Below are 57,671 nucleotides of genomic sequence, written 5' to 3' on the forward strand. Positions count from 1 at the left end.
TCGAAATGTTTTATAACAGTAAGCGTCGGCATGGTTCTAGCGAACAGATGTCACCGACAGAATATGAAAACCAGTATTATCAACGGCTCGGAAGTGTCTAGATTATCCGTGGCGATTCATTCTACCGCATTGTGCTTACCGACCCTCATGCTGAGGAGTTCCTTTCCAATGAACAGGTAGAAAGACATCTTAAAAGCGCTTTGGAAAAGTGGATTATCGATGTATTGACTTGCCAGGTCTCTGATATAGATAAGGTTATTGCAATTCAGCAGCATGTTGCTTCGATCCATGCACGCATTGGTATTTCGGTTGAAATCGTTGAAATGGGCTTTCGGGTTCTTAAAAAAATACTTTTCCCCGTTATCAATTCCTCAACTCAAGAGGCAGCAGACAAGCTTGAAGTTTACCATTACGCCATTAACAGTATTGATCTGGCTATGGAAGTGATGTCGCGGGCTTTTACCTTTACGGAACACAACTCAGCGAAGGAGGATGAGAATTACCGCATTTTCTCCTTGCTGGAGAATGCGGAGGAAGAGAAAGAGCGCCAGAGCGCCGCGCTATTAAGCTGGGAAATTGACCTTATCTACAAAATCATTATGGATGCAGATCTCGGTAACAGTCTGTCCCTCAGCCAGTCTGACTTTGGTCTGTGGTTCAACCATAAAGGCCGTCATTACTTTAGTGGTATCGCCGAAGTTGGGCATATCTCTCGCCTCATCCAGGATCTCGATGAAGTTTTTCGTAATACGCGCAATACACCAAGAGCCTTAAGTAACAGAACGCTTCGTGTTAAATTTCTTATTCAGATCAGAAACACCGTTTCGCAGATTATTACGATGTTGCGTGAGCTTTTTGAGGAGGTTTCCCGGCATGAAGTGGGAATGGATGTGCTGACAAAACTCCTTAATCGACGCTTTTTGCCCACCATATTTAAACGCGAAATTGCCCATGCCAAGCGTATGAACACACCGTTGTCGGTATTAATTATTGATGTTGATAAATTTAAACAAATTAACGATACATGGGGGCACCATACTGGCGATGAGATTTTACGTAAAGTCTCCAGCGCTTTTTATGACAATGTTCGCAGTAGTGATTATGTTTTCCGTTACGGCGGTGATGAGTTTGTCATTATTTTAACCGAGGCGACGGAGTTTGATACTTTGCGTATTGCTGAGCGCATCCGCGGGCGTGTTGAGAAAACCAATGTTATTTCCCCGTCAGGTGAAAATATTGCCTTGTCCCTTTCTATTGGCGCGGCAATGTTTAGTGGGCATCCTGATTATGAACGCTTGATACAGGTTGCTGATGAGGCGCTTTATATTGCCAAAAATAAGGGGCGTAATCGCGTTGAATTATGGAAGGCGCCAGATTGAACTGTCTGGATAAAATCAGCGCTATATCAGATTTAGCCATAGCGATCTTTTTTGACAGTTTGTGAAAGGGCAAAGTCGTATTTAACCTATAATGCTGTGGCTGAAACAGCTTTGTTTTTAGCGATCATCAGTATGCATGGCCGAATTAACCGCATTTAAGCCAAACTGACTTGGTTCGTCCTAAGACTTTCCTCTGTTTGGTCTTGCTGAATTATCCGCATTTGTTACTCTTTTCACTTTATGTCAAAGGATGGCAGAAGTGAAAATTTGCTCTTATTTGTTGGCTCTGACGCCAGGGTTCACCACCACGGCAGCCTGCGCGCAGCAAACCTATATTCCGGTACTGTTAAATCTGTCGACACTGCTCGATTTCAACCCGGTCAAAGGCCCTGTCAAAACTATCGATTCCGTGGGTACCGACGATAAAGGTAACGAAGTTTATACGCTCCACGTGGCGTTATCCGCAGAGGGCTGCGTACAGACGTTACGTCGCAATGATAAGTCCGATAACAGCCATATGAACTTGGTGAAAGAAGGAAAGGCATTAAAAGGGACATTTAATGGCCAACCTGTCGCTTTTGGGCTGGATGAAAAATGTAATTTAACGAGCCGCGATGACAGTGACGGGCATCTCGATTACAAGACCAATGCGCAAGGCTTGCTGGGTGAGACAATGCTGCGGACACTTAAAATTACCGATCACTTCTACGACACTGATGGCAATATCAAAAAGGTGCAATATTACTCAGGCGATCTCGTCGCCTCCTCAACCAGCATTCGCTACCCTAATAGCGTCAATAAACCGCTCGATTATACGATGGTCAACGAATCTGCTCTTGATGCCCGGTTTAATTTCACAGCGGTGAGTGAATGCCAGTACGACGAAAGGCAAGTTCCTGTCCTTTGCCACGTAAAAGTCACCCCGGCAAATTCCGGAAATGCGTTGACGCATATGACGGTCGCCACCCGCGCGAGTTTTTACTGAGTAATAAAATGAAGCCGCTGTTTGGTTCTACTTTGCTTACAAACTACCGGTACTGCCGTCGACCAGTAATTCCGTGCCGACCACTTAAGCGAATCCATCCGACGCAAGAATCAGCGCGGCCTTCACCTGCGCCATCGGTGTTCCCATTCTTCCTGGCGGCGGCAGACCTTTGATTTTACTTTGCAGTGCCTCCTGTACAGCGCCGCTCAAATCCCTGTTTTGTTCCGGTTGATTGTGTTGAATACGGCGGTGCGCTTTAGTGGGTTGCAGCGCCGTTTTACCGATGGCGCAAAAGGCGCTGATCCGCGAGTTGCGGTTGTTTGAGCAGCGCGGGCGGGTCTCCCGGCAGGGTTATCCGGAAGTTCCGCCGCGCGTCGAATATTGCATCACAACCGTTGGGGTTAACCTTGCGTGGTGCGTTAGATCCGCTGGCCGAGTGGATGCGTAACCACGGTGATAAGTTAAAACGTTAAGCGCGGGAGTAACGTGAGGCAGGTTTGCCATTGCGCGAAGCGCTAAACAGCGCCAGCCGTGCCGCTTCCCAGTTATCCCACAGCTGTAAATCTTCGACTGGCGGAACCGTGACCAGCTCTCCCTGGTCGAGCCCTGCCAGCGCCGCATCAACCAAATCTTCGCTGGTCATTACCGAGCCTTCCGGTAGCGCATCAAGTGTTATTCCGGAATGCCCCCAAATTTCAGTCGCGGTAGCGGCTGGCAGCACGGCCTGAATGCGAATATTGCTCCCGGCGAATTCTTCCTGCAAACCACGGGTGAAATTAAGCACCCACGCTTTTGTCGCGCTATAAACCGCGCTACCCGCACGAGCATGGAAAGCAACGACTGACGCAATATTAATGATGGTTCCCTGATCGTTTTCCACAAAACGCGGCAACGCCGCCAGCGTCAGACGCATCAGCGCTGTCGTATTCAGCGTATTGATGGCTTCATGTTGATCGGCACTGCTGCTGAGGATAGGAGCAAGATTTGCTGCACCGGCATTATTCACCAGCAGACTTATCGTCGTATCGTCACGCAAGACCGTTTCAACCTGCTGGATGCCCTCAACCGTGCTGAGATCGGCAACCAGCGTGCTAATTTTTACGCCATGGCGATGCTGCAAATCATCGGCAAGTGTGTTTAAACGATCGCCGCGACGCGCAACCAGTAGCAAGTCGTAACCGCGGGCTGCAAGACGGTCGGCATAGATGGCGCCAATCCCTGAAGAGGCGCCGGTAATCAGTGCAGTTGTCATTTTTTCTTACCTCGATATTAAATGGTTTTATTATAAAACTAAATCCAGCTTCTGATATTTGGTTTTATAATGCAACCAAATAAAGCAGCAAAAAGTGCGGTTTTATAATCGTTAGAGGTAACTGGCTGAATTGTCAGATTTTGGCAGTACGCAGTTGCACATCCTCTGGCTGCAACTCACGACCATCCTCGGCGCGCAAAGCCAGTTTTTGTAGTGGGCGATGTGTATGGCTATCGACCAGTACGCTGGCGGGTTCCCCCCGGTCAAACAACCATTCTTGCCCCCATTGCGAGAGCGCGACCAGCACCGTTTGCAGGGCGCGGCCTTTTTCTGTCAACACATATTCCTGCCAGGCGCTGCCATCAGAGGCGGGTTGCGTGCGCAAAATACCTTCATCCACCAGGAGCTTAAGACGTGCCGTCAGCATGTTTTTGGCAATACCCAGGTTTTTCTGAAATTCACCAAATCGCGTAACGCCTGCTAATGCATCACGCACAATCAGCAAGGACCACCAGTCACCAATAATATTTAGTGAACGAGCAACTGGGCAGAAAGTCTCTTCAAAGCGGGTACGTTTCATTACGATTCTCCGGTTAATAGTTTAATTATAAAACCACGTTACGCAGCTTCACACTGCTTTTTGCGCCAGTGCACACTCCGGGGATCTTGGGCGAGTGAGTTGTCATGAATGTGTCACAATCTAATTTCGGGTAGAAAAATAAGGAAAACACAATGAAAACGGTTTTTTGGCTTAGCGCGATTGCCGCAACCATGGCACTTCCCGCCGCGATGGCGCAAACGGCACCACAGGGTTATCAGTTACAACAAGTGTTGATCATGAGCCGTCATAACTTACGCGCACCGTTGGCGAATAATGGCAGCGTGCTGGAACAATCCACGCCCAACAAATGGCCGCAGTGGGATGTACCCGGCGGAGAGCTGACCACCAAAGGCGGCGTGCTGGAAGTGTATATGGGGCACTATATGCGCGAGTGGCTTGCTGAGCAGAAACTCATTGCGACGGGAGAGTGCCCGGCGCCAGAAAGCGTTTATGCCTGGGCTAACAGCTTGCAACGCACTGTCGCGACGGCGCAGTTCTTTATCAATGGCGCGTTTCCTGGTTGTGATGTTCCGGTACATCATCAGGAAAAGATGGGCACAATGGATCCGACCTTTAATCCGGTGATCACGGATGACTCAGCCGCTTTCGGCCAGCAGGCGGTGAAAGCCATGGAAACTCAGCGCCAGCACTATGCGCTGGCAGAGAGCTATAAACTGCTGGAAAAAATTACCCGCTATCATCAATCCCCGGCCTGTAAAGAGAAACAACAATGCTCATTGGCAGATAGCACTGATACCTTCAGCGCGAAATATCAGCAAGAGCCGGGTGTTTCCGGGCCACTGAAAGTGGGGAACTCGCTGGTGGACGCGTTCACCTTGCAGTACTACGAAGGGTTCCCGATGGAGCAGGTTGCGTGGGGCGAAATCAAAACTGATCAGCAATGGAACATTTTGTCGAAGCTGAAAAATAGCTACCAGGATACGTTGTTCACCTCGCCGGAAGTGGCGCGTAACGTGGCCAAACCGCTGGTGAAATACATCGACAAAACGCTGGTGGAAGAGGCTGGACGAGCGCCGAAACTCACCCTGCTGGTGGGGCATGACTCCAACATCGCTTCATTGCTCACGGCGCTCGATTTCAAACCTTATCAGTTGCATGACCAGAACGAACGCACACCGATTGGCGGAAAGATAGTTTTCCAGCGCTGGCATGACACTGCGGGTAATCGCGATCTGATGAAGATTGAATATGTTTATCAGAGCCGCGACCAGTTGCGTAATGCCGAAGCATTAACCCTGAAATCCCCGGCACATCGAGTGACGCTGGCCTTAAAAGGTTGCCCGGTAGATGGAGAAGGGTTCTGTCCGATTGATAAGTTCAACGCGGTGATGCGCGACGCGGCGAAATAAGCGAAACGAAAAAGCTCCCCCGCGACAGCGAGGGAGCAGGATGCTACACGTTCTGCCGCTCTATGGTTTGTTCGCCCCAGAAAAGCGAATCTTTATCGGTTTTTTCAAAGGCGCGCAGCAATACCTCATCGCTGCCTTCCTCCCAGATTTTTTCTGCCAGCTTTTCGTCATAATCGGCGAGTTCAAAGATCGCCTCGGCAATTTCCGGCGACGTATTCCGTAAACTGGCCCATTCACCCACGCGATGGGCTTTTGCTTCTTGAGTTGGCATCTGTCTCCTCCTGTAGAAGGTTAACCGTTGAGTTTTACTGCAAGGCCCGCAACGTATTCGCCCTGATAACGGGCAATTGCCAGCTCTTCATTACTGGGCTGGCGGGAACCGTCGGCACCGGCAATAGTTGTTGCGCCATAAGGTGTGCCTCCGCGAACCTGCGAAATATCGAACAACTCCTGCGCAGCGTAGCCAATAGGCACAATCACCATCCCATGATGTGCAAGCGTAGTCCAGGTTGACGAGATTGTATGCTCCTGGCCGCCGCCGGTGCCGGTGGAGCTGAAGACGCTCGCCAGCTTGCCGTACAATGCGCCTGAGGCCCACAACCCACCTGTCTGATCAAGGAACGTTCGCATCTGTCCGGACATATTGCCGAAGCGCGTTGGTGTACCAAAAATGATGGCGTCGTACTCAGCCAACTCTTGCGGTGTGGCGACCGGCGCGTTTTGCGTCTTACCACCTGATTTCAAAAATAATTCTGCCGGCATGGTTTCCGGTACGCGCTTGATGACAACCTCCGCGCCATTCACTTTTTGCGCACCTTCGGCAACGGCATGCGCCATCGTTTCAATATGTCCATACATTGAATAATAAAGCACCAATACTTTGGCCATTTGCATCACTCCTGATTTGATGATTTCCGGCAGCAGATCGCTGCGTTCTTTTTAAGCGTATGACGTGATGGCCAGAGTGCAAATTTGAGCGCCATTTGTTTGATAAATAACAATTTAAAAAGCAAAACCCTGGCGCTTACAATTTGTCACAGATAAGCGCGACGAATTTTTTGCGAGTTAAGAGGAAGTTATCGGTTTCGCTTAGGGAAGGATGGCCGTTGGCAACCGAAGCTGTTGCAGAATATTACCATTCACTGGCTGAATGCTTTCCTTCCACTAAGCTTAGTTCCACACGGCGCAGATAAAGGCACTGCCTTTGCACCGTGCGGTGAAAGAATCCTCTTTTACTGAACGCAGTATGATGTCTGATATTTCACTCATCTGGAGGTAAGCATGGCAAACCATCGTGGTGGATCAGGTAACTTTGCTGAAGACCGTGAAAGAGCATCAGCAGCAGGCCGTAAAGGTGGCCAGCAGAGCGGGGGGAATTTCAAAAACGATCCCCAGCGTGCCTCAGAAGCCGGTAAAAAAGGGGGCAAAAATAGCCATGGTAGCCGCAGTAGCAGCTAGCAATGGCGGCTGACAGCCCTGACCGGTTGTCAACCACGCCCGCCGCCGGGGAGACCCGGCGGTTTTTTTATTCTTGCACCGTCTGCAATGCCAACGCACACTAGCGTTTTTTCTCTGTTGTCGGTTGTGATATGTCTCTCTCCCGTTACGCCTTCTCCGTAAAACCTCAGGAAGCGCTGCTGATCCTGATCACCATGTTCTGGGGTGGCACATTTCTTGCCGTGCAATACGCCGTAACGATGAGCGGTCCGTTTTTCTTCGTTGGTCTGCGCTTTGCTACTGCCGCGCTGGCGGTGAGTATGCTTTCTGTGACTATTCTGCGTGGCTTAACCTGGCTTGAAGTGAAGGCGGGAGTTGTCATCGGCGTTGCCATCGCGCTGGGTTACAGTTTGCAAACCTGGGGGCTTCAGTCTATTTCCAGCAGCAAATCCGCCTTTATTACTGCCATGTATGTGCCCCTGGTGCCGTTATTACAGTGGCTGTGTCTGGGACGATTGCCGGGGGTAATGTCCTGTGTCGGCATTGCGCTGGCGTTTACCGGATTGTTGTTTCTCGCCGGGCCGGAGGGGAACCTGCTGGCGCTGGGGGAGGGGGAAATCATCACGCTTGCCAGCGCGCTGGCGATTGCCGCCGAGATTATCCTGATCAGCGCCTGGGCCGGAAAAGTCAATGTTCGCCGGGTGACGGTAGTGCAGTTGCTCACCGCATCGCTGGTCTCTTTTGCCGCTATGGTGCCCGCCGGGGAAGCCATACCGCCACTGACGACGGGTTTGTTACTGGTCGCGCTGGGATTGGGTATTTTTAGCGCCATTATCCAGGTGGTAATGAACTGGGCGCAGCGCAGCGTGTCGCCAACACGCGCCACGGTTATTTATACTGGTGAGCCAGTGTGGGCCGGGATTTTTGGCCGCATTGCCGGTGAGCGGTTACCGCTGTTAGCACTTTTGGGCGGCGCGTTTATTGTGCTTGGCGTGCTGGTGAGTGAACTGAAGCTGAAAAAGAGAAAAACATCTTCTGCCGCCGCAGCAACTGAGGCTGAGCAGGAGTCGTGATGGTGAAGGATAAGGAGTGGATGATGGCACAGGATGCAGCGAGCGGCGCGGGCAAACGCAAGCGCGCGGCGAGCGAGAAACGGCAGGCGATTTTAACGGCAGCATTAGATCTCTTTTCCCGGCTTGGTTTTCATGGCGCGCGCCTCGAACAGGTAGCGGAGCTGGCGGGGGTATCGAAGACAAATTTGCTCTATTACTACCCGTCGAAAGAGGCGCTTTATATCGCCGTATTGCGCCAGATCCTTGATATCTGGTTAGCGCCGCTGAAAGCGTTTCGCGAGGATTTCGCACCGCTGGCGGCCATTCGCGAGTACATCCGTTTAAAGATGGAAGTTTCGCGCGATCATCCGCAGGCATCCAAACTGTTTTGCCAGGAGATGCTCCAGGGCGCGCCGCTGCTGAAAGCGGAGCTGACCGGCAGTCTGAAAGCGTTGATTGACGATAAATCGGCAATTATTGCGGGCTGGGTAGCCAGCGGCAAACTCGCTGCTGTCGACCCGCATCATCTTATCTTTATGATTTGGGCCTCAACGCAGCATTACGCCGATTTCGCCACCCAGGTGGAAGCGGTCACCGGATCGACCTTGCAGGATGAGGCTTTCTTTCAGCGCGCGGTGGAAAACGTTCAGCACATGATCATCGAAGGCATCCGCGTGCGTTAATGGCCCGGCGGTAATGGGCAGCTCAGGTCACCTTCGCCACACTGCAGCAGCGATGCCAGCCAGGCTTCACGCTCATTGGTTTTATCTGCCAGGCACTGGTTTTGCACCATCGGCTGGGCGCTGCCGCCCTCCACGCCAGAACTGACAAACGCGCAGTCGCTGTCGCGCAGGGTAATCCAGCTCTGCTGCGCTTTTTTCAGCATCGCCGCTTGCGGCGGCGTCGCACGTTTAAGTGCGGCCTGGAAGGTTTGATTAAGTTTCTTATCCGCGGCCTGGTATTGGCCGGCAGTGCAGCTGTTGAGCTGAGATTGTGTGGAGGCGTTATCGCACTCATCGGCCAGTGCCGGGCCGCTGAGTAACAGCGCCGCCAGCGCCAGCATACGCGTTTTCATCACTTCCCCTTATTTCGCAAGGTGTTGAACCTGCGCTTTTATTAACATAGCCTTTCGCGAAAGTCACCCGCACAGCTGGAGTTTTGGGTAGCGTGTCAGCCAGCCTTTTTCATCAACCCGCTGGTTGAACAGGTGCCGCTTCTCATGTTGAAAACGGGGTGTCGGTTGCAGACGCAAGCTGAATAAATCCGCCAGCCCAAAAGGGGCGATAATCGCAAGGCAATCGTTTTTATCTAAACGTACCGCTACGGCTGTCGCCGTTTCGGGCCAGTGCCAGAGGGCTTCATCAAGCGAGGCGTACGGTGCATCGCCATTACGCGTGTGCATGCGCGCCTGATTTTTGACCGACCAGGCAATATCGCCCGAGCGCTGGCGCAACTGTGCTTCCAGCTCTGCATCGCGTTCAGCGCGCGTGTCCGCAGGCTCACGCCAGATAACATCCACATCCCCGGCGTGCGGGCGCGGCGTAAAGCCGTGTAACTCATCCCAAACGGCATCGCGTATAAACCCGGCGCCAATCCAGCACCCTTCGTGGGTTGCCTGCACCATTGCCAGGGCCGCCATTCGCTGTGAATCGGCGCGAAGCAGTGCTTCCAGCTCAGCCGCATAGCGCATTGTTACACTCCGTTATTCGTTAAGCCTCAAGGAGTACAAGGTTATCGCCTCTGTTGGCGGGCGAGTACCGTTTTACACTGAAAGTTTTGCTGTTGGTGTTGTTGCCTTGCTCGTTTCAGTTCTCATTTTTAAAAACTTCTGGCGGCTGAGAGGCGGTTTTGCCATGTAAAAACATCGGCCACAAAGCCGAAAATGAAAACGTATTGTTAATTATATGTTTATTTATAGGTTAAATTTAACACTGCTTGCGCTGTTATTGGAGAAGCTTCGTGTATATTTAACTTAAAATTAACAATAATAGATCGTAAATTTAACTTGTTTGGGCGTATATCACATTTTTAAAATTAGCAGTGTTTTGCCTCTTCCCTTCGTTGCTAACCTCCCTTCCGCGACTTTCCTCTGTCCTCAAGAAAGGTACAACTATGAAATTCAAACTCGCATTACTCAGCGCAGCCCTCATTTCTGCCAGCATGGTTTCCGGCCAGGCGTTTGCGGCACAAAAATATGAGATCGCGGTGGTTGCCAAGGTTACCGGTATTCCATGGTTTAACCGCATGGAAACCGGGGTCAATGAAGCGGCGAAAAAACTGGACGTTAATGCGTACCAGACCGGGCCATCAACGCCGGATCCGGCGCAGCAAGTGAAAGTGATTGAAGATCTGATCGCCAAAAACGTCAACGCCATCATCGTGGTGCCGAACGATGCGAAGGTGCTGGAGCCGGTGCTGAAAAAAGCCCGTGACAAAGGCATTGTGGTACTGACGCATGAATCGCCGGACCAGCAAATTGGTCAGTGGGACATTGAAACCATCGACAGCGAAAAATATGCGCAGGCCAACGTCGATGAACTGGCAAAAGATATGGGCGGTAAAGGCGGTTACGCCATTTATGTCGGCTCGCTGACGGTGCCGCTGCACAACGCCTGGGCTGACTACGCGATCAAATATCAAAAAGAGAAATACCCGGATATGTTCGAAGTGACCTCGCGATTGCCGGTCGCCGAGAGCATCGACAAATCCTACGCTACCACCCTCGATTTAATGAAAACCTACCCGCAAATGAAAGGGGTAATTGGCTTTGGTTCGCTGGGGCCGATTGGCGCCGGGCAAGCCGTGCAGAAGAAACGCGCAAAAGACAAACTGGCGGTTGTAGGCATCGCAATGCCAGGCCAGGCCGCGCCGTATCTGATGCGTGGCGACATCAAAAAAGCGCTGCTGTGGGATCCGCGTGACGCCGGTTTCGCACTGGTGACCGTCGCCGACCAGTTGTTGCAAGGAAAAGAAGTGACGCCCGATCTGACTATCGATGGGTTGGGCAAAGCCGATGTTGATATGAATAAGAAAGTGATCCGTTTTAATAAGATCCTCGAAGTGACCAAAGATAACGCACAATCACTCGGTTTCTGAGCCTTTCAGGCCACACCAGGGAACCGGAATGCCGGCCGTCAGGCCGGCCTCTTCCGCCGCAGATTTTAACCTCGCGCCCACCCCGGGCGCTGGCAGAGGTATTGTCGATGACCGACACCACCGCATTTATCACTCTTGAGAATATCAGCAAGCGATTCCCGGGCGTGCTGGCGCTGGATAATGTGAATTTAACGCTGGAGAAAGGCGAAGTTCACTGTCTGGCGGGGCAAAACGGCTGCGGAAAGAGCACCATCATCAAAGTTATCTCCGGTGTTTATCACCCGGAAAAGGGCGCTAACATCGCGCTCGACGGCAAGCTTTTTCACCAGCTCACGCCGCAACTTTCAGCGCACTATGGGATTCAGGTTATCTACCAGGATCTGTCACTGTTTCCTAATTTTAGCGTGGCGGAAAATATCGCCATTCACCGCTACCTTCCCGGTGGCGATATCTGGGTGCGTCGTAACGCGATGCGAACACAAGCGCTGGCGGCCATGGATCGCATTGGCGTGCGCCTCGATCCGGATAAAAAAGTAGAAAAACTCTCTATTGCCGACCGCCAGTTGGTGGCGATTTGCCGCGCGATTGCTGCCGATGCCCGGCTGGTGATTATGGATGAACCCACCGCGTCGCTCACCCGCCAGGAAGTGAATGGCTTGCTGCGCGTGGTCAATGAACTGAAAGCCGCCGGCATTTGCGTGGTGTTTGTCAGTCACCGTCTGGATGAAGTGATGGAAGTGGCCGATCGTATCAGCGTGATGCGCGACGGCAAATTGATTGGTACCTGGCCGGCAAGCGAACTGGATAGCCACGAGCTGGCCTATCTGATGACCGGCCAACGTTTTCACTATAGCCCGCTGCCGGAAAAACCACCGGTGGATCAATTACCCATGCTGGAGCTGCGCCATCTTAGCCGTAAAGGCAAATATCGCGATATCAATCTGGCGCTGCGCAGCGGCGAAATCGTGTCGATTGTCGGGCTTTTAGGCGCCGGGCGTACCGAACTGTGCATGAGCTTGTTTGGTATGACCAAACCGGAGGATGGCGAGATCCGCATCAATGGCACGCCGGTGAAACTGCGTAACAACCATGACGCGATTCGCCACGGCATTGGTTATGTGTCAGAAGACCGGCTGACGCAGGGGCTCATCATGGAACAGTCGATTTATGACAACACCATCGTCACGGTGTTCGACAAGCTGCACACGCGCAGCGGGTTGCTTGATCACGCTAAAGCCGGGCAACTGGTGGCCGATCTCATCCGCGAGCTGAATATCAAAGTCTCCGATACACAATTACCGGTGAAAACGCTCTCCGGCGGCAATGCGCAGCGTATCGCCATCGCCAAATGGGTGGCTACGCAGCCGCGCATTCTAATCCTGGATTCGCCCACGGTTGGCGTGGACATCGCCAACAAAGAGGGGATCTACCAGATTGCCCGCCAGCTGGCGGAGCAGGGGATGGCGGTGCTGATGATTTGTGACGAAATCCCGGAGGCTTATTACAACAGCCACCGCGTGCTGGTGATGCGTCAGGGAGAACTGGTGGCCGAGTTTAATCCGCACCGTTGCACAGAGCAGGAAATTGCCGAGGTGGTCAATGCGTAACGCGTCCTTTTCCCGCCTTGTCGGGCAACATGAATTCTGGCTGGGGTTGTTGGTTATCGCGCTGGCGATTTTTCTCAGCGTACGTACCGATGAGTTTCTCTCCCTCGGCAACCTGACGGATGTCGCCACCAGTTACGCCATTCTCGGGATCCTGGCCTGTGGGCTGTTTGTGGTGCTGATTTCCGGCGGCATCGACATTTCGTTTCCGGCGATGACCGCCATTGCCCAATACGCGATGGCCAGTTGGGTGATAGCTCACGGCGGTAATTTCGCGCTGGCGTTGGGGCTTTCGATGGCGGTTGGGCTGCTGCTTGGCCTTGTCAATGGCTTCCTGGTCTACTGGCTGCGCGTGCCTGCCATCATCATTACCATCGCCACGCTGAATGTTTATTACGGCCTGCTGGTGTATGCCACCAAAGGGACGTGGCTGTACGGTTTCCCGGACTGGTTTATGAACGGCATCAACTGGTTCTCGTTCACCGCCGCCGATGGTTACGACTATGGACTGACGCTGCCGCTGCTGTGTCTGGGCGCGACCATTATTCTGACCGCCGTGTTAATGAACTACACCCGGCTGGGCCGCCAGATTTATGCCATGGGCGGCAACCGCGATGCGGCGTCACGCCTCGGGTTGAACCTGCTGAAGCTGCACTTCTACGTCTACGGTTTCATGGGCATCCTCGCGGGTGTTGCGGCGGTGGTGCAGGCGCAAATTACCCAGTCTGTCGCGCCCAACTCGCTGCTCGGCTTTGAGCTGACGGTACTGGCGGCGGTGGTACTTGGCGGCACCAGCATGTCCGGCGGTCGCGGAACGCTGACCGGCACGCTACTGGGCGTTGTGTTGCTGGCTTTCCTGCAGAACGGCTTAACGCTGCTGAGTGTCTCCTCTTACTGGCACACGGTGTTTAGCGGCGCGATTATTCTGGTGAGCATTAGCGCCACCGCGTGGAACGAAAAACGCAAACTTGCGAGGGAGTTATAAGATGAAATCCATCGTCCGAATTCTGCCCGGTGATGCCATCATCCGCTTGCAATGCGTGATTATCATCGTCGTGGCGCTGGTTTTCTCGGCGCTGCTCGGCAGCCGTTTTTTCAGCGTCGCTAACTTCCAGTCGATTGGTTCGCAGTTGCCGATTCTGGGCATGCTGGCGCTGGGCATGGGCATCACCATGCTGACTGGCGGCATTAATTTGTCGATCATTGCCGGTGCGAACGCCTGTTCGCTGGTGATGGCGGCAGTAATTGTCAGCCACCCGGATAACCCGCTGTTCCTGGCGCTGGCGTTACTCGCCGGGCTGCTGGTGGCGGTGGCGATTGGCGCGCTGAACGGTGCGCTGGTGGCGTGGATTGGTGTTTCGCCGATTCTGGCGACACTCGGCACTATGACGCTGATCTCCGGGCTGAATATTCTGTTCTCAAATGGCACGGTCATTTCCGGTTTTCCGGCGGCTATTCAGTTCCTTGGCAATGCCACACTGCTTGGCATCCCGGTCGCGCTGTTGCTGTTTATTCTCGTTGCGCTGCTGCTGTGGGTGTTACTCGAACACACGACGCTTGGGCGCAGTCTCTATCTGGTTGGCTCAAACGAGCAGGCCACGCGCTACAGCGGTGTGAATACCGTACGCGTACAGATTTCGGTCTATATCATTTCCGCGCTGTTGGGTTGGGCGGCCGCTATTTTGATGATGGCGAAGTTCAATTCGGCGAAAGCGGGCTACGGTGAGTCTTATCTTCTGGTGACCATTCTGGCGTCGGTGCTGGGCGGCATTAACCCGGACGGCGGTTTTGGCCGCGTGCTGGGGTTGGTGCTGGCGCTGGTAGTGCTGCAGATGCTGGAGAGTGGCTTTAATTTGTTGGGTATCAGCAGTTATCTGACGATGGCGCTCTGGGGCGCGGTGCTGATCCTCTTTATCGCATTACAAAATCGAAAAGCCTGAGAGCGGGAGAAAAAGAATGGCGAGCTACTTTATTGGTGTAGATGTTGGCACCGGCAGCGCACGTGCAGGCGTCTTTGATCTGACCGGCAGAATGGTCAGCCAGGCGAGCAGGGCGATTGAGATTTACCGCCCGCAGGCCGACTTTGTGGAGCAATCTTCCGACAATATCTGGCAGGCGGTGTGCAACGCGGTACGTGATGCGGTCAACCAGGCAGACATTAACCCGATTCAGGTTAAAGGCCTCGGTTTTGACGCGACTTGTTCGCTGGTGGTGCTCGACAAAGAGGGCAACCCGCTGACCATTAGCCCTTCCGGGCGCAGTGAGCAGAACATTATCGTGTGGATGGATCACCGCGCCATCACGCAGGCGAACCGTATCAACGCCACGCACCACCGGGTGCTGGATTACGTGGGCGGGATCATCTCGCCGGAGATGCAAACGCCAAAACTGCTGTGGTTAAAACAGCACATGCCGAACACATGGGCTAACGCCGGGTATTACTTCGACCTGCCGGATTTTCTCACCTGGCGGGCGACGGGCGATGACACCCGTTCCCTTTGCTCCACGGTGTGTAAGTGGACATATATGGGCCATGAGGATAAGTGGGACACCAGTTATTTCCGCCAGATTGGTCTTGAAGATTTGCTGGAGCACGACGCAGAGAAAATTGGCCGCTATGTGAAAACCATGGGCGAGCCGCTGGGGCGCGGGCTGACGCAGCGTGCGGCGACAGAAATGGGGTTGATGCCCGGCACGGCGGTCAGCGTATCGATTATCGATGCCCACGCAGGCACGCTGGGAACGCTCGGCGCCAGCGGGCCTTCGGGGGAAATGGCGGATTTTGATCGGCGCATCGCGCTGATTGGTGGTACATCTACCGGCCATATGGCGATTTCTCCGCAGGCGCGCTTTATCGGCGGCGTGTGGGGACCTTACTTCTCGGCGGTGCTGCCAGGCTACTGGCTGAACGAGGGCGGGCAGTCAGCGACCGGGGCGCTCATCGACCATATGATCCAGTCCCATCCGTGCTACGAAACGCTGCTGGCTCAGGCAAAAGCGCAGGGGCAAACCATCTATGAAGTGCTGAATGCGCTGCTACGCAAGATGGCGGGCGAGCCGGAAAATATCGCGTTTTTAACGCGTGATATTCACATTCTGCCGTACTTCCACGGTAACCGTTCGCCGCGCGCCAACCCGACATTAACCGGCGTGATCAGCGGGCTGAAACTCTCGCGTACGCCGGAGGATATGGCGCTGCATTATCTGGCGACCATTCAGGCGATTGCCCTCGGTACGCGGCATATTATTGAAACCATGAACCAGAGCGGCTACAGCATTGACACGGTAATGGCGAGCGGCGGGGGCACCAAAAACCCGATCTTTGTGCAGGAACATGCAAATGCCACCGGCTGCGCGATGTTGCTGCCGGAAGAGAGCGAGGCGATGCTGCTCGGCGGCGCAATGATGGGCACCGTGGCGGCGGGCGTGTTTGACACTTTCCCGGAAGCGATGTCGGCGATGAGCCGCATCGGCAAGACGGTGACGCCGCAAACCAACCGCATCAAGCAGTATTACGATCGTAAATACACCGTCTTTCATGAGATGTACCAGGATCACATGAAATACCGCCAACTGATGCAGGAGGAGGCATGAGCGACAGCTGGCGCCAGGCCTGCGGCGCCTGGCAAGTCTATAGCGAAGAGATGGCGGCGCTGAGCCACCATCTTAACGATGCGTTGTGGAATGGGTTAATGGCGGAACTGCGCGGTTGTCGCGGCAAGATTGCGGTCACCGGCGTGGGGACATCCGGCATTGCGGCACGCAAGATTGCCCATATGCTGGCGTGCGTCGAGCGTCCGGCTATCTATCTGAATGCCACGGATGCCGCGCACGGTGATTTGGGGTTTCTCGACACCAATGATCTGGTGATTATGCTGTCGCGCGGCGGGAATTCCGATGAGCTAACGCGGCTACTGCCGGGGCTTGCGCAAAAGGGCGTGCCGCTGATTAGCGTGACGGAAAACCCGGGTTCCGCTATCGCTCAGGCCGCGCGGCTGGTAATTTCCACCGGCGTGCAGCGCGAAATTGATCCACTTAATATGCTGGCGACCACTTCCATCGTGCTGACACTGGCGATTTTCGATGCCGCCTGCGCCTGCCTGATGAGCGAAAGTGGTTATTCAAAAGAGACGCTACTGTCGGTACATCCCGGCGGGGATGTTGGATTGTCGCTCAGAAAAAAAGCGCCGTAAGGCGCTTTTTGTTGCATGCTCAGTAAAATAAAAAACGCGGACCTTATATTATTTATATTGATTTAGTCACATAGATAAATTACTTCACTGTCAGATTATTCAGCTTGAAATTCTTTAGCCAGATGCGTTTTGAATCCACATTCTCGGCGGAGTATGCCGTTATGATAGTGATGTTATATTCTTTGTCTTGCTCAAAATGGTAATTGACCGGAAGGCATTGGCCGGGGTTAACGATATAGGTCGGGTTATCAAAATGATCCGCCTGCCAAATTTCCTGCATTTTCCTGTTACTATCGCGTGTCGACAGGGTCAGCCGAAGTAATTTTGCCTGACCCTGTTCAATTGTGGGGTCGTCTTTTACTGAGACACAAACTTTATTATCTTTTTTCGTGACATCAGCAATGCGAAATGAGGTGTTTTCACCCACGCAGCCGGCAAAAAGTGGCGTTAAGATAATCGGTATATACCATTTCATTTCCATAAACTCCTTTTATCCGTAGGCGAAGCCAGAAAATACTGTAGCGTATTTTGGTACTTCGCGAGCAAGTCCGGTCCATGAATCCCTTGAAAATCAGTAACGCCTTTCCAGACATTATAACCCGCGGTAATCAGGGTAAAATAATCAGCAATAATGTTAGCTTGTTGCTCCATCGGATAGTCGCCAGCGTTTTTTCTTTAGGCAGGGAGTATGTATATCTTACGTACTTACTAATCAGCCCTCTAATTCTGACACTCATTCCCATCTGATGTTGCCAAATATGGGCAAATTCATGTATGAACCAATTTTTATCAGACGAGCTTTCCGCTGAAAAATCTTCTTTAAAAACGGGCTCTGGCCAGTACATGTTTCCATTCGGCGTGACCGCAGTATCCTGGTCTTGAAGATTAAAAGGGAAATAGCTACCCTTATAAATTCTTACTGAACCATAATTGATCGTATCTTTGAAAAGAATACGGGCCATTCTGATTTCGCCAGCGGTGAGTGGTCTAAATGTGTCTTTCCCGGTTGCCACCTCGATCTCCTTTTTATCTATAAATTTGGCTTCAGATTTTTCTACTCCCGGTTAAATGAACTGTCAATGAACGCGTTATGATTGTGCTGACTCATATCAATAGTTCTATTTCCTCACTTATAAAAATAAAGCCCCGCAACGCGAGGCTTTGGATTATCCAGTTACCCTGCTTCAGCCAATCGTCATCAAGCTGGCGTTGCCACCGGCAGCGGCGGTGTTGACACTCAACGAGCGTTCCACCCACAGGCGTTCGAGCAGGATGTTGGTTTCGCCGCGTGCAAAGCCCTGAACCGACACAATCGCGCCATTGCGTGCGGCGACGTTTTCGCACAGCGCTACCAGTTGATCGGAATCACCGTGGAAAATCACCGCATCAAACGTCTGCGCCATTAACGCATCGGCTTTGGCAAACTGAATACGTTTGCTGACGCTTTCCGGCAACTGTTTTGCCATATCGCGGTGCAACGTGTCGTCCGGCCACAGCAGTTGGCTACCGCAAGCGATGACTGCCGCCAGTTGCACCAGCGTGTCCTGCTCGTTATCCGCCACACAGAGCACCCGCTCGCGCGGTACCAGCGTCCAGCTGTTGCGCTCGCCGGTCGGGCCTTGCAGCAGGCGTTGTGTCCCGGTTTGCGCCAGTTCGCCAAAATGGGCGCACAGTTGTTGCAGCGCCGGACGATCTTTTGCCCATGCGCTTAATGCGTCCAGCGGCTGCAGGAGTGATGCTTTCAACTGCGCATCCAGCGGATATTGCGCGTCGTGACGGGCCAGCGTTTTCTGCACCGCGTTTTCCGGTCGGCTACCTAACAGGCGGTAAAGATAGAGCGGCCCGCCGGCTTTCGGCCCGGTGCCGGACAACCCTTCACCGCCAAATGGCTGCACACCTACCACCGCGCCCACCATATTGCGGTTCACATACAAGTTACCGACATGGGCATTGCCGGTGACCTGGGCGATGGTTTCATCGATACGGGTATGAACGCCGAGCGTCAAGCCATAGCCGGAGGCGTTAATCTGCGCGATTAACTGATCCAACTGGTTACGGTGATAACGAACAACGTGCAGCACCGGGCCGAAGACCTCTTTTTTCAGCTCGTCAAAGCTTTCCAGTTCGATAAGCGTCGGCGCAACAAAGGTGCCGGTGCGCCATTCGCGCGCATCTTCGCTGTTTTCACGCACCGCCTGGTACACCTTGCGCCCTTTGGCCTGCATGGCCTGAATATGTTTGTCGATATTCGCTTTCGCTTCGGCGTCGATCACCGGGCCGATATCGGTGGTCAGTCGGCCTGGGTTACCCATGCGACACTCCGCCATCGCGCCGCGCAACATGGTCAGCGTGTGATCGGCAATGTCATCCTGCAAGCAGAGCACGCGCAGGGCTGAACAGCGCTGGCCTGCGCTATCAAACGCGGAGGCCAGCACATCGATAACCACCTGTTCGGTAAGCGCGGAGGAGTCGACTATCATCGCGTTCATCCCGCCGGTTTCGGCGATAAGCGGCGTCGGGCGACCCTGGGCATCGAGGCGCGTGGCGATACTGCGTTGCAGCAGCGTTGCCACGTCGGTGGAGCCGGTAAACATCACGCCGCGCACGCGCGGATCGGCGGTCAGCTGCGCGCCTACGGTTTCGCCGCGCCCTGGCAGTAACTGTAAAACACCCGCCGGGACACCGGCTTCCAGTAAGATGGCCACGCCCTGAGCGGCAATCAGCGGAGTCTGCTCGGCAGGTTTTGCCAGCACGCTGTTGCCCGCCGCTAACGCTGCGGCAATCTGGCCGGTGAAAATCGCCAGCGGGAAGTTCCACGGGCTGATACAGACTACCGGCCCCAGCGGGCGGTGCGTTTCGTTATCGAAATCCGCACTCACCTGGCCTGCGTAGTAGCGCAGGAAATCGACCGCTTCGCGCACTTCGGCAATGGCATTGCTGAAGGTTTTACCCGCTTCACGCACCAGAATGCCAATCAGCGACTGCATTTGATCTTCCATCAGCACTGCGGCGCGCTGAAGAATGGCGGCGCGCTCCTGCGGCGGTGTGGCAAACCAGATTGGTGCGTGATTAACGGCGTTTTCCAGCGCCTGGTTAACCTGCGCTTCGCTGGCTTCCACCACATAGCCAACGGTGTCTTTCGGTTCGGCAGGGTTAATCACCGCGACGGGTTCGCCGTCCATGACCACCTGTTCCAGCGTCGGGCGGGCGTACCATTTCTGCGCCGCGCTGGCGAGCAGCGAGGAGGAGAGCGAGGCCAGCCGGTGTTCGTTCGCCAGATCCAGGCCCGCGGCATTGATTCGGCCTTCGCCATACAGCGCGCGGGGCAGGGCGATTTTCGGGTGTGGCAAGCCAACCTGACCTTCCTGGGTGGCGATTTTTTCCACTTCGCTCACCGGATCGGCAACCAGCGCGTCCAGCGGCAGCGTGTTGTCGGCGATGCGGTTGACGAACGAGGTATTCGCGCCGTTTTCCAGCAGACGGCGCACCAGATACGCCAGCAGTGTTTCGTGGGTGCCGACCGGCGCATAAATGCGGCAAGGGCGGTTCAGTTTGCCATCGGCCACTTTACCCACAACTTGCTCATACAACGGTTCGCCCATGCCGTGCAGGCACTGGAATTCGTACTGTCCCGGATAGTAGTTCTGCCCGGCAAGCTGGTAGATAGCCGCCAGCGTATGGGCGTTGTGGGTGGCGAATTGCGGATAGATGAGGTTCGGCACCGCGAGCAATTTTTTCGCGCAGGCGAGGTACGAAACATCGGTGTACACCTTGCGGGTATAAACCGGGTAACCCTCCAGCCCTTCCATTTGCGCGCGTTTAATTTCGCTGTCCCAGTAAGCGCCTTTAACCAGGCGGATCATCAGACGGCGGCGGCTGCGTGTTGCCAGATCAACAAGATAATCGATAACAAACGGGCAGCGCTTCTGGTAGGCCTGAATAACAAAACCGATACCATTCCAGCCTGCCAGTTCCGGCTCGAAACAAAGCTTTTCCAGCAGATCGAGGGAAATTTCCAGACGATCAGCCTCTTCGGCGTCAATGTTAATGCCGATGTCATACTGGCGCGCCAGCAAGGTGAGGGATTTCAGGCGTGGATAGAGTTCGTCCATTACGCGGTCGTATTGCGCACGGCTGTAGCGCGGGTGCAGGGCGGATAATTTAATCGAAATTCCGGGCCCTTCATAAATGCCACGCCCGTTTGAGGCTTTGCCAATGGCGTGGATCGCCTGCTGGTACGACACCATATACGCCTGCGCATCGGCCGCGGTAAGCGCCGCTTCGCCGAGCATGTCGTAGGAGTAGCGGAAACCTTTCTCTTCCAGTTTGCGCGCGTTAGCCAGCGCTTCGGCGATTGTTTCGCCGGTAACGAACTGTTCGCCCATCAGGCGCATCGCCATATCCACGCCTTTACGGATCAGCGGCTCGCCACTTTTACCAATAATACGATTCAGCGAATGCGAGAGATTGGCTTCGTTATGCGTGGAGACCAGACGGCCAGTAAACAACAGCCCCCAGGTGGCGGCATTGACGAACAGCGACGGGCTGCGCCCAATGTGTGACTGCCAGTTACCGTTGCTGATTTTGTCGCGGATCAGCGCATCGCGGGTGGCTTTGTCGGGAATACGCAGTAACGCTTCGGCTAGACACATCAGCGCCACGCCTTCCTGCGAGGAGAGGGAAAACTCCTGTAACAGGCTTTGCACCATGCCAGCGCGGCCGGAGGCGGTTTTCTGGTTACGCAGTTTTTCCGCTAGCTGATAAGCCAGCTTATGGGCATTTTCCGCCACCGGCTGCGGCAGGCGGGCTTGTTCCAGCAACATGGGCACTGCATCGGTTTCCGCCCAGCGCCATGCGCCGGTGATCGCGGCGCGGGAAACGGACTGCGGCAGGATCTGCTCGGCAAAATCAAGAAACGGCTGGTGGCTGTCATCAACCACAACGGCACTTTCCTCTTCCTGCGCGCTGGCGGATGCGGTCGCCAGTTCCGGCAGGCCTTCGTTGTTTTCCAGCTTTTCCAGAAAATTGAAGATGGCTTGTTTAATCAGCCAGTGCGGCGTGCGGTCGATGGTCGCCGCAGCGGCTTTGATCCTTTCGCGTGTTGCGTCATCAAGCTTGACCCCCATGGTGGTGGTGCCCATGCTTTGCTCCTGTTTTTTACGTTGTTTTGCAGTTCAGGCTGAAATATCCATCATGTTGCAACTTTGTGCAACCTTGTTAAATGTGACCTGGCTGGCAAGGTAAGAAATGAATGAAATGTTAACGGCTGGTAATTGCTAAAGGTGCTGAACAATTCGCTGGCAAAGCAGGTTTTATGCGGCAGATAACACTTTTTAAAGGTGCAACCTTTAAAAGTGTGACAGAGTACAACCTATAGGAAATTGTTATCAGAGCCGGGATGAATTTGATGTAAATGCTGTGTTAAATCAATTGTGAATAAGTGAGGCATCCGGCAGGATACGGGCGCTTCAAATAATCTAAACGCCCCAGCGCCTCGTTCCGGTGCTGGAAAAAAGCGGCAAGCAGTATTTGCCGACGAAGAATCCTGGAGACTTTTTAATGGCAATAAGCACACCGATGCTGGTGACTTTTCTCGTTTATATCTTTGGCATGATACTTATCGGTTTCGTCGCCTGGCGTTCGACGAAAAACTTTGATGACTATATTCTGGGCGGTCGCAGCCTTGGGCCGCTGGTCACTGCGCTGTCGGCGGGGGCATCGGATATGAGCGGCTGGCTGCTGATGGGGCTGCCGGGCGCGATTTTTATCTCAGGTATCTCTGAAAGCTGGATCGCCATTGGCCTGACGCTGGGCGCCTGGATTAACTGGAAACTGGTGGCCGGACGTTTGCGTGTCCACACCGAAGTGAACAATAACGCGCTGACCTTGCCGGACTATTTCACCGGCCGTTTTGAAGATAACAGCCGCCTGCTGCGGATTATCTCGGCGGTGGTGATTCTGCTGTTTTTCACCATTTATTGTGCTTCCGGTATTGTCGCGGGCGCGCGTCTGTTTGAAAGCACCTTCGGCATGAGTTACGAAACCGCTCTGTGGGCCGGTGCCGCTGCCACGATCATTTACACCTTTATTGGCGGTTTCCTGGCGATAAGCTGGACCGACACGGTACAGGCCAGCCTGATGATTTTCGCGCTGATCCTGACGCCGGTGATTGTCATTATTTCCGTCGGCGGTTTTGGTGATTCGCTGGACGTGATCAAGCAAAAAAGCATTGAAAACGTCGATATGCTGAAAGGCTTGAACTTCGTCGCCATCGTTTCGCTGATGGGCTGGGGGCTGGGTTATTTCGGCCAGCCACATATTCTGGCGCGTTTTATGGCGGCGGATTCCCATCACACCATTGTTCATGCGCGTCGCATCAGTATGACGTGGATGATCCTGTGTCTGGCGGGCGCGGTGGCGGTGGGCTTTTTCGGCATCGCCTATTTCAATAACAACCCGTCGGCAGCCGGTGCGGTTAACCAGAACGCCGAGCGTGTGTTTATCGAGCTGGCGCAAGTTCTGTTCAACCCGTGGATTGCCGGAGTGCTGCTGTCGGCGATCCTTGCCGCCGTGATGTCGACGTTGAGCTGCCAGTTGCTGGTGTGCTCCAGCGCGATTACCGAAGATTTCTACAAAGCGTTTTTGCGCAAAGGCGCAAGCCAGCGCGAGCTGGTATGGGTTGGCCGTGCGATGGTGTTGCTGGTGGCGCTGGTGGCGATTGCGCTGGCGGCGAACCCGGAAAACCGCGTGCTCGGCCTGGTGAGCTACGCCTGGGCGGGCTTCGGGGCGGCGTTTGGCCCGGTGGTGCTGTTCTCGGTGATGTGGTCACGCATGACGCGTAATGGTGCGCTGGCGGGGATGATCATCGGTGCGGTGACGGTGATTGTCTGGAAACACTACGCCTGGCTGGATCTGTATGAAATCATTCCGGGCTTTGTTTTCGGCAGTATCGGTATTGTGGTGTTTAGCCTGCTGGGCAAAGCGCCTTCCGCGCAGATGCAGCAACGTTTTGCCGAGGCTGATGCGCATTACCGCTCTGCGCCGCCATCGCGTTTACAGGCTGAATAAATTACCTCTTATGGAAAACCCGCTGCGGCGGGTTTTTTTATTGCTAAATAATTGTAATTACGCTGTTATCTCACAACAAATAACAATGAGGATAACAACATGACGTTAAAGACAGGGTTCACTGCACTGATGATGGCGGGTTTACTGGCGGGTTGCGTTTCGCCTGCTGCAAAACAACCGGGGGCGACAGCACAAACCTGCAAGGCTGAAAACCAGATGCAGCAAACCACGCTCTATTACGGCTTAACCCGCCAGGGCGGCAAAGCGATTACCGCGCAGGAGTGGCAGCAGTATGTGGATAACGATGTCACGCCGCGTTTTCGCGATGGTTTAACCACTTTTGATGCGCAGGGGCAATGGCTGGGAAGTAACGGGAAGGTATCGAAGGAGCCAAGCAAGGCGTTGATGCTGATCCACAGCGTGGACGCGCAAAGTGACACTAAAATTGATGCGCTGCGTGATATCTACAAATCACGCTTTGCCCAGGAATCGGTGATGCGTGTCGATCAGCCGGTCTGCGTACAATTCTGATGTAAAGGCCCACTTGTGCGAAGTGGGCCAGTAAATTACAACACCACGCCTGCGAAAGCCGCCGAAAGCAAACTCACCAGCGTTGCGCCGTACACTAAGCGCAGACCAAAGCGGGAAACTGCATTCCCCTGTTGCTCGTTTAACCCTTTAATTGCCCCCGCCACAATGCCGATCGAGGCAAAGTTGGCGAACGATACCAGGAACACGGAAAGAATACCCAGACCGCGCGGCGTCATCTGCGCGGCGATTTTTTGCAGCTCAATCATCGCCACAAATTCGTTCGCCACCAGTTTGGTCGCCATAATACTGCCCGCATGCAGCGCATCGCTCAGCGGGATGCCAATCAGCCATGCCAGCGGGTAAAACACATAACCGAGGAGTTGCTGGAAGCTGATGCCGAACAAGGCGGAGAAGAGGGCGTTGACGGCGCTTATCAGCGCAATAAAACCAATCAGCATCGCCAGAATAATCATCGCCACTTTGAAACCCGCGAGGATGTACTCCCCGAGCATCTCAAAGAAACTCTGCGATTCGTGGAGCCTTTCCAGTTTGACCTCGGCTTCTGCTTCCGGGCGCGTCGGGTTAATGACCGACAGCACAATAAAGGTGCTGAACATATTGAGGACCAGCGCGGCGACCACATATTTCGCGTCCAGCATGGTCATATACGCGCCGACAATCGACAACGACACTGTCGACATTGCCGTTGCTGCCATGGTGAACATGCGGCGCGAGGAGAGATCCGCGAGGATGCCTTTATAGGCGATGAAGTTTTCCGACTGGCCGAGGATCAGCGAGCTGACAGCATTGAACGATTCCAGTTTGCCCATGCCGTTCAGTTTTGACAGCAATGTGCCTATCAAACGAATAAAGATGGGCAGAATGCGCCAGTGCTGCAAAATACCGATCAGCGCGGAAATAAAGACGATAGGGCACAGCACGCCGAGGAAGATAAATGCCAGCCCTTTTTCGCTCATCCCGCCGAAGACAAAGCCGGTGCCTTCGCCCGCGAATTTCAACAGCACTTCAAAGAAACCGGAAACGTATTTAATCAGCGTTAACCCGCTTTGCGCGTGCAGGAAGAACCACGCCAGTGCCAGTTCAATGACAATTAATTGCAGGATGAAGCGAAAACGAATGTGTCGGCGGTCAAAACTTACCAGCCAGGCCAGCGCGAGGATCACCACCAGCGCTAGCAAAAAATGGAAGAAGTTAGTCATGTCTTTAATTTTGCAGGTAAACGAAACGGGGCGTTTATTTAGCCACAGCGCCGGAGTGGGGTAAATATAAAGTTAAAGATTTGTAAGCTATGTTTTTGCTTTATTTCAACTGCTTCCGCATAACGCATAAACCGCATGGTTAGCCTGCTACGCGGTTACATCCAGTTATCATTCTCAACATTTTTCGCTTGAGTTTCCTTGCGGCGTAATGATAATCACTATCAATGCAATTTACTTTTCTTTGCAACCATTGACCGCGCATGACATTAGGGGTTTCCTCCATGTTTGTTCCATTTTTGATTATGTTACGTGAAGGCCTCGAAGCGGCGCTGATCGTCAGCCTGATTGCCAGTTATCTGAAACGTACCCAGCGTGGGCGCTGGATAAACGTGATGTGGATTGGTGTTTTTCTTGCCGCCGCGCTCTGTCTTGGGCTCGGTATTGCGATCAATGAAACTACCGGCGAGTTTCCGCAAAAAGAGCAGGAGCTGTTTGAAGGCATTGTCGCGGCGATAGCTGTAGTGATCCTCACCTGGATGGTGTTCTGGATGCGCAAAGTGTCGCGCAACGTCAAAGTACAACTGGAGCAGGCGGTCGACAACGCGCTGGCGCGCAGCCATAACCACGGTTGGGCGCTGATCCTGATGGTCTTTTTCGCCGTGGCGCGCGAAGGGCTGGAATCGGTGTTCTTTCTGCTGGCGGCGTTCCAGCAGGATGTCGGCGTCTGGCCGCCGCTGGGCGCGGTGCTGGGGCTTACCACGGCGGTGGTGCTCGGTTTCTTGCTTTATTGGGGCGGCGTACGTCTGAACCTCGGCGCGTTTTTCAAATGGACCAGCCTGTTTATTCTGTTTGTCGCGGCCGGGCTTGCCGCAGGCGCAATCCGCGCGTTTCACGAAGCGGGATTATGGAACCACTTTCAGGACGTGGCCTTCGATTTCAGTAATGTACTCACCACGCATTCCCTCACCGGTACGCTGCTGGAAGGGATTTTTGGTTACCAGGAAACGCCAAGCGTCAGCGAAGTGGCGGTCTACTTTATCTATCTGATCCCGGCGCTGGTGATGTTTGTTTTACCGCCTCGCGCGGGGACGCAACCTTCACGAGCGGCACCATAATCGCTTTATAGTTACAACATACTAATTAAGGGAAAGGGCATGGCAATTCATTTTCGTCGTAGTGCATTACAGGCCGGGATGGCGGCATTAATCTCCAGTGCTTTCGCAGTGCAAGCTGCGGATATCCCGCAGGTGAAAGTCACGGTTACGGACAAACAGTGTGAGCCGATGAACCTGACAGTGAACGCCGGTAAAACGCAGTTTATTATTCTCAACCACAGCCAGAAAGCGCTCGAGTGGGAGATCCTTAAAGGCGTGATGGTGGTTGAAGAGCGTGAAAATATCGCGCCAGGTTTTAGCCAGAAACTGACGGCCAACCTGCAGCCGGGCGAGTATGAGATGACTTGCGGTCTGTTAACCAACCCGAAAGGTAAGCTGGTGGTGAAAGGCGCGGCGACGGCCGATGCGGCAAAAGGTGACGCGCTGCTGAGCCTGAGCGGAGCCATTACCGCGTATAAAGCGTATGTGGTTGCCGAAACGGCGCAGCTGGTTTCCGGCACCAAAGCGTTCACCGATGCGGTAAAAGCGGGCGATATCGAAAAAGCGAAAGCGCTGTATGCGCCGACGCGCCAGCACTACGAGCGTATTGAACCGATTGCTGAGCTCTTCTCCGATCTTGATGGCAGCATTGATGCCCGTGAAGATGATTACGAGCATAAAGCCGCCGATCCGAAATTCACCGGTTTCCACCGTCTGGAAAAAGCCCTGTTTGGTGATAACAGCACTAAAGACATGGGCAAATATGCCGATCAGCTCAACTCAGATGTGGTTGATTTGCAAACGCGCATTAATGAGCTGGCGTTCCCGCCATCCAAAGTGGTCGGCGGCGCAGCCGGTCTGATCGAAGAAGTGGCTGCGAGCAAAATCAGCGGTGAAGAAGATCGCTACAGCCACACCGATCTGTGGGACTTCCAGGCCAACGTTGATGGCGCACAGAAAATCGTTGATTTGCTGCGTCCGCAATTGCAGAAAGATAACGCCGAACTGCTGGCGAAAGTCGATGCCAACTTCAAGAAAGTGGATACCATCCTTGCGAAATACCGCACTAAAGAGGGGTATGAAACCTACGATAAGTTGACCGACGCCGATCGCAATGCGCTGAAAGGGCCGATCACCACACTGGCGGAAGACCTGGCGCAGCTGCGCGGCGTGCTGGGGCTGGATTAATACCATGAAGCAAGATGATAACAACGACGTCAGCGAACCTTCCCGGCGCCGTTTATTAAAGAGTATGGGCGCGCTGGGAGGCGCGCTTGCGCTGGCTGGCGGATGCCCGATAGCGCATGCGGTAACACCGAAGAGCGCACCGGGGACACTTTCGCCTGATGCGCGTATGGAGAAGCAGCCTTTCCTGGGCGCGCATCAGGCCGGTATTTTGACGCCACAGCAGGCGTCAATGATGCTGGTGGCGTTTGACGTGCTGGCTGCTGATAAAGCCGACCTTGAACGGTTGTTCCGTTTACTGACGCAACGCATCACGTTTCTGACCTCCGGCGGTCCGGCTCCGGCGACAACGAACCCGCGCTTACCGCCGATGGACTCCGGTATTCTTGGGGCGTATATCGCGCCGGATAACCTGACGATGACGGTTTCCGTGGGCGAATCGCTGTTCGACAACCGTTTTGGTTTGCGCGCGCAGATGCCGAAAAAGCTGCAAAAGATGACGCGTTTCCCTAACGATTCGCTTGATGCGGCGCTGTGTCACGGCGATTTGCTGATCCAGATTTGTGCCAACACACAGGACACGGTGATTCACGCGCTGCGTGACATCATCAAGCACACGCCGGATTTACTCAGCGTGCGCTGGAAGCGGGAAGGGTTTATCTCTGATCATGCGGCGCGCAGCAAAGGCAAAGAGACACCCGTTAACCTGCTGGGCTTTAAAGATGGCACCGCCAACCCGGACAGTAGCGATAATACGCTGATGAACGAGGTGGTGTGGGTGACGAAAGAGCAGGGCGAACCGGCGTGGGCGGTGGGCGGCAGTTACCAGGCGGTGCGCATTATCCAGTTCCATGTCGAGTTCTGGGATCGCACGCCGCTGAAAGAGCAGCAGACCATTTTCGGGCGTGATAAGCATTCCGGCGCACCGCTGGGCATGAAAAATGAGCATGACGTCCCGGATTACGCCAGCGATCCGGACGGTGATGTCATAGCCCTCGACAGCCATATTCGTCTGGCGAACCCGCGGACGAAAGAGACGCAGTCCAGCCTGATGATGCGGCGTGGTTACAGTTACTCGCTCGGCGTGACCAACTCCGGTCAGCTGGATATGGGGCTGTTGTTCGTCTGTTATCAGCATGATCTGGAAAAAGGCTTCCTGACGGTGCAAAAGCGTCTGAACGGCGAGGCGCTGGAAGAGTACATTCGTCCGATTGGTGGCGGTTACTTCTTTGCGTTGCCCGGCGTACAAGCGGCAAACCGCTATCTGGCGCAATCTCTGCTCGAAGCGTGAAGATCCTATCCTGCCCGCTACCGGGCAGGATATTCTGTCATCTGTTGCATCCTGACATACTTTTTCTGCCATCCAGATATCATTTTTTCGTATGAGAAAGTATCTGTTATCTTTCTGTAATATTCATAACCGAGACTCTGTTCAACGACGCAGAGGTCATACACGTTATGGTTTAGTAAAAATAATGTTGCAATGATGCTAATCTTTGATGTAATTAGTGAGAGCGTTATCCCCTGCGGTGATGAAGTTTTTCTGGAGATCGCGGATGGTAAAGTCCAGTAGCGGACAGACAAAAAGACCACGCAAAACCCGGCACGGAGGTGCGACCTCCGGCAGCGACTTCTTCACCCCTGAATTTTCCTCCTTCTTTTTTATTCCTGATGTCGACGATGTGACAGGCGATGCTGTTCGTCGCGTTGGCACGTCATTTTCAAAGGCAAGCCATGGCTTACAAGGAAGCCAACCCTCAGACGTTTGTGCGCATAATCGCGTCGATGGCGACGTGTGTGATGTAAACCAACAACTCAAGGTGCTATCCATGGGAAGACAAAAAGCAGTGATCAAAGCTCGTCGTGAAGCGAAACGCGTGCTGAGACGTGATTCACGCAGCCATAAACAACGTGAAGAAGAGTCGGTCACCTCGCTTGTGCAGATGAGTGGCGTAGAAGCAATTGGCATGGCGCGGGACAGCCGTGATACTTCCCCAATTGCAGCGCGTAATGAAGCTCAGGCGCACTACCTGAATGCTATCGAGAGTAAACAACTGATCTTTGCAACCGGCGAAGCCGGCTGCGGGAAAACCTGGATCAGCGCGGCGAAAGCGGCGGAAGCCCTGATCCATAAGGACGTGGACAGGATTATTGTAACCCGACCGGTTCTGCAGGCCGACGAAGATCTCGGCTTCTTACCCGGTGATATTTCGGAGAAGTTCGCTCCCTATTTCCGGCCCGTTTACGACGTGCTGCTGAAACGCCTGGGGGCGTCCTTTATGCAATACTGCCTGCGACCAGAGATCGGTAAGGTGGAAATCGCGCCGTTCGCCTATATGCGCGGACGTACCTTTGAAAATGCGGTGGTCATTCTCGACGAGGCTCAGAATGTCACGGCTGCGCAAATGAAAATGTTTTTAACGCGCCTCGGGGAGAACGTGACCGTTATTGTCAACGGTGATATTACCCAGTGTGACCTGCCATCCGGTGTGAAATCGGGCTTGAGCGACGCGCTGGCACGTTTTGAGGAAGACGAGATGATTGGCGTTGTACGCTTTAATAAAGACGACTGCGTACGCTCCACGCTCTGCCAGCGCACGCTGAAAGCGTACGACTGATGGCGTTGATAGTTAGCGATAAAACCCGGGAAACCGGGTTTTATTTTTTGCGGGGGGCAAACAGGCCGTTCCCTGGCCCGACCGCGGATCGTCATTCCCGGGCGACATATTAAAGAAGCCCGCTTTTTCAGGCTGGTTCTTCTTTGAAAGGCGAGGGTCGATAACGGAACAAGACCATGGCTTGTAAATAATGACGTATAAATAACCGAACCTGTGTCGCGCCTGCTGACTGTATGAGCCTCCTTTCCGTGCAAATGATTAAGCATTTGAGATGTGCACTATGTAATTCAAAAAGAACCAGGCCGATGCTTTTGCCTACGGTAATTATGTGTTTCAGCGCTTTTCTCGCCGCCAGAAGGTTCTGGTCAGTTAAGACCCGCTTCGCTTGCCGCAGCGCACATATCTCCTTTGAGGATTGATGACTGATATTTTGCAGGGGCGTTCTTTATAAAATAGATCTCCCTGTTGCCGGAGCCCCGAAGAGAGAAGATATCTGGCACGTCATCACTCTTATCCCTGTGCTCACCCTGCCTGGTCTGTAGTGCTTTTCCCCCTTACAGAAACCGCAGATCCGTACAAGATTTGCTGTCTATCGATGAATCCATATTGATATCAGCGCGTTACATTTTCTTACGTAAAGCCGTTTTGATGAAATAATAACGTAACTGAATTAATGAAAAGTGAACGGTGCCTGTTAGCGCTTTACCGTAGTACTGGCTTGCCGGTGATCCCGGAGGCACTTTTCAACTACGGTGAGTCACGCAATTGGGAATTCAAAGAGAGCGTGCTCTGTATCCGTAAGTACTGGAACCTCATGCCCTGCTTATAACAAAGCACTTACATCCAGAAATGAAATAGTAACTATTGATTATATTTGCCCCGGTAAATTAGGGTTGGCATTTTTCTTTGAGGAAGGATTATGACGATTTTCGTATCGACACTCTGTATGTCCGGAAGTTTTTTTACGGGAGCCTCTGCGCCCATTTGTCTCAGTGCCCTTTCATCACTCTTAAGCGAACGCATGGCGTTAATGAGAGACGTTGCAGCCTGCAAAGCGAAGTACCATTTGCCGGTGGAGGATTTAGCCCGGGAACAAAAAGTGCTGTCGCAGGCGCAGAGCACTGCGCACGAGGTTGGGCTGGAACCGAAGTCCGTGGAGCCGTTCATCAGTGCGCTGATGAATGCGGGAAAAGCGATACAGTATCGCTATCTGGCAGACTGGTTGCCTCGACCAGAATCATTCGTCACCCTTCTGGATCTTGATGGGATCAGACGGCGTATAAATGAACTGGACAAGTATCTGCTAATGGTCATAAGTCAGCGGCTTCGGGCAGGAACGCTCTCTTATACCGACCGGGCTGTGCTGGCGGAGAAAACAGTGTCCCCAAATCTTACTGATGCTGAGAAGGATAATTTGCTGGATTCCATGCGCTTTATTCAGCGCGCCCCGCAGGCACCCGATACAGGGATAACCTGAAAGGCAACATCACGATCTTACAAATATGCACCGAACCCATTGCTCTGTGCCGGTAAAAAGCAATATCAGTGATATTCACACTATTAATGAGGTTATGCTGCGAGCATTGATTAGATAATGTTATTGTGTCCAGGTTTAATTTTATAAAGATAAACTTATCTAATGAAAATTAGAGCGTCACCGTTTGCGTTCTCGACTGTTATTTTTACTTTGTTGCAATGTCGTTTACTTTTTATGCCTCTGGATAACAACGCTAATTATATGAAGTGGAGCTAATGGCATTAATAACTATTTGCGGAGTGAACATGGGATATGACGCGCGTAATTTTATTAACTCTATCGTTAAAAATTTTAAAGAATCCATTGGAATAATGAACGTGTTGTTACTGGAACCTGATGAGCCCGACGCGTTGCGCTTATTGTACCTAAAACTGGATGTTATCAGGGCTGGCATTGAGCAGGATGTCCGCATGTTGACCAAAGCCCGTCTGGACAGCAACGCCGCACTTTGCCTTTACCAGGTACATAATGCGTTAAATGATTTGAACTATTGCATTGGGATTGTCAGAAATACGCCGTTAAATCAGCAATTTTATTACGATTTCGAAGAGCTAAAGCGTATTGTGAACACTCTTGATGCAACATCTGGACTTGTTTTTACTAAACAGGATGGTAATGAGTACATATAAAGAGATATCTGTATTGCATGAAGTTAAAACGAAAGCAGCATGAAAAACCAATGCGGTTTGCTAAATCTCTTTCGCTTTAAGTGTAATGAGTTAATACTGATTGATAATCGTGGAAATAAAAAAGGGCAAACATTTTATCATTTTTTCTCCGCTGAACTTAAACGCCAATTCAACTAAATACGAATTCGGCAGTTTTTTATCGCAGCACTTTAACCATACTTCAACAATGCTAATGTCGGGATGATTATGTTTTTTCTGCGCCGTAATGTGAAAGGAATAATTGCCAGCCTGATTGTTTTCCCGGTATCAGGGTTCAGCGCGATGCTATTGGCCCAGAATAACGCTGATGCGCCAGAACCTGTGCTGCCCGCGCATATCTGCGCAAGGCTGGCTTCTTCTTCAGGAGACGATACCCGACGGCTTCAGTCGGCGATGGATAACTGCCCCCGGGGTGAGGCATTGCAGCTCCTTGCGGGTCGTTTCTCCAGTGGGCCGCTGACCATGAAGTCTGGCGTCACACTCTGGATCTCGCGGGGGGCAATGCTGGTAGCGGATAGTGACCCACGTGTTTACGACAAAAATGGTCACTGTGGAACTGTCGATCATAAAGGAAATGGCTGTCGGCCCTTTATTCTTTTTAAAAGCACCGACGGGGGAGGTATTGTCGGCGAGGGCATTATTGATGGGCAGGGCGGTAAGCCGATACAAGGACACAAAGAATCATGGTGGCAACTGGCTCGCCGCGCACAGACGGAAGGCGGTGCGCAGAATGTTCCTCGCCTGATTGAAGTAGATGATGCCTCGCATATTATTTTTCACGGCATCACACTGCGAAATGCGCCGGGATTCCATGTCACGCTGAAAAACGTCCAGGATGCGACGTTCTGGGGCGTGCGTATTGATACCCCGGCGAATGCCCGTAACACCGACGGCATTGATCCCATTTCGTCGCAGAATATCCTCATCGCCCACAGCTTCATCAGAACCGGTGACGATAATGTGGCGATTAAAGCGGGCGCAGGTGGCGCCACGCGCCATGTGGTTTTGGTGGATAACCATTTTTACTGGGGACACGGGATGTCGATTGGTAGCGAGACGCTTGGCGGTGTCAGTGACATCCGGGTGTGTGATTTGACGCTTGACGGCACAACCTCGGGGCTTCGTATCAAAAGTGACATCAGCCGGGGCGGCGTTGTCAGCGATGTGCGTTACGAAAATGTTTGTATGCGCGGGAATCGCCGACCGCTCGACTTTGATACCCACTATGATGCGCACGCGATCGGTAACAACATTCCCGTCTACCGCAATATCTCCCTGAGCCACATTTCCGGCGAAACCGGCCAGTTTATATTACGCGGTTATGACGAACTTCATCCTTTGCAATTTGCCCTGAACGGCGTCTCTTTCAGCAACACTGCCCGATGGCTAATTGAATCGGCGCAGATCCGCGTTGGCCCCGATGGCGTCTCACCTGTGCCGCCGGGAGAAGCATCATTACCACGATCGGCTGTCCAGGCGGATTGCGCAAAACACTGGATCCCTTTCCCAGTCACGGATGCACCTGAAGACTAAAATGCACGCGAATGAAGTCTACCGATGCTGATGGCGCTGACCATTCATAAACAGAGCATCGTTTGGCACAGTCAGCGATGGCGGGAACAGCCATCCAGCAGAAGAAGAGAGCAGGGGTTACATTTTTTACGGACAAAATAAGGATTGCAGCTTCGGTATGAGAGAGAAAGAGGATAATGCGTTTGTAAATAACTTACGTCACGCTTCTTCATGCCAGAGATAATAATTATGCCGCGTCGGGTATTTTCACTACGGCTATTTTACTGCAACCTCAAAGCGCATGCGCCGGGCAGCCTGCCCGTAGTATCGCTGGCCTGCTGTTATCAGGCCGACGATTTAATCCTGAACGCGTGTGCGAAAACCACGACGTGTTATGTGGATTGCTGGCGTAATTGCTGCGCCTGAGGGCAGCCGATACTGCGACGCCACGCGCCGGGCGCCTGGCCATACTGGCGCTTGAAACTGCGGTTGAAGGACTGCTGGGAGTCAAAGCCTAAGGCGATCGCCACGTTCAGAATCGGCTCGTCGCTGTGGGTTAAGCGCTCGACCGATTTTTGCAGCTTTTGCGCGCGAATATACTCGGCGAGACGATAACCAGTATGCTCTTTGAAGAGGCGCTGGAGGTGCCATTTCGAATAGCCGGCTCGCCTGGAGACAGTTTCAATGTCCAGACGGCTTTCCAGGTTGTTGTCGATCCAGTCGAGTAAATCGTGAATAAATGCGCCAGTGTTCATCTTGTTATCCTCACGCCGCTTATTTAAAAGCATCTTTGTTTGTTGCATTTAAAGGTGGCCCGTTTTTGCATTAATTGCAAGTTTTATTGTTGCATTTAAATCCTTGCCAGAAATACGACTTTTCCCCCTGACTCAAACAGCACATAAAGTGTATCAATTATTCTTGCACTAAATTTAGCGCCTCCCTACAATCCCCGCGATAGTGTATTGGCAACTGTTACAGTTTTGTGGCGATGAACGGCACAAATGGCCTGAAGCCAGCCCGGACAAAGGAAGTGGCGTAGCGTCTCCCGCTGCGTCTTGCCCGGCGGCTACAATTAGCGGAATAAAAATAATGAGCCTGCAGAAACCTTGGGTTAACTTTCATCTGAATGCACTGGGAGCGATGTTGCTCTCTGTAGTACTTGTCGGATGCGATAACGGTGTCGCGCAAAATGCCGTGCCACAAGCTCCCGCCGTCAGCGCCGCTGACGTGGTAGTGAAATCTATTAGCCAGTGGGATAGTTTTAACGGCAGGATTGAAGCGGTGGAGAGTGTTCAGCTCCGCCCGCGCGTCTCCGGCTACATTGATAAAGTGAATTACACCGACGGTCAGGAAGTGAAAAAGGGCCAGGTGCTGTTCACAATTGATGACAGAACCTATCGCGCCGCACTGGAACAGGCGCAGGCGACGTTGGCGAGAGCCAAAACGCAGGCCAGCCTGGCGCAAAGTGAGGCGAACCGTACCGATAAATTAATCAACACCCATCTGGTTTCCCGTGAGGAGTGGGAGCAGCGCCGTTCGGCCGCCGTCCAGGCGCAGGCCGACATTCGCGCAGCGCAGGCGGCAGTTGACGCTGCGCAATTAAACCTGGATTTCACCAAAGTCACCGCGCCTATTGATGGCCGCGCCAGCCGGGCGTTGATCACCAGCGGTAATTTGGTCACTGCGGGTGACAGCGCCAGCGTACTTACTACGCTGGTCTCGCAGAAAACCGTTTACGTCTACTTTGACGTGGATGAGTCGACCTATCTCCACTATCAAAACCTCGCGCGCAGCGGGCAGGGGGCGTCCAGTAATCACCTGGCGCTACCGGTGGAAATTGGCCTTGTCGGTGAGGATGGCTACCCGCATCAGGGCAAAGTGGATTTTCTGGATAATCAGTTAACGCCGAGTACCGGCACGATCCGTATGCGCGCGCTGTTGGATAACGCGCAGCGTCAGTTCACGCCGGGGCTTTTTGCCCGCGTACGTCTGCCGGGCAGCGCTGAATTCAAAGCCACGCTTATCGACGACAAAGCGGTGCTGACCGATCAGGATCGCAAATATGTTTATATCGTTGATAAAGAAGGTAAAGCGCAGCGTCGTGATATCACACCGGGGCGTCTTGCTGCCGGTTTACGCATCGTGCAGAAGGGGCTGAACCCTGGCGATAAAGTCATCGTCGACGGTTTACAAAAAGTGTTTATGCCGGGGATGCCGGTTAACGCGAAAACCGTGGCCATGAACGCCAGCCCCGCTCTCAACTGATCCCTTATCTGAGAATCCGACACATGGACTTTTCCCGCTTTTTTATCGACAGGCCGATTTTCGCCGCGGTGCTGTCGATTCTGATTTTTGTCACAGGATTGATCGCCATCCCGCTGTTGCCGGTTAGCGAATACCCTGACGTTGTTCCGCCAAGCGTACAGGTGCGCGCGGAGTATCCGGGCGCCAACCCGAAAGTGATTGCCGAGACGGTGGCGACGCCGCTGGAAGAAGCGATAAACGGCGTTGAAAACATGATGTACATGAAATCTGTCGCAGGTTCCGACGGCGTTCTGGTGACCACCGTCACTTTCCGTCCGGGTACCGATCCCGATCAGGCGCAGGTTCAGGTACAAAACCGCGTATCGCAGGCCGAGGCGCGTCTGCCGGAAGATGTGCGGCGTTTGGGCATTACCACCCAGAAACAATCGCCGACGCTGACGCTGGTAGTGCATCTGTTTTCGCCTAACGGTAAATACGATTCACTGTATATGCGTAACTACGCCACGCTAAAAGTGAAGGATGAGCTGGCGCGTCTGCCGGGCGTCGGCCAGATTCAGATTTTCGGCTCGGGCGAATACGCGATGCGCATCTGGCTGGATCCCAATAAAGTGGCAGCGCGTGGGTTGACTGCCTCGGATGTGGTGACGGCGATGCAGGAGCAAAACGTCCAGGTTTCCGCCGGGCAACTTGGCGCGGAGCCGCTGCCGAAAGAGAGTGATTTCCTTATCTCCATTAACGCCCAGGGTCGTCTGCACACCGAAGAAGAGTTTGGCAACATTGTTCTGAAAACGGCGCAAGACGGTTCGGTAGTACGTCTGCGCGACGTGGCGCGTATTGAAATGGGATCCGGCAGCTATGCGCTGCGTTCTCAGCTTAATAATAAAGACGCGGTCGGGATTGGTATCTTCCAGTCGCCGGGGGCGAACGCCATCGATTTGTCTAACGCGGTGCGTGCCAAAATGAACGAACTAGCCACGCGTTTCCCGGAAGATATGAAATGGGCGGCACCTTACGATCCAACGGTGTTTGTTCGCGATTCCATTCGTGCGGTCGTGCAAACGCTGCTGGAAGCGGTGGTGCTGGTTGTGCTGGTGGTGATCCTGTTCCTGCAAACCTGGCGCGCGTCGATTATTCCGCTGATCGCGGTGCCGGTCTCGGTCGTGGGAACGTTCAGCATTCTCTACCTGCTCGGCTTTTCGCTTAATACCCTGAGCTTGTTTGGGCTGGTACTGGCTATCGGTATTGTCGTGGATGACGCCATCGTGGTGGTGGAAAACGTCGAGCGAAATATCGAAGAGGGGCTTGCGCCCCTGCAGGCGGCGCATCAGGCGATGCGAGAAGTGTCCGGGCCGATTATCGCGATTGCGCTGGTGCTGTGCGCGGTGTTCGTGCCGATGGCGTTTCTCTCTGGCGTAACGGGTCAGTTCTATAAACAGTTTGCGGTGACGATCGCGATTTCGACGGTGATCTCCGCCATTAACTCGCTGACGCTCTCTCCGGCGCTGGCTGCGCTGTTGTTAAAGCCGCACGGCGCACCGAAAGACTTCCCGACGCGGCTTATCGATCGGCTGTTCGGTTGGCTTTTCCGTCCGTTTAACCGCTTTTTCCACCATAGCTCGAACGGTTATCAGGGGCTGGTGGGCAAAACGCTTGGTCGACGTGGCGCGGTGTTTGTCGTTTATGTGCTGCTGCTCTGCGCCGCAGGCGTCATGTTTAAAGCCGTACCCGGCGGGTTTATTCCGACACAGGATAAGCTCTATTTAATTGGCGGCGTGAAGATGCCGGAAGGCTCTTCGCTGGCTCGCACCGATGCGGTGATCCGCAAAATGAGCGAAATCGGTATGAATACCGAAGGCGTGGATTATGCGGTCGCTTTTCCAGGGCTTAACGCGTTGCAGTTCACCAATACGCCGAATACCGGAACGGTCTTTTTTGGCCTGAAACCGTTCGACCAGCGTAAACATACCGCGGCGGAAATTAATGCTGAAATCAACGCTAAAATCGCGCAGATCCAGCAGGGTTTTGGATTCTCCATTTTGCCGCCGCCGATTTTAGGGCTGGGTCAGGGTTCTGGCTATTCGCTGTACATCCAGGATCGCGCCGGTCTTGGCTATGGCGCGCTGCAAAGCGCGGTGAACACCATGTCTGGTGCGATTATGCAGACGCCGGGGATGCATTTCCCCATCTCAACCTACCAGGCGAATGTTCCGCAACTGGATGTGCAGGTTGATCGTGATAAGGCGAAAGCGCAGGGCGTGTCGCTGACCGATCTCTTCGGTACGCTGCAAACCTATCTGGGCTCGTCTTATGTGAACGATTTCAACCAGTTCGGCCGCACCTGGCGCGTGATGGCGCAGGCCGACGGGCCGTTCCGCGACAGCGTGGAAGATATTGCGAATTTGCGCACCCGTAATAATCAGGGCGAAATGGTGCCGATCGGCAGTATGGTGAATATCAGTACCACCTACGGGCCGGATCCGGTGATTCGCTACAATGGTTATCCGGCGGCGGATCTCATTGGTGATGCCGATCCTCGCGTTCTCTCTTCCTCGCAGGCGATGACGCAACTGGACGGAATGTCTAAGCAGATATTGCCGAATGGGATGAATATTGAATGGACGGACCTGAGCTACCAGCAGGCCACTCAGGGGAATACGGCGCTGATCGTCTTCCCGGTCGCGGTTCTGCTGGCGTTCCTCGTGCTGGCGGCGCTGTATGAAAGCTGGACGCTGCCGCTGGCGGTGATCCTAATCGTCCCGATGACGATGCTGTCCGCGCTGTTTGGCGTCTGGCTGACCGGGGGCGATAACAACGTGTTCGTGCAGGTTGGTCTGGTGGTACTGATGGGGCTGGCGTGTAAAAACGCGATTCTTATCGTGGAGTTTGCCCGCGAGCTGGAAATTCAGGGGAAAGGGATCATGGAAGCGGCGCTGGAGGCTTGTCGCCTGCGTTTACGCCCGATTGTTATGACCTCCATCGCCTTTATCGCCGGGACGATTCCGTTGATCCTCGGTCACGGCGCGGGTGCGGAAGTGCGCGGTGTCACCGGGATCACCGTGTTCTCCGGTATGCTGGGCGTGACGCTGTTTGGTCTGTTCCTGACTCCGGTGTTTTACGTTACGCTGCGTAAATTCGTGACGCGCGGTAAACCGGTAAATGACGTTCTGCCTGCGTAAGTTGTTGCAGATACAAAAAAACCGCCTTCATTATGAAGGCGGTTTTTTTTCGTAATAAGCAAATAATTAAGACGTTTTTTTATACTGGGCAATAAGTTCCGGCACCGGATCCCAGCCGCTGGTATCGGCTTTTTTCACCTCTTCCAGCGCGCTTGCCACAGTGTGGCGCGCTAAAACCTGTAACGACGCCTGCTCCGCTTCTTCGGCGATAGACTTGAAGTACCAGCAGGCGTTAGCGCTGACCACGCAACGTGCCGGTACGTCAGGACGAGAGGCCCACAGTTTTTTATCTTCAATAACGGAAAGGTAGATATCGCGCAGGGTGATCTCTTCCGCCGGACGTCCGAGGTGAATAGACCCGTTGCGGCCAAGCGTAGAGACGATAATGCCGTCACGCGTGAGCGGCACCATTAATTTGCGGATAAAGCTCGGATTCGCTTCCAGGCCGTAAGCCAGAATCGCACTCGTCGAACGTTCACCCACTTGCTCCGCCATCGCTACGCTGAGAACCATCTGCAAAGCTGTCGGGAAGCGGTAATCTAACATTTTATCGTCCTGGGTTGCGGTGAATCTTGTTCTTTTTGGCACCGCAGAGGTGAGTAAGCAATGAGCAACAATATAACAAATGCGGTAATTTTTTTGAAGCAATCAACGCTTAACGAGCCCTGTAAAAAAGAGTTTCCGCTGCTGCCGGATGGACGCAACGTATTCATCCACGCACGGGTTAGTGAACCCAAATTCATCGTTCAGATCTGCGGCACGCTAGCGGCCATTGAATTATGGTCTGGCGCATCATGGCGGCTCACAACCATACGACGGATAAAAGCTGGCCTATTATCCAGACACTTCAGTGGCGTTACTGTGCTCATCCTCCCGGTAGACGATCATACCTTAATGTTTAGAACGTTTTTTCTGGCGCAAAGGGGGGCAGTTGTGGGGAAACGACGTTCTGCTAAGCGCGGGAAGTGGGCAGTCTGATCTTCAAAAGAAAGCCATTGCGATACCCTAGCCTTCTGCACGTTTATCGGGTAGGGGTTGCCAGTACAGATGTGCAGGCCACCTGTAGCGCATATTTTCCTGGAGATGTTGCGGGATATTTGGCTCACTCAGGCATAACCAGGACAGTAAACCGGCTTTACTATCAGGGCCAGCCACCCAGTAGGGGAGATAAGCAATTCCCCTACCTTCAATGGCGGCATGACCCCGACTCTGCTCAGAAATGAGAACGGACATTAACGCCGGTCATCCGTCAGGAATCTCAGTTGGCGGATGCGGTTGGTCTGATGGTTATTTCTGTTGTATCCACGCTCTCAGGAGCCTCAATGACCTGCCGCACGGCACGGGCGATATCCGCAGGTTTAAGTGCCACAGAACGGTACACATCCATTGCCGCCCTGGTTTCCGGATGCGTAATGGTTGAGGCAAGTTCACTTTCCACCACGCCGGGATTGACACAGGTCACACGAATATTTGGGCTTTCCTGGCGTAAACCATCCGAAATCGCGCGTACTGCGAATTTTGAGGCGCAATAGACGGCGGCGGTTGGCACGACAGACAGGGCACCAATAGAGCCAATATTGATTATCTGACCGGAGCCCTGCGCTTGCATCACGGGAAGCACAGCGCCAATGCCCCAGAGCACGCCTTTGATATTCACGTCGATAATTTGCTCCCATTCATCCTGTTTGCCGGCGGCAAGCGGAGAGAGCGGCATGACGCCCGCATTGTTGATCAGAACATCGACGCGGCCCCATTGATCCAGCGCCGCTTGCACGAAGCTGGTCATCGACTGGCGGCGGGTGACATCTAACTCATGCGCCGCAGCAATACCGCCCGCGCTGCGTATTTCTGCGGCAATGGCCTCGATACGCTCCAGTCTGCGAGCCCCTAATAACACTTTCGCACCTGCGTTTCCAAGCTCTCTGGCCATACCTTCACCAATCCCGCTTGATGCGCCGGTAATTAATATCACTTTTTCCATAGCATGCTCCTTCAGTTGAGTTCGAAACGATCATAGAACGTAACGATTGGTTCCTGTATCCTGCTTTTACTGGACTCACTGGTTAGCACTGTTAAACAATGAAGATAGATCTCAACCTTTTACCGGTTTTTATCGCGGTGGCAGAAGAGCGGAATTTCAGCGCTGCCGCTGCTCGCCTGGGCGTCACCCGATCGGCTATCAGTCAGGGAATAAGACGACTTGAGGACGCGTTCGGCACAATGCTGGTAATGCGTACGACGCGCTCAGTAACGCTGACGGAGGCGGGAGAACGGCTGCGACAATCCCTGTCATTGCCGTTATCCAGTATTGAAACGGCGTTTGAAGATATGACGTCGGACAATATGCCGCGAGGATGTCTGCGGATTGCGGTGACTTCAATAGCCGAAGCGTTTCTTTCCGGCCCGCTGATCGCCTCGTTTGCGGCGGCCAATCCTGCCGTGACGGTCGATATTGTCGTCACAGATGAAGAGTTTGATATTGTGGCTGCGGGTTATGATGCGGGCGTAAGGCTGGGAGAGGTGATCGAAAAGGATATGATTGCCGTCCCGCTTACCGAAAAGCAACGTGAAATGGCGGTTGCCTCGCCTGCGTATCTCGCGACAAACAACGCACCCGTACATCCGCGTGAATTGATCCATCATCGGTGTATCGGCTGGCGTCCAGCCAAAGATGTCGCCCCTTATCGCTGGGCATTTGAGGAGGCGGGTGAACCTTTCAGCCTGGCGATTGAACCGCAGATCACCACTAATGATCTGCGCCTGATGTTGCGGCTGGCGCTTGCGGGTGGCGGCATTACGTTTGCCACGGAGGATACGTTTAGACCGTTTGTTGAAACCGGACAGCTTGTCTCATTGCTGGATGATTATCTGCCTTATTTCCCGGGCTTCTATCTCTACTTTCCTCATCGCCGCAATATGGCACCCAAACTACGTGCCCTGGTCGACCATGTCAGGCAATGGCGACAGCAGCATAGTTAACGTCAGCATTTGTTTCACTCTGCATGCTGATATTGACCTTTTGTCATGAGCGATGTCTGTTTATGATGCTCAGAATAGGGCGGTGAGGGGGGATTGATTCGCTGCGCTCACTCTGTGGGCAGATTCCTCGCGGGCTCGTCATTTGTCCAACTGGCTGCGCCAGTTGTCGACCCCCGGTCGGGGTTTCTTATCCCCCCTGCGGGAGTGCGCTATGCGAAAAAAAAAGCCCGCATTTGCATGCGAGCTCTTCTTCGAATGATGGCGGTGAGGGGGGGATTCGAACCCCCGATACGTTGCCGTATACACACTTTCCAGGCGTGCTCCTTCAGCCACTCGGACACCTCACCACATTGTATCGCTGCCAGCCAGTACAGGGGGCAACGGGGCGCTACTATAGGGAGTTGTACTGAAACGGTCAAGCAAGATTTTAAGCTTTCATGACTGTTCGCTTAAGGTGTGAGCAATGCGAAGATTTACTGCGAAATCCGCAGGCTTACTGGTCAATAGAGCAAAACGAATAAGCACCGATCTCGCTGGTATTAATCATGAGTAAACTTGAGAGTTCCCTAAGATAGTAAGGATAATTCTAAAGCTGGACGGTACGCTTCTGCATCAGAGATGCATCAGGCCTTTTATCCATATCTATAAGGTCGACTTTTATTCTGTGACAAGCCCATACAGATGGCCTCGATTTATTTCCTTTTAGCTTTTCGGGGGGCTTTTCTAATCACGGTCGAATAGATCTGTTTTGACGGGCAATGTATTCGTGACCTGTATCCGCAACCCGGCGTCTTTGAAAAAAATTTCGGCATGATTAATGTTCAGCGATGAAGCGATAACGGGATATTTGCCCTTTATTGTGCATTATTAATATTGGCTACCGAAGCCCTGGCAACCAGTCGGCCGGTCACGGATTTATTTTCGTTGATAAACTGCGGATGCCCATCGATCAGCGCGCGGATGCGTTGTATGCAGCGTTCCAGCAATTCATCGACAGGGTAGGCGATACAGGTTAACGGTGGATAAAGCAACGAGGCAAGAGGTGAGTCTTCCAGGCTGATGATAGATACTTCCTGAGGTACGGCAATATTAAATTCACGCAATAAGCGCATGGCCTCTGCCGCGTAACTGTCGCGCTTGGCGATGATGGCAGTGTAATTCGTGAAGCTATTGATAAGTTTCAACAACGCTTGCTCAATATCGCTATTCGCCATGACCAGTAACTGGCGATTAAAGGGCAGTGAGTAATTTTGCAATACGCTGCGGTATCCTTCCAGCATCTGTTTACTGGCGGTGTCATCTTCATTATCCACCAGTAACGCAATACTGCGGTGACCTTTGCCAAGTACGTAACGGCAAGCGCTTTCGGTGGCGAAGGCATAGTTATAGCCCAGCCCCTGGCTCCCTTTGGTCGAGAACTCATCAAAAGCGATGACGTTGCTGGACATCTCGCTACTGAGGTTACCTAAAGTGACTACCGCAGCACACTGGTGCTGCAAATTCTGGATCGCCGTTTTTTGCTCAAGTTCGTCATTAACGTACTGAATGAGAAGTGATTTATTGAGCGATTTCACGGCCAGCGACAGGCGAGGCAGCAGAGTGGCGCTGAAACTGGCTTCATGGGCAGGCAACACCATACCAATATAGCTTGATGTATTGCTGGCGAGCGTTTGCGCCGCAAAGCTGGGACGGTAATCGAGCACTTCAACGGCTTTTAACACGGCTTCACGGCTATCGTCGCGTACACCGCGTGTGCCGGTCAGTACGCGCGAAACAGTGGCACGGGAAACATTAGCTAGCTTGGCAACATCATCAATTGTAGGCATGGTGTTTTCTGGATTGCGGTTTTCTCCCAATAATACCATAAATGCAGACAGGTATTAGTGACTTACGCCGTCTGTGTCGCCTTCCCGGCAAGCGCTGAGCGCATTACCGGCAACCAGGCTGCTCCGCGCACACCACTGGCATCACCAAATTTTGCTTTCATCATGGCGGTGCGGCAGGTTGGAGAGAAAATGTACTTCCCGACAGCAACAGGCAGATCGCGGTATAGAGATTCAACATTAGAAAGCCCGCCGCCAATCACAATCGCGTGGGGATCAAGGGTATTAATGACGCTGGCAATGCTTCGCGCAAAAGCATCGATAAAATGCTGATAGTGAGCAAACGCCGACGTATCCCCCGCTTCTGCGGCGGCAATAATAGATTCAGTACTTAATTGTGTTCCATGTTTCATATTGAAACGGCGGCTAAAACCGGTGCCCGATATATAGCTTTCAATGCAGTTTTCATGCAGGCAATAGCAGTGTTGAACAGGGCCATCTTTTGCCGCCGTCCAGCCAGGTAGCGGATTATGACCCCATTCACCGGCAATGGCATTGGGGCCGCTAAGTAATTGGCCATTCACCACCACGCCACCGCCGCATCCGGTGCCGACAATCACGCCAAAGACGGTGCCATATCCCTTACCTGCGCCGTCAATGGCTTCGGAGAGGGTAAAGCAGTCGGCATCATTCGCCAGAAACACCTGCTGACCGAGGCGAAGCGTCAGATCCTGGGCTAAATTTTCGCCATTCAGCACCAGACAATTACAGTTTTTAATAAGCTCTGTGCCGGGATCTATTGCACCAGGCAGCCCAATGCCAAGGGTAAATTCGCGGTGCTGTGCGTTTCTGACGTGCTCAATCATGTCGATAAGATGATCGAGAAAGCCCGGGTAATCTGCCTTATAAGTTGGTCGGCGCTCACGAAAATGAATATTGCCCTCTTTATCCAGCAATACTGCCTCTATTTTCGTGCCGCCAATATCGAGGCCAAGATGAAGCATCGTAATTCTCCAGTCAAAAAGAAGAGAGGCAGCGCCTCTCTTCAATGCCACGCCACTCAGTGGCGGGTGCGGTAAATTTCAATCAGTTCAGTAACCAGCTCTTTGGCGAGGATTGAGGTCATCAGGTGATCCTGCGCATGCACCATCACCAGCGTCATTTGGGTTTTACCTTCACCTTCATCAGCTTCAATAAGCTGGGTCTGCACCAGGTGGGCTTCGCGGGCGAAATGTTGTGCCTGCTGCATCTTCTCATCCGCATCGGCAAAATTTCCCGCTTTCGCGCTGTGCAGCGCTTCGTAACATAAGCTTCGTGACTGTCCGGCATTGATGATAATGCCCATGACTTGCTCTTCTAATTCCATAACATCCTCTGACTCGGTGATTACATTTATGCAGTTTCAGACTGGCCTACGCGGCTGGCTGGTTGGTTTTCAGCCGTGTCTTGTTCAAGCAGCTGCTTTTCGTAGGCTTTAAAGAACGGGTAATACATCAGGGTGGCAGTGGCCATACAAATCAGGCACATAATCACCGGGCTGAAAGCCCAGTTTGCCGCCCAGGAGGCGCCGATCGGAGCAGGGGTTGTCCACGGCGTCATCGAGACCACCCTGGCGACCAGCCCAAAGTCGAGCGCGAAGTACGCCAGCGTGGCGTTGACCATTGGCACCAGTACAAACGGAATAAAGAACAGCGGGTTCATAATGATCGGTGCACCAAACAGGATCGGTTCATTGATGTTGAACATGCCCGGTACAATGCCCATCCGGCCGATGGTGCGCAGGTGCACGGCTTTACTGCGAATCAACAGCAGCGCCAGGGGCAGCGTTGAGCCCACGCCGCCAATCAGCAGATAGTGATCCCAGAATCCCTGAACATAAATATGTGGAATGGCGGTGCCGGCGGCAATAGCGGCCTGGTTGACGGAGAGGTTTGCCATCCAGAAGGGGTTCATAATACCGGTGACGATCAGTGCGCCATGAATACCGGCAAACCACAGGATCTGGCACACCAGCACGGAGAGCAGAATCGCCGGTAATGTATCCGACGCGGCGACCAGCGGTTTTACCAGCGACATAATTGCTTCCGGAATGATCATGCCGAACTGCGCTTCAATAATCAGGTTTAGCGGGTGCAGCGTCAGAACCACCGCCAGCACCGGAATCAGGATTTCGAATGAACGGGCCACCCCGGTCGGCACTTCAGGCGGCAGACGAATAGTAATATTGTTGCGGCGTAGCAAGGCGTACAGCTCGGTGGTGTAGATAGCGACCAGCAGCGCGGTAAAGATCCCCTGACCGGAAAAATACGCTGTCGATATTTGCCCATCTTTTAGCGGCGCGGCGATCAGTAAAAACCCCATCAGCGATAACATGCCGGACGTCAGCGGATCCAGCGCGTGGTGCCGCGCGAGGCTCGCGGCGACACCAACGGAGATAAATATCGTCATGATGCCCATGCTGAAATAGTACGGCAGCATCAGATTGGCGCGGTGATCGAGCGAGAATTGCAGCCACGCGCGCGCAAATCCCCAACTGGTATCCGGAGAGAAAGGCGGGAAAATAAACACCAGCATGAAAGAGCCGACAATCATAAACGGCAACGCAAGGATAAAACCGTCGCGAATGGAGGTTACGTATTTCTGCTGGCCGACAGCGCCGGCCAGCGGTGTGATTTTTTGCTCAATCACAGCGATCAATTTCGAGTACAGAGAACTCATGGCGTGTCCCTTATTTTTTATTGTCGATAAGTGAAAGGGCAAAATCTAAAACTGCCGCACCCTTTTGCATGCCGTAATCCATCATGTTGATGGGCTCCACGCGGATGCCGTAAGCATTCGCCTTGCTTTGCAGATCCTTCTGCATGTACTTCACCTGCGGGCCAAGAAGAACCACTTCATAATTGCCCACCTGTTGCTCAAACTCCGCGACGCCAAAGGCTTTGATATCAACATCCAGAGCGCGCTTTTCCGCCTCTTCGACCATTTTTTTCACCAGCAAGCTGGTCGACATGCCAGCGGAACAACAAAGCATGATTTTTTTCATGAACAGACTCCTGACTGAGTGACGAGAATGGGCGCACTATAGATTTATGGATTCAAAACGGAAAGCGCTTTCCGTTTGTGGATGCATTTAATGTGAGCACGATCACCAGTTTGCAGCTTTCACTTTGGATCGATGTAAGCGATGATCCTGCGACTTCATGGCTTAAATAGGTTTCATCATGAACATTCAGTTTATGAATGTAGCTGTCGTGCTGATCGAGCAGCGCATTACCCCCTTCGCCAACCTGCTCACGCGCAGCCAGCACATCACCGCAATGCGCGACAGCTTTGCGTTAGCTATGCCTTTCGTGATCGTCGGCAGCCTGATGGTGCCACTGATATTTCCGCCCGTTTCCATCAATCCTTTTTCCTGGTTTGGCGGCTACTATCAACTTATTCGCCCGATGTTATTACCCACGTTCGAGCTGACGATTGGGCTGGTGGCGTTGATCATTGCTTTTGGTGCCAGTGCCAGTCTGGCCAAGCAATATCAGCTACCGGAAAGGCTCTCCGGGTTGACGGGGTGTCTCTCATTTCTGGTATTTATCGGTTTTAAAACCACCGACGGAAGTAATCTGTTTCTCGGCGGTCTGGGGATTTTTAGCGCCCTGATATCGAGTTTTTACGGCATTGAAGTGATTCGTTTTTTCTATCGTAAAGGCTGGTATATCCGCCTGCCGGATGAAGTGCCGGTAATGACGCGCAATGGCTTTCAGTTGCTGGTGCCGTTGCTGGTGGTCATGCTGTCGATAACGGTAGTGAATACCACCTTAAAACTGACCACTGGCATGATCCTGCCGAATTTGATCAGCGAGGCCTTTCGCCCGTTGATAATTGCGTCGGATACGCTGACGGCCATTCTTATCTCATTGATTATTTGTAATTTACTCTGGTTTGTTGGTATCCACGGCGCGCTGATTATTACCGGCATTATGAATCCTTTCTGGATGACTTATCTGTTTGAAAACCAGCAGGCACTGGCCAGCGGGGAGGTAAGGCTTCCGCATATTTATCTGCAAGGTTTCTGGGATTTTTATCTGCTGATTGGCGGTATCGGCTCAACGTTACCGCTGATTTTTATGGCGCTGCGTAGCCGTTCCCGGCAACTGAAAAGCGTCGGCAAAATTGGTCTCATTCCTTCGCTGTTTAATATCAACGAGCCGATTTTATTTGGCTTCCCCGTGATCCTTAACCCGATTTTTTTAATCCCCTTTATTTTTGTACCGGTCATCAACGCCTGCATTGCCTGGTATTTAACGCATCTGGGCGTGCTGGATCGCGCTGTGGCGATGCTGCCCTGGTCGATGCCTGCGCCGCTGGGCGCGGCCTGGTCGGCAAATGGGAGCTGGAAAAACATGTTTATGTGCCTGTTCGCTTTCTTCAATTCATGGATGATCTACCGGCCTTTCTTCAGGGTTTATGAACGCCAGTTGCTGGAGACGGAAAACAGGTAAATCCTCACGTTGTTTCCCCGGCCAGCGCCAGCATTGCGCTGGCTTTTTTATTTCCTGCTGCAATTTATGTGACTTTTATCACGATTTTATCGCCGTTATTGTCGAATTTGTGATTTGATCCGGCAATTATGGAAAGCGCTTTCCTTTTGTGGATGTACTTTTCCTTTTTTGATCCGTAAATTTCCACTCGCGCCAAACCGACGCGCTTTCATTTAAAAAAAGAACAAGGGAAATTATGAACAGATTGAACCGATTATTACCTCTTGCCTTACTCATTAATGCTGCGCTCAGCGGCGTTGCGCTGGCGGATGAGGTCAAGTCCTATGATTTCACGCTGCATGGCTACATTCGCTCCGGCATCCTGGCGAACTCCGATGGCAACCGTGTTGATTCCGTGGGATTGATGCCTGACGGCAAATGGCGTCTGGGCAATGAAGACGACACAAAAATTGAATTAATTCCGCAAGTTACCCTTAAAGCCGCCTCCGGTGCAGTGGCAAAAATTCAGGCCAACATCACGCATCAGAGCAAATGTACATCTGACTGGAACTGCCGTGACGACGACGGGCACGATGTGCAATTCCGTGAAGGTTTCGTCGAGCTGAGCAATCTCGACTTTGCCCCGGAAATCACGTTCTGGGGCGGTAAACGCTACAGCAGCTCTAACACCTCCAGCCACCAGTTCGACTGGGAATACATTCAGTACAACGGTACCGGCGGCGGTTTCGACAATATGGATCTCGGCTTCGCCCGCTTTGACGCCGGCGTTTATGCCTTCTCACCGACCGATGAAACCAAGGCTTACCCGGTGGATAAGGGGGATCAGGGTTATCCGGATGATTACTCACTCAATTTATGGTTCAAGAAAATTGGCGGCACGGGGCTGGATCTGGAATTTATCGGTCATCGCATGAACCGCAATGAAAACCACCCAACCGCCGCGGAAAAAGGCTATGGCATTACCGGCGTCTACAATTTTGATGGCTTCTGGGGGCTGACAGGCGGTTATTCCAAACTGGTTATGCAGTATGGCCGCGGGCTGGCGGCGGGCGATTCGCTGGGTAAAAACGGCTGGGGCTGGGCAAATACAGAAGATACGCAGTCGTGGCGCGTGGTGCTCGACAGCATGGCGTCACTGGGAAACGTGGATATCTCAACCTTTGCCTACTATCAGAAAGATAAAAATTACCGCTGGTGGACAAGTGACGCAGACGGCTGGGGGCGCACGAGCTGGGTAGCTGGTATTCGTCCGTATCACCAGATAACCAAAAACTTCGCCATGCAGTATGAAGTCGGTTATGAGTACCTGGACGATGAGAACTACAAGGGCGTGAATGGTAAAGGAAAAGGCGGGCTGACGAAAGTGACCATCGCGCCCACTCTGACTTTCGACTCCGGTTTCTGGAGCCGCCCGCAGTTGCGCTTCTTCGTGACCTACGCGAAATGGGATAAAGGGGTGTCCGATGCGCTGGACGGCAACTACAACTGGGACACCAACACCATTTCAGCCGGTGGTTACAGCCGCAGTGGTAGCACCGACACAGTGAACTTCGGCGTCCAGGCTGAAGTGTGGTTCTAAGGAGAGACGACGATGTATAAACCGATGCGTAAAGTATTACTGCTATCGATGCTCTCCGCCCTGACAAGCGCAAGTGCGATGGCGGCGGAGCAGTCGCATTTCGAACATTTCATCACCCGTCAGGGTGCGCAACTGCTGGATGGCAACACTGTTTTCCGTTTTGCCGGTATTCACGCTCCGGAACTGCACCGCATTGAAGATGATGCGCGTGGTGTCTGCAAAGCCGATCCGCGCGGCTGGGGGCAATATTTCAAATGGCCAACCGCCGACGAGCAGGCGAACTGGATCCGCGCGATGGTGCAAACCGGCGCGAAGGCCCAGCGTGTCTATGTCCTCTCCGTTCAGCAGGAAAATGACGCTGCCTGCGGACGCGCCACGCATATCCTGGCACCCGCAACGCCAGACGGAATGCCGCAGTTGAATGAAGAGGCGATGAAAGTCTATGACAACATGATAGCGGAAGCGGATAAGCAGGGGCTGCGTCTGATCCTGCCCTTTATCGACCACTGGTGGTGGTGGGGCGGTCGCGAGCAACTGGCCGCGTTCTATCATGAAAAACCAGAAGATTTTTACCGTACTGACAGTAAAACCTTTAAAGCCTATCTGGATGTGATTCGTCAGGTGATCACCCGCACTAATACGGTAACCGGGCGTACCTACTTTGATGAAAAAGCGATTATGGCCTGGGAAACGGGCAATGAGCTGGAAGATACCAATGCGGAATTCCTCAAGCAAACGGCGGCGTGGATCCGCAAATGGGCACCGCATCAGCTCATTATTGATGGCACCTATAAGAAGATAAATGCCTTTGCACTGAGCGATCCGAATATCGATATCGTCAGCAACCATTACTACACCAACGCCGGGAATAACCACCCCGATCAAGTACACAAAGATCTGCAAGCGATAGGCGGTAAAAAGGCGTATCTGGTCGGGGAGTTCGGCCTGCTCGATCAGGCACAGCTTAACGACATCATGCAGTCGATAGTGCACAGCGAAGTCAATGGCGCGCAGGCCGCCGGCGGTTTTATCTGGGGTTTTCGCGGTCATCGCCATGACGGCGGGTTTTACTGGCACAAAGAGTTCACCGGCCACTACAGCTACCATCTGCCAGGTTTCCCGGTAGAAGGCAAAGCCAACCAGGAAATGGCGGTGGTGGATCTGGTACGCAAGGCATCTGCGCAACTTGCCGGTTCAGATAAGGTTCAACCGTTACCGGTGCCGGATGCGCCGCGCCTGCGGGAAACCGACTCACCTTTTGCCATCAACTGGATGGGATCGCCGGTCGGGCGTTACTACGATGTTGAACGCGCCACGTCAGCCACCGGCCCGTGGACACTTGCCGGTAAAGATATCTCAGACGGCGTAAACGAGTGGGATCCGGCGACGATGGATCTGTTCCGCGATGATTATCGCAGCCTGCAATTAGGGAAAACCTATTACTACCGCGTGATCGCCAAAAACGAAAGTGGGGCGTCAGCGCCGTCGAATGTGATCAGTGTGCAGCATCACCAGCAGAACAACGCGCCGGTGGTGTCAGTGAGTGAGCCGCTCACCACCACGCTGGACAAAGGTGTACCGCTGAAAGCCGTCTGGACGGACGACAACCTTCCCGATCGCAACGTGGCGCAACGCTGGAGCACGAACAACAGCAACAATGCGCATATTTGCGGCGCGACGAAAGCTGAAACGCGGGCATGGTTCTCCGCACCCGGCACCTATGCGCTGACCTTTACCGCCGATGATGGGCTGCTCAGCAGCAGCAAAACAGTCCGCGTCACGGTGAAGAAAGCCACCGGTAAAACCCCTGCCGACTTCTGTACGTTTGGCGGCGGCGTGCTGGATGTCAGCAAAGGCAAACTGACGGTGGCGAAAGCCAGTGAGAATCAGCTTGCCATTGGTGATGACGGCTTTCTTGGCCCGTTCGCCAATGAAGGCGATAGCGTTAACTGGCAGGTGAATGTCCCCTGGGAAGGGCAGTTTGCGTTGCGGGTGACATTCAACGGCAAATGGGGCGCTAAAAAGAATTCGTTCGTGGTGAATGGTGGCACGCCGATCCCGGTGGAATTCCCTCAGACCGATGAAAAAGGCCAGCAATTAGTTGTTCCGGTCACGCTGAAAGCGGGGACAAATACCATCAGCTTCGGCAAGTTTCCCGGCGACTGGGGCTATCTGTTTATCAAATCTATTGAAGTCACCACCGAATAACCATTTCGCTGCGCCGTATCGGCGCAGCTTTTTCAAGGAGGCGTTATGACCCGGTATTCATTCCCGGCAGGTTTTTTATGGGGTGCGGCGGCATCCGGACCGCAAACGGAAGGCGTAGAGGGGAAACCCCATCGTTCCATCTGGGATAGCTGGTTCGCTGAACAGCCGGAACGTTTTTTTCAGCAAACGGGGCCGCAAACCGTATGCGAAACCTATCGTAAATATCCGCAGGATGTTGCGCTGATGAAGTCACTCGGCTTCAACTCATTTCGCACGTCGATTCAGTGGACGCGCCTGATCGCCGATTTTGAAACGGGCGAGCCGGATGCAGATGCCGTGCGTTTTTATCATGCCTATTTCGATGAGATGATCGCCAGTGGCATTGAACCGATGATCAACCTGTATCACTTTGATATGCCCGAAGTGCTGCAGAAAAAGTACGGCGGTTTCGAATCGGCGCATGTAGTGGAGTTGTTTGCCCGCTTTGCGCGCACGGCGTTCAGTTTGTTTGGTCATAAAGTGAAGTACTGGATCACCTTTAACGAGCCGATTGTGCCGGTTGAAGGGGGATATCTGTACGATTTCCATTATCCGTGTAAAAAAGACGGCAAGCTGGCGGCACAGGTGGCTTTTAATATCATGCTGGCGCATGCGAAAACGGTTCAGGCATACCGTGAACTGGCGCTGGACGGCGAGATTGGCGTGGTGCTGAACCTGACGCCGTCCTACACTCGTAATGATTCAGAGGAAGATAAAAAAGCAGCCGAGTATGCCGATTTATTGTTTAACCGCAGCTTTCTCGATCCGCTGGTTAAACATGAATTCCCGAAAGCGTTATGCGAAATTCTGGCGGCCAACAAATGCCTGCCGGAAGTCGCTAAAGCGGATGTTGACCTGATTACCTCATCGCGCATCGATTTTCTCGGGGTGAACTATTACGTGCCCCGGCGCGTAAAAGCGCGGGAAAGCGACTATACGCTCGATTACTTCACGCCAGAATTTTATTTCGAAAACTATGTTAATCCGCACGGGCGTTTTAACCCTTACCGTGATAACAACGAAATTCTGCCGCAGGCGATTTACGACATCGCCGCGAATATCCGCGACAATTACGGCAACATTAAGTGGTATCTGGCGGAAATTGGTATTGCCATGGATCTGGAATCCGAAGGGCCAGTGCAGGCCGACGGTGTGATTGATGACAGTTTCCGCATTGGCTTGATGCAGGAACATTTAATCCAGTTACATCGGGCCATTGCCGATGGTGCGAATTGTTTTGGCGTCCATCAATGGACATTTATTGATAACTGGTCATGGATTAATTCATTCAAGCGTCGCTACGGTTTTTATCGCCTCGATCTGCAAACCGGCGAGCGGCATATCAAGCGCAATGGATTATGGTTTGCATCGCTGGCGCAAACCAACCATTTCACCACGGAGGAGTGACCTTATGCGCCACTATTTTTATCCGCTGGTAAATGAAGTGAAAAACTACCCGTGGGGAAGCTACTCGGCGCTTAACCAGCGTTTTAAGATCCCTAACCCGGATGATCAACCGCAGGCAGAGCTGTGGATGGGCGTACATCCGGCCGGTATTTCTCAGGTTGGTGATGAAGACGGTTCCTGTTCTCTGGCGGAACTGATTGCCGGGGATAAAACGGCTATGCTTGGCCGTCGAATAGCGGAGCAATTCGGTGATTTGCCATATTTGCTGAAGATCCTTGCTGCGGAACGTGCGCTGTCGATTCAGGTACATCCACAAAAAGCGCAGGCGCAGGCGGGTTTCCATCGTCAGCAAAATAATCCGCCAGATTATAACGACGACAACCATAAACCGGAGCTGGTGTATGCCATTACGCCGTTTATGGCGATGAATGGGTTTCGCCAGCCGACTGAAATTGTACGCAATTTTAAAAAGCTGAATATTTCTTCGCTGGAGGCGGTGTTAAACCTATTAGCGTTACACCCTTGCGCGGAAACGATGCAGGCTTTTTTTGTCACGTTGATGCAACTGCCGCAGGATGAAAAGCAGAAAGCATTAACACGCCTGCTCGATGAAGCTGAGGCATTATATGACGCCAACCTGGCGTCATTTATTTTTCGTCTGCGCCAGCATTATCCGGATGATATCGGCCTGTTCGCACCGCTTTTTCTCAACAGCCTGACCTTACAGCCAGGCGAGGCGATGTTTCTTTCGCCGGGCACGTTGCATGCCTATGTACAGGGAGTGGCCGTCGAGGTGATGGCCAGTTCCGATAACGTACTGAGAGCAGGGTTAACGGACAAAAATATAAACCTTGCAGAGTTGGTTGCCTGTACCGTTTTTGAACCTATCAGCGAGGAGCAATTACGGATGGCACCGGCAAAACACGTCGGGTGGCAGCATTATGATGTTCCGGTTGAGGATTTCTGTTTTGATGTATATAGCGAGGCTAATAATCTTGCTATACAGACTACCAGCGCTGAAATCGTATTAGTCATTGATGGACACGCGGTATTAGAACATGCATCCGGCAAAATACTCACGCTCTACGCCGGGAAGTCTGCATTTATTCCGGCTTCCACGCGGGACTGGACGCTGAGCATTACAGGGACATTATGTCGTGTTTATGCCTGATCTAAGGTACGAATCAATGGAGTACTGCTACCTTATCTAAAACCTCTTTCAGAATGGTTTTCAGAAAAATTTCTCTATAAAAAAAGCCCCGTCAGGGGCTTCGTGTCTGTAAAGACTATATACGCAGCGCTGATTTAGAAGCGATATTGCAGACCAGCGGTAATGGTATAGTTTTTGTTGGAAATGCCTGCAGCATCTCCGCCAATAGATGCAGATTGACCACTGGTGGTATCAATAATCTGCGTACCGCCTTTGCCTTCTTCATAGCTGCTATAGGTGAATTCGGCAAAGACTTTGGCTTGCGGCGTAACGTAATAGCCGGCATCAATTGACGCACCGTAATAGCGTGAGTTGCTCGTTTTTTCACGGAAGGTCAGATCACGCATGTAGTGTTCATCGTTGTCATGAGCTTTGACCCAATCACTGAATTTGAACAGGGCATTAAATTCAAAGTCATTAATACGATACTGGCCCGCGAGGCCAATGTACGGCATTGAGAAACGCTGGCTATAACCAATGCCACGCTCGCCTGCCGGGAAGTTTCCGGTATACGCGCCGTTATCGTAGTTGTAAGAACCGCCGGTCGCCGTCCAGCTAAAACGTGTTTCCTGATAACCAGCAACCACGCCAGCTTTATAGTTTTCGTCCTGGAAAACCCAGCCTTTTACATTGAGATCGTATTCATTGGCATAATTCACATCCGTACTCGGATGTGAGGAGTGATCTGTCCAGTCTCTCTGGCTGGCGTTCTGCCAGTCGTAATCATCCATATGACCGGAGCCAGATGCCAGAGATGTCCAGCCACGTGCGTTCAGTGTCAGAAAAGAGTACGCGTTCCAGGAAATGTCACCTTTCAGAATAGCGACATTTTTAAGTTTCCAGTCCAGCTGGCTGATCTTACGCCCTGTCACTTCGTCATAGACCATTTCATGGGATTTTCCGGCCAACATCCCGGCAGAAGCTGAAACAGTAACACTCTCCGGGGATAAATCCGGTGTATATTGCATAGGATCCGCATAAGCTGCTGCTGAAAGAGCGGCCATCATCATCACTGCAACACTACTTTTTTTCATTTTTATTTCCCTAAAACAAATTTAATCAATAAGTTGCGTGAGAATCCTAAAGGTCATACAAATAGGAATCAACTGCCAGTTTTGGTAATTTTTTAAAATATTTTCGACGAACGACGTTCAGATTGTGTTCATTCTGAATCGGTGAACTATTGATGAGGATTATGAAAAAGCGGTGCCGTTGAGTGGAAATAGTGGATATTGCTAATCCTTCCCGGAGTCGTCATTGTGAGTGTCAGGCGCCCTCCAGACTGAAGTATTTAAGGCTTGGCTTTTTCTGCGTCAGACTGTGAACGACATTGCGTAACTTGTTACCAGCGACCGCGCTTTGCTCAATGCTGGCCAGATTGCCAATACCGGCTCTTCCAGCGGCGGGGCAGGGATGCGCGTTTTCACGGCGCTGGCGTTTTGTCTTTCTTCGGATCCAGATATTTAAGCAGGCGCGTCATTTTGCTTTCTGCGGGGATATACCCGGGTTTGCTTGCATCAATCCAGCTTTCATCAGCTTCTGGATGAGGTCCGGTAAGCACAACCTTACCTGTTCCATAGGTGTAGGCCGCCATTGCAACGTCGCCATTCAGGTAATAAGCGATGGGAGTATAGCCGGGGCTTTTAGTACTGTTACTCAGATAAGGGCCATCCTGATAGTAAAACGACTCCTCTTTGCCTCCCCATTTCACTGAAAGCGTGTAATCGCCTTCGTCATTAGCCTCTGCACCCGGCCGGCCAGCTTCTGAATCAAGGGGAGCATTAATAAGCCCTATCCAGTCTTTGTCCGCAAGATAAGCGCCCATACATAACCCAAGATAACCCTTACCAGAACGCACAAATTCCCGGATAGCGTCAGCGCCTTCATCACCTATCGCATTGTAAGCCGCAGGAATATCCTGTCCGCCTCCGGGCTGAATATACAAATCAAACTTCTTCAGGTTCTGGCGGTTTAATTTGAGCTTTTCGTTCTCGCCGATATAGCTGATGGCGAGTTTCAGGCCGGTATTAACGAGCGATTTTACAACCATTTCTGAGCAGCCCTCGCAACCCGCTTCCCCCCGGTAG

The 57,671-nt window shown here is 52.8% G+C and carries 48 protein-coding genes, 1 tRNA gene and 2 pseudogenes (1 of these 51 running past the window's edge); 30 read left to right on the forward strand and 21 right to left on the reverse strand.

The window, feature by feature from the left end:
- Positions 1 to 119 precede the first annotated feature (119 nt).
- The 3 genes and pseudogenes from JKP81_RS17645 to JKP81_RS23640 all read left to right on the forward strand — a co-directional run.
- Positions 120 to 1,379, forward strand: a pseudogene (locus JKP81_RS17645) (GGDEF domain-containing protein); the annotation flags it as partial.
- Positions 1,380 to 1,629: 250 nt separating this feature from the next.
- Entirely contained in the window at positions 1,630 to 2,364 is a 735-nt protein-coding gene (locus JKP81_RS17650) for a YnfC family lipoprotein (RefSeq protein ID WP_234455704.1), read from the forward strand.
- A gap of 180 nt (positions 2,365 to 2,544) precedes the next feature.
- A pseudogene (locus JKP81_RS23640) lies at positions 2,545 to 2,837 on the forward strand (winged helix-turn-helix transcriptional regulator).
- Here the strand turns inward: JKP81_RS23640 and JKP81_RS17660 are convergent.
- Positions 2,834 to 3,616, reverse strand: a complete 783-nt coding sequence (locus tag JKP81_RS17660; protein WP_200552740.1) for an SDR family oxidoreductase — start codon at positions 3,614 to 3,616, stop codon at positions 2,834 to 2,836. The pseudogene JKP81_RS23640 and the gene JKP81_RS17660 overlap by 4 nt on opposite strands.
- Positions 3,617 to 3,749: 133 nt before the next feature.
- Positions 3,750 to 4,196: a helix-turn-helix domain-containing protein gene (locus tag JKP81_RS17665; protein ID WP_200552741.1), complete on the reverse strand. Its 447-nt coding sequence runs from the start codon at positions 4,194 to 4,196 to the stop codon at positions 3,750 to 3,752.
- Positions 4,197 to 4,348: 152 nt separating this feature from the next.
- Here JKP81_RS17665 and agp point away from each other — a divergent pair, with 152 nt between their 5' ends.
- Complete coding sequence (gene agp / locus JKP81_RS17670; RefSeq protein WP_200552742.1) at positions 4,349 to 5,587, forward strand: bifunctional glucose-1-phosphatase/inositol phosphatase; 1,239 nt, start codon at positions 4,349 to 4,351, stop codon at positions 5,585 to 5,587.
- Between the two features lie 43 nt (positions 5,588 to 5,630).
- Here agp and JKP81_RS17675 read toward each other — a convergent pair whose 3' ends face one another.
- Positions 5,631 to 5,858: a YccJ family protein gene (locus JKP81_RS17675; RefSeq protein WP_017456265.1), complete on the reverse strand. Its 228-nt coding sequence runs from the start codon at positions 5,856 to 5,858 to the stop codon at positions 5,631 to 5,633.
- Between the two features lie 20 nt (positions 5,859 to 5,878).
- Entirely contained in the window at positions 5,879 to 6,475 is a 597-nt protein-coding gene (wrbA, locus tag JKP81_RS17680) for an NAD(P)H:quinone oxidoreductase (RefSeq protein ID WP_200552743.1), read from the reverse strand.
- A gap of 393 nt (positions 6,476 to 6,868) precedes the next feature.
- On the opposite strand from wrbA, the gene JKP81_RS17685 reads away from it, so the two are divergent.
- The 3 genes from JKP81_RS17685 to rutR all read left to right on the forward strand — a co-directional run bounded on the left by JKP81_RS17685 (position 6,869) and on the right by rutR (position 8,759).
- Complete coding sequence (locus JKP81_RS17685; protein ID WP_071889987.1) at positions 6,869 to 7,045, forward strand: general stress protein; 177 nt, start codon at positions 6,869 to 6,871, stop codon at positions 7,043 to 7,045.
- Between the two features lie 131 nt (positions 7,046 to 7,176).
- Positions 7,177 to 8,097 (forward strand): DMT family transporter, encoded by a 921-nt coding sequence (locus tag JKP81_RS17690; RefSeq protein WP_200552744.1) that lies wholly within the window; start codon positions 7,177 to 7,179, stop codon positions 8,095 to 8,097.
- Between the two features lie 23 nt (positions 8,098 to 8,120).
- On the forward strand, positions 8,121 to 8,759 hold the full coding sequence (gene rutR / locus JKP81_RS17695) for an HTH-type transcriptional regulator RutR (RefSeq protein WP_200552896.1): 639 nt from the start codon (positions 8,121 to 8,123) through the stop codon (positions 8,757 to 8,759).
- On the opposite strand, the gene JKP81_RS17700 is transcribed toward rutR, so the two are convergent.
- Positions 8,756 to 9,151 (reverse strand): lysozyme inhibitor LprI family protein, encoded by a 396-nt coding sequence (locus JKP81_RS17700; protein ID WP_200552745.1) that lies wholly within the window; start codon positions 9,149 to 9,151, stop codon positions 8,756 to 8,758. The two genes, rutR and JKP81_RS17700, sit on opposite strands and share 4 nt — an antisense overlap.
- 63 nt (positions 9,152 to 9,214) lie before the next feature.
- On the reverse strand, positions 9,215 to 9,766 hold the full coding sequence (locus tag JKP81_RS17705) for a nucleotidyltransferase family protein (RefSeq protein ID WP_200552746.1): 552 nt from the start codon (positions 9,764 to 9,766) through the stop codon (positions 9,215 to 9,217).
- A gap of 422 nt (positions 9,767 to 10,188) precedes the next feature.
- On the opposite strand from JKP81_RS17705, the gene JKP81_RS17710 reads away from it, so the two are divergent.
- From JKP81_RS17710 to JKP81_RS17735, 6 genes are all read left to right on the forward strand, one after another.
- On the forward strand, positions 10,189 to 11,172 hold the full coding sequence (locus tag JKP81_RS17710; protein ID WP_017456273.1) for an autoinducer 2 ABC transporter substrate-binding protein: 984 nt from the start codon (positions 10,189 to 10,191) through the stop codon (positions 11,170 to 11,172).
- Positions 11,173 to 11,279: 107 nt separating this feature from the next.
- Entirely contained in the window at positions 11,280 to 12,779 is a 1,500-nt protein-coding gene (locus tag JKP81_RS17715) for a sugar ABC transporter ATP-binding protein (protein WP_200552747.1), read from the forward strand.
- Complete coding sequence (locus JKP81_RS17720; protein ID WP_131413260.1) at positions 12,772 to 13,761, forward strand: ABC transporter permease; 990 nt, start codon at positions 12,772 to 12,774, stop codon at positions 13,759 to 13,761. Before JKP81_RS17715 ends, JKP81_RS17720 begins: the two co-directional genes overlap by 8 nt.
- Before the next feature lies 1 nt (position 13,762).
- On the forward strand, positions 13,763 to 14,716 hold the full coding sequence (locus tag JKP81_RS17725; protein ID WP_200552748.1) for an ABC transporter permease: 954 nt from the start codon (positions 13,763 to 13,765) through the stop codon (positions 14,714 to 14,716).
- Between the two features lie 16 nt (positions 14,717 to 14,732).
- Entirely contained in the window at positions 14,733 to 16,370 is a 1,638-nt protein-coding gene (locus JKP81_RS17730) for an FGGY-family carbohydrate kinase (RefSeq protein WP_200552749.1), read from the forward strand.
- Entirely contained in the window at positions 16,367 to 16,969 is a 603-nt protein-coding gene (locus tag JKP81_RS17735; protein WP_200552750.1) for an SIS domain-containing protein, read from the forward strand. The genes JKP81_RS17730 and JKP81_RS17735 overlap by 4 nt, the downstream gene beginning before the upstream one ends.
- A 79-nt stretch (positions 16,970 to 17,048) precedes the next feature.
- On the opposite strand, the gene JKP81_RS17740 is transcribed toward JKP81_RS17735, so the two are convergent.
- The 3 genes from JKP81_RS17740 to putA all read right to left on the reverse strand — a co-directional run bounded on the left by JKP81_RS17740 (position 17,049) and on the right by putA (position 22,110).
- Positions 17,049 to 17,450, reverse strand: coding sequence for a putative T6SS immunity periplasmic lipoprotein (locus JKP81_RS17740; RefSeq protein ID WP_200552751.1), 402 nt, complete (start codon positions 17,448 to 17,450; stop codon positions 17,049 to 17,051).
- Positions 17,451 to 17,577: 127 nt separating this feature from the next.
- The gene (locus tag JKP81_RS17745) at positions 17,578 to 17,982 is read right to left on the reverse strand and encodes a hypothetical protein (RefSeq protein ID WP_234455705.1); all 405 of its coding nucleotides are present in this window, start codon (positions 17,980 to 17,982) and stop codon (positions 17,578 to 17,580) included.
- A 171-nt stretch (positions 17,983 to 18,153) separates the two neighbouring features.
- A complete protein-coding gene (gene putA / locus JKP81_RS17750; RefSeq protein WP_200552752.1) occupies positions 18,154 to 22,110 on the reverse strand; it encodes a trifunctional transcriptional regulator/proline dehydrogenase/L-glutamate gamma-semialdehyde dehydrogenase in 3,957 nt (1,318 codons plus the stop codon).
- 418 nt (positions 22,111 to 22,528) lie between these two features.
- Here putA and putP point away from each other — a divergent pair, with 418 nt between their 5' ends.
- The gene (gene putP / locus JKP81_RS17755) at positions 22,529 to 24,037 is read left to right on the forward strand and encodes a sodium/proline symporter PutP (protein ID WP_200552753.1); all 1,509 of its coding nucleotides are present in this window, start codon (positions 22,529 to 22,531) and stop codon (positions 24,035 to 24,037) included.
- A 99-nt stretch (positions 24,038 to 24,136) separates the two neighbouring features.
- Positions 24,137 to 24,568 carry a DUF3574 domain-containing protein gene (locus tag JKP81_RS17760; protein WP_200552754.1) on the forward strand — a complete coding sequence of 144 codons (432 nt, stop codon included), beginning with the start codon at positions 24,137 to 24,139 and terminating at the stop codon, positions 24,566 to 24,568.
- 35 nt (positions 24,569 to 24,603) lie between these two features.
- Here JKP81_RS17760 and JKP81_RS17765 read toward each other — a convergent pair whose 3' ends face one another.
- The gene (locus JKP81_RS17765; RefSeq protein WP_200552755.1) at positions 24,604 to 25,788 is read right to left on the reverse strand and encodes a NupC/NupG family nucleoside CNT transporter; all 1,185 of its coding nucleotides are present in this window, start codon (positions 25,786 to 25,788) and stop codon (positions 24,604 to 24,606) included.
- A 281-nt stretch (positions 25,789 to 26,069) separates the two neighbouring features.
- Between JKP81_RS17765 and efeU the strand changes: the two genes are divergently transcribed.
- From efeU to JKP81_RS17800, 7 genes are all read left to right on the forward strand, one after another.
- The gene (efeU, locus tag JKP81_RS17770) at positions 26,070 to 26,903 is read left to right on the forward strand and encodes an iron uptake transporter permease EfeU (RefSeq protein WP_017456285.1); all 834 of its coding nucleotides are present in this window, start codon (positions 26,070 to 26,072) and stop codon (positions 26,901 to 26,903) included.
- A gap of 39 nt (positions 26,904 to 26,942) precedes the next feature.
- Positions 26,943 to 28,070 (forward strand): iron uptake system protein EfeO, encoded by a 1,128-nt coding sequence (gene efeO / locus JKP81_RS17775; RefSeq protein WP_065368823.1) that lies wholly within the window; start codon positions 26,943 to 26,945, stop codon positions 28,068 to 28,070.
- Positions 28,071 to 28,074: 4 nt separating this feature from the next.
- On the forward strand, positions 28,075 to 29,358 hold the full coding sequence (gene efeB, locus JKP81_RS17780) for an iron uptake transporter deferrochelatase/peroxidase subunit (RefSeq protein ID WP_200552756.1): 1,284 nt from the start codon (positions 28,075 to 28,077) through the stop codon (positions 29,356 to 29,358).
- Positions 29,359 to 29,896: 538 nt separating this feature from the next.
- Positions 29,897 to 30,685: a phosphate starvation-inducible protein PhoH gene (phoH, locus tag JKP81_RS17785; RefSeq protein WP_200552757.1), complete on the forward strand. Its 789-nt coding sequence runs from the start codon at positions 29,897 to 29,899 to the stop codon at positions 30,683 to 30,685.
- A 919-nt stretch (positions 30,686 to 31,604) separates the two neighbouring features.
- Positions 31,605 to 32,162 (forward strand): chorismate mutase, encoded by a 558-nt coding sequence (locus tag JKP81_RS17790; RefSeq protein ID WP_200552758.1) that lies wholly within the window; start codon positions 31,605 to 31,607, stop codon positions 32,160 to 32,162.
- Positions 32,163 to 32,467: 305 nt separating this feature from the next.
- A complete protein-coding gene (locus JKP81_RS17795) occupies positions 32,468 to 32,851 on the forward strand; it encodes a hypothetical protein (protein WP_200552759.1) in 384 nt (127 codons plus the stop codon).
- A 246-nt stretch (positions 32,852 to 33,097) separates the two neighbouring features.
- A complete protein-coding gene (locus tag JKP81_RS17800) occupies positions 33,098 to 34,423 on the forward strand; it encodes a glycoside hydrolase family 28 protein (RefSeq protein WP_234455706.1) in 1,326 nt (441 codons plus the stop codon).
- Between the two features lie 371 nt (positions 34,424 to 34,794).
- On the opposite strand, the gene JKP81_RS17805 is transcribed toward JKP81_RS17800, so the two are convergent.
- Entirely contained in the window at positions 34,795 to 35,157 is a 363-nt protein-coding gene (locus JKP81_RS17805; protein WP_200552760.1) for a helix-turn-helix domain-containing protein, read from the reverse strand.
- 334 nt (positions 35,158 to 35,491) lie between these two features.
- Here JKP81_RS17805 and JKP81_RS17810 point away from each other — a divergent pair, with 334 nt between their 5' ends.
- Together JKP81_RS17810 and oqxB are read left to right on the forward strand one after the other, a co-directional pair.
- Positions 35,492 to 36,667 carry an efflux RND transporter periplasmic adaptor subunit gene (locus JKP81_RS17810; RefSeq protein WP_065368817.1) on the forward strand — a complete coding sequence of 392 codons (1,176 nt, stop codon included), beginning with the start codon at positions 35,492 to 35,494 and terminating at the stop codon, positions 36,665 to 36,667.
- A 23-nt stretch (positions 36,668 to 36,690) separates the two neighbouring features.
- The gene (oqxB, locus tag JKP81_RS17815) at positions 36,691 to 39,843 is read left to right on the forward strand and encodes a multidrug efflux RND transporter permease subunit OqxB (RefSeq protein WP_200552761.1); all 3,153 of its coding nucleotides are present in this window, start codon (positions 36,691 to 36,693) and stop codon (positions 39,841 to 39,843) included.
- A gap of 66 nt (positions 39,844 to 39,909) precedes the next feature.
- Here the strand turns inward: oqxB and JKP81_RS17820 are convergent, their stop codons facing one another.
- Both JKP81_RS17820 and JKP81_RS17825 read right to left on the reverse strand, forming a co-directional pair.
- On the reverse strand, positions 39,910 to 40,389 hold the full coding sequence (locus JKP81_RS17820; protein WP_020457333.1) for an Rrf2 family transcriptional regulator: 480 nt from the start codon (positions 40,387 to 40,389) through the stop codon (positions 39,910 to 39,912).
- A 712-nt stretch (positions 40,390 to 41,101) separates the two neighbouring features.
- On the reverse strand, positions 41,102 to 41,824 hold the full coding sequence (locus JKP81_RS17825; RefSeq protein WP_200552762.1) for an SDR family oxidoreductase: 723 nt from the start codon (positions 41,822 to 41,824) through the stop codon (positions 41,102 to 41,104).
- Positions 41,825 to 41,922: 98 nt separating this feature from the next.
- On the opposite strand from JKP81_RS17825, the gene JKP81_RS17830 reads away from it, so the two are divergent.
- Positions 41,923 to 42,822 carry a LysR family transcriptional regulator gene (locus JKP81_RS17830; RefSeq protein WP_200552763.1) on the forward strand — a complete coding sequence of 300 codons (900 nt, stop codon included), beginning with the start codon at positions 41,923 to 41,925 and terminating at the stop codon, positions 42,820 to 42,822.
- A gap of 259 nt (positions 42,823 to 43,081) precedes the next feature.
- Here JKP81_RS17830 and JKP81_RS17835 read toward each other — a convergent pair.
- The 6 genes from JKP81_RS17835 to JKP81_RS17860 all read right to left on the reverse strand — a co-directional run bounded on the left by JKP81_RS17835 (position 43,082) and on the right by JKP81_RS17860 (position 47,688).
- A tRNA-Ser gene (locus tag JKP81_RS17835) sits at positions 43,082 to 43,169 on the reverse strand.
- Positions 43,170 to 43,676: 507 nt separating this feature from the next.
- On the reverse strand, positions 43,677 to 44,648 hold the full coding sequence (locus JKP81_RS17840; RefSeq protein ID WP_200552764.1) for a LacI family DNA-binding transcriptional regulator: 972 nt from the start codon (positions 44,646 to 44,648) through the stop codon (positions 43,677 to 43,679).
- 62 nt (positions 44,649 to 44,710) lie between these two features.
- Entirely contained in the window at positions 44,711 to 45,649 is a 939-nt protein-coding gene (locus JKP81_RS17845; protein ID WP_200552765.1) for an ROK family protein, read from the reverse strand.
- Positions 45,650 to 45,705: 56 nt separating this feature from the next.
- Positions 45,706 to 46,032 (reverse strand): PTS lactose/cellobiose transporter subunit IIA, encoded by a 327-nt coding sequence (locus JKP81_RS17850; protein ID WP_370568899.1) that lies wholly within the window; start codon positions 46,030 to 46,032, stop codon positions 45,706 to 45,708.
- Between the two features lie 5 nt (positions 46,033 to 46,037).
- A complete protein-coding gene (locus tag JKP81_RS17855; RefSeq protein WP_200552767.1) occupies positions 46,038 to 47,363 on the reverse strand; it encodes a PTS sugar transporter subunit IIC in 1,326 nt (441 codons plus the stop codon).
- 10 nt (positions 47,364 to 47,373) lie between these two features.
- Complete coding sequence (locus JKP81_RS17860) at positions 47,374 to 47,688, reverse strand: PTS sugar transporter subunit IIB (protein WP_200552768.1); 315 nt, start codon at positions 47,686 to 47,688, stop codon at positions 47,374 to 47,376.
- Positions 47,689 to 47,866: 178 nt separating this feature from the next.
- Between JKP81_RS17860 and JKP81_RS17865 the strand changes: the two genes are divergently transcribed.
- The 5 genes from JKP81_RS17865 to manA all read left to right on the forward strand — a co-directional run bounded on the left by JKP81_RS17865 (position 47,867) and on the right by manA (position 55,545).
- The gene (locus JKP81_RS17865; protein WP_200552769.1) at positions 47,867 to 49,141 is read left to right on the forward strand and encodes a PTS sugar transporter subunit IIC; all 1,275 of its coding nucleotides are present in this window, start codon (positions 47,867 to 47,869) and stop codon (positions 49,139 to 49,141) included.
- Between the two features lie 235 nt (positions 49,142 to 49,376).
- A complete protein-coding gene (locus JKP81_RS17870) occupies positions 49,377 to 50,720 on the forward strand; it encodes a carbohydrate porin (protein ID WP_200552770.1) in 1,344 nt (447 codons plus the stop codon).
- 12 nt (positions 50,721 to 50,732) lie between these two features.
- Positions 50,733 to 52,928 (forward strand): CBM35 domain-containing protein, encoded by a 2,196-nt coding sequence (locus tag JKP81_RS17875; RefSeq protein WP_200552771.1) that lies wholly within the window; start codon positions 50,733 to 50,735, stop codon positions 52,926 to 52,928.
- 45 nt (positions 52,929 to 52,973) lie between these two features.
- Positions 52,974 to 54,374 carry a glycoside hydrolase family 1 protein gene (locus JKP81_RS17880; protein ID WP_200552772.1) on the forward strand — a complete coding sequence of 467 codons (1,401 nt, stop codon included), beginning with the start codon at positions 52,974 to 52,976 and terminating at the stop codon, positions 54,372 to 54,374.
- Positions 54,375 to 54,378: 4 nt separating this feature from the next.
- Entirely contained in the window at positions 54,379 to 55,545 is a 1,167-nt protein-coding gene (gene manA, locus JKP81_RS17885; RefSeq protein WP_200552773.1) for a mannose-6-phosphate isomerase, class I, read from the forward strand.
- Positions 55,546 to 55,679: 134 nt separating this feature from the next.
- Here the strand turns inward: manA and JKP81_RS17890 are convergent, their stop codons facing one another.
- Both JKP81_RS17890 and JKP81_RS17895 read right to left on the reverse strand, forming a co-directional pair.
- Positions 55,680 to 56,618 carry an omptin family outer membrane protease gene (locus JKP81_RS17890; protein WP_200552774.1) on the reverse strand — a complete coding sequence of 313 codons (939 nt, stop codon included), beginning with the start codon at positions 56,616 to 56,618 and terminating at the stop codon, positions 55,680 to 55,682.
- Positions 56,619 to 57,007: 389 nt separating this feature from the next.
- Positions 57,008 to 57,671, reverse strand: the 3' portion of a protein-coding gene (locus tag JKP81_RS17895) for a BPL-N domain-containing protein (protein ID WP_200552775.1). The gene runs 131 nt beyond the window's last position; 664 of the gene's 795 nt are visible here — the last part of the coding sequence; the start codon falls outside the window, past its right edge — the gene reads right to left on this strand; the stop codon is at positions 57,008 to 57,010.

It is taken from the genome of Kosakonia sp. LAM2021 (genome assembly GCF_016620385.1).
In the GTDB taxonomy this organism is placed as follows: Bacteria; Pseudomonadota; Gammaproteobacteria; order Enterobacterales; family Enterobacteriaceae; genus Kosakonia; species Kosakonia sacchari.

Excerpts from the sequence above, each read along its gene's own strand:
- JKP81_RS17650 (WP_234455704.1), top strand. The coding sequence starts at position 1,630 with ATGGCAGAAGTGAAAATTTGCTCTTATTTGTTGGCTCTGACGCCAGGG.
- JKP81_RS17660 (WP_200552740.1), bottom strand. The coding sequence starts at position 3,616 with ATGACAACTGCACTGATTACCGGCGCCTCTTCAGGGATTGGCGCCATC.
- JKP81_RS17665 (WP_200552741.1), bottom strand. The coding sequence starts at position 4,196 with ATGAAACGTACCCGCTTTGAAGAGACTTTCTGCCCAGTTGCTCGTTCA.
- agp (WP_200552742.1), top strand. The coding sequence starts at position 4,349 with ATGAAAACGGTTTTTTGGCTTAGCGCGATTGCCGCAACCATGGCACTT.
- JKP81_RS17675 (WP_017456265.1), bottom strand. The coding sequence starts at position 5,858 with ATGCCAACTCAAGAAGCAAAAGCCCATCGCGTGGGTGAATGGGCCAGT.
- wrbA (WP_200552743.1), bottom strand. The coding sequence starts at position 6,475 with ATGGCCAAAGTATTGGTGCTTTATTATTCAATGTATGGACATATTGAA.
- JKP81_RS17685 (WP_071889987.1), top strand. The coding sequence starts at position 6,869 with ATGGCAAACCATCGTGGTGGATCAGGTAACTTTGCTGAAGACCGTGAA.
- JKP81_RS17690 (WP_200552744.1), top strand. The coding sequence starts at position 7,177 with ATGTCTCTCTCCCGTTACGCCTTCTCCGTAAAACCTCAGGAAGCGCTG.
- rutR (WP_200552896.1), top strand. The coding sequence starts at position 8,121 with ATGGCACAGGATGCAGCGAGCGGCGCGGGCAAACGCAAGCGCGCGGCG.
- JKP81_RS17700 (WP_200552745.1), bottom strand. The coding sequence starts at position 9,151 with ATGAAAACGCGTATGCTGGCGCTGGCGGCGCTGTTACTCAGCGGCCCG.
- JKP81_RS17705 (WP_200552746.1), bottom strand. The coding sequence starts at position 9,766 with ATGCGCTATGCGGCTGAGCTGGAAGCACTGCTTCGCGCCGATTCACAG.
- JKP81_RS17710 (WP_017456273.1), top strand. The coding sequence starts at position 10,189 with ATGAAATTCAAACTCGCATTACTCAGCGCAGCCCTCATTTCTGCCAGC.
- JKP81_RS17715 (WP_200552747.1), top strand. The coding sequence starts at position 11,280 with ATGACCGACACCACCGCATTTATCACTCTTGAGAATATCAGCAAGCGA.
- JKP81_RS17720 (WP_131413260.1), top strand. The coding sequence starts at position 12,772 with ATGCGTAACGCGTCCTTTTCCCGCCTTGTCGGGCAACATGAATTCTGG.
- JKP81_RS17725 (WP_200552748.1), top strand. The coding sequence starts at position 13,763 with ATGAAATCCATCGTCCGAATTCTGCCCGGTGATGCCATCATCCGCTTG.
- JKP81_RS17730 (WP_200552749.1), top strand. The coding sequence starts at position 14,733 with ATGGCGAGCTACTTTATTGGTGTAGATGTTGGCACCGGCAGCGCACGT.
- JKP81_RS17735 (WP_200552750.1), top strand. The coding sequence starts at position 16,367 with ATGAGCGACAGCTGGCGCCAGGCCTGCGGCGCCTGGCAAGTCTATAGC.
- JKP81_RS17740 (WP_200552751.1), bottom strand. The coding sequence starts at position 17,450 with ATGGAAATGAAATGGTATATACCGATTATCTTAACGCCACTTTTTGCC.
- putA (WP_200552752.1), bottom strand. The coding sequence starts at position 22,110 with ATGGGCACCACCACCATGGGGGTCAAGCTTGATGACGCAACACGCGAA.
- putP (WP_200552753.1), top strand. The coding sequence starts at position 22,529 with ATGGCAATAAGCACACCGATGCTGGTGACTTTTCTCGTTTATATCTTT.
- JKP81_RS17760 (WP_200552754.1), top strand. The coding sequence starts at position 24,137 with ATGACGTTAAAGACAGGGTTCACTGCACTGATGATGGCGGGTTTACTG.
- JKP81_RS17765 (WP_200552755.1), bottom strand. The coding sequence starts at position 25,788 with ATGACTAACTTCTTCCATTTTTTGCTAGCGCTGGTGGTGATCCTCGCG.
- efeU (WP_017456285.1), top strand. The coding sequence starts at position 26,070 with ATGTTTGTTCCATTTTTGATTATGTTACGTGAAGGCCTCGAAGCGGCG.
- efeO (WP_065368823.1), top strand. The coding sequence starts at position 26,943 with ATGGCAATTCATTTTCGTCGTAGTGCATTACAGGCCGGGATGGCGGCA.
- efeB (WP_200552756.1), top strand. The coding sequence starts at position 28,075 with ATGAAGCAAGATGATAACAACGACGTCAGCGAACCTTCCCGGCGCCGT.
- phoH (WP_200552757.1), top strand. The coding sequence starts at position 29,897 with ATGGGAAGACAAAAAGCAGTGATCAAAGCTCGTCGTGAAGCGAAACGC.
- JKP81_RS17790 (WP_200552758.1), top strand. The coding sequence starts at position 31,605 with ATGACGATTTTCGTATCGACACTCTGTATGTCCGGAAGTTTTTTTACG.
- JKP81_RS17795 (WP_200552759.1), top strand. The coding sequence starts at position 32,468 with ATGGGATATGACGCGCGTAATTTTATTAACTCTATCGTTAAAAATTTT.
- JKP81_RS17800 (WP_234455706.1), top strand. The coding sequence starts at position 33,098 with ATGTTTTTTCTGCGCCGTAATGTGAAAGGAATAATTGCCAGCCTGATT.
- JKP81_RS17805 (WP_200552760.1), bottom strand. The coding sequence starts at position 35,157 with ATGAACACTGGCGCATTTATTCACGATTTACTCGACTGGATCGACAAC.
- JKP81_RS17810 (WP_065368817.1), top strand. The coding sequence starts at position 35,492 with ATGAGCCTGCAGAAACCTTGGGTTAACTTTCATCTGAATGCACTGGGA.
- oqxB (WP_200552761.1), top strand. The coding sequence starts at position 36,691 with ATGGACTTTTCCCGCTTTTTTATCGACAGGCCGATTTTCGCCGCGGTG.
- JKP81_RS17820 (WP_020457333.1), bottom strand. The coding sequence starts at position 40,389 with ATGTTAGATTACCGCTTCCCGACAGCTTTGCAGATGGTTCTCAGCGTA.
- JKP81_RS17825 (WP_200552762.1), bottom strand. The coding sequence starts at position 41,824 with ATGGAAAAAGTGATATTAATTACCGGCGCATCAAGCGGGATTGGTGAA.
- JKP81_RS17830 (WP_200552763.1), top strand. The coding sequence starts at position 41,923 with ATGAAGATAGATCTCAACCTTTTACCGGTTTTTATCGCGGTGGCAGAA.
- JKP81_RS17840 (WP_200552764.1), bottom strand. The coding sequence starts at position 44,648 with ATGCCTACAATTGATGATGTTGCCAAGCTAGCTAATGTTTCCCGTGCC.
- JKP81_RS17845 (WP_200552765.1), bottom strand. The coding sequence starts at position 45,649 with ATGCTTCATCTTGGCCTCGATATTGGCGGCACGAAAATAGAGGCAGTA.
- JKP81_RS17855 (WP_200552767.1), bottom strand. The coding sequence starts at position 47,363 with ATGAGTTCTCTGTACTCGAAATTGATCGCTGTGATTGAGCAAAAAATC.
- JKP81_RS17860 (WP_200552768.1), bottom strand. The coding sequence starts at position 47,688 with ATGAAAAAAATCATGCTTTGTTGTTCCGCTGGCATGTCGACCAGCTTG.
- JKP81_RS17865 (WP_200552769.1), top strand. The coding sequence starts at position 47,867 with ATGAACATTCAGTTTATGAATGTAGCTGTCGTGCTGATCGAGCAGCGC.
- JKP81_RS17870 (WP_200552770.1), top strand. The coding sequence starts at position 49,377 with ATGAACAGATTGAACCGATTATTACCTCTTGCCTTACTCATTAATGCT.
- JKP81_RS17875 (WP_200552771.1), top strand. The coding sequence starts at position 50,733 with ATGTATAAACCGATGCGTAAAGTATTACTGCTATCGATGCTCTCCGCC.
- JKP81_RS17880 (WP_200552772.1), top strand. The coding sequence starts at position 52,974 with ATGACCCGGTATTCATTCCCGGCAGGTTTTTTATGGGGTGCGGCGGCA.
- manA (WP_200552773.1), top strand. The coding sequence starts at position 54,379 with ATGCGCCACTATTTTTATCCGCTGGTAAATGAAGTGAAAAACTACCCG.
- JKP81_RS17890 (WP_200552774.1), bottom strand. The coding sequence starts at position 56,618 with ATGAAAAAAAGTAGTGTTGCAGTGATGATGATGGCCGCTCTTTCAGCA.